General features: G+C 68.4%; 55 protein-coding genes and 1 pseudogene. 26 read left to right on the forward strand and 30 right to left on the reverse strand.

Translation table 11 applies throughout. From position 1 onward, the window contains the following. Positions 1 to 389: 389 nt before the first annotated feature. On the reverse strand, positions 390 to 1673 hold the full coding sequence (tyrS, locus tag A5780_RS00030) for a tyrosine--tRNA ligase (protein WP_063016127.1): 1284 nt from the start codon (positions 1671 to 1673) through the stop codon (positions 390 to 392). Positions 1674 to 1898: 225 nt separating this feature from the next. Here tyrS and A5780_RS00035 point away from each other — a divergent pair, with 225 nt between their 5' ends. After that, entirely contained in the window at positions 1899 to 2864 is a 966-nt protein-coding gene (locus tag A5780_RS00035) for an NAD(P)H-binding protein (protein ID WP_227462771.1), read from the forward strand. 102 nt (positions 2865 to 2966) lie between these two features. Next, on the forward strand, positions 2967 to 3935 hold the full coding sequence (locus A5780_RS00040) for an AraC family transcriptional regulator (RefSeq protein ID WP_064905857.1): 969 nt from the start codon (positions 2967 to 2969) through the stop codon (positions 3933 to 3935). Positions 3936 to 4009: 74 nt separating this feature from the next. Here the strand turns inward: A5780_RS00040 and A5780_RS00045 are convergent, their stop codons facing one another. Together A5780_RS00045 and A5780_RS00050 are read right to left on the reverse strand one after the other, a co-directional pair. Then, complete coding sequence (locus A5780_RS00045) at positions 4010 to 4408, reverse strand: DoxX family protein (protein ID WP_063016125.1); 399 nt, start codon at positions 4406 to 4408, stop codon at positions 4010 to 4012. Between the two features lie 82 nt (positions 4409 to 4490). Beyond that, positions 4491 to 5159, reverse strand: a complete 669-nt coding sequence (locus A5780_RS00050; RefSeq protein ID WP_064907395.1) for a FadR/GntR family transcriptional regulator — start codon at positions 5157 to 5159, stop codon at positions 4491 to 4493. Positions 5160 to 5373: 214 nt separating this feature from the next. Here A5780_RS00050 and A5780_RS00055 point away from each other — a divergent pair, with 214 nt between their 5' ends. After that, positions 5374 to 7068, forward strand: a complete 1695-nt coding sequence (locus A5780_RS00055; protein ID WP_063016123.1) for a 2-isopropylmalate synthase — start codon at positions 5374 to 5376, stop codon at positions 7066 to 7068. Positions 7069 to 7072: 4 nt separating this feature from the next. Here the strand turns inward: A5780_RS00055 and A5780_RS00060 are convergent, their stop codons facing one another. From A5780_RS00060 to A5780_RS00075, 4 genes are all read right to left on the reverse strand, one after another. Further along, a complete protein-coding gene (locus A5780_RS00060) occupies positions 7073 to 7696 on the reverse strand; it encodes a DNA-3-methyladenine glycosylase (RefSeq protein WP_063016122.1) in 624 nt (207 codons plus the stop codon). A 65-nt stretch (positions 7697 to 7761) separates the two neighbouring features. Beyond that, on the reverse strand, positions 7762 to 8049 hold the full coding sequence (locus A5780_RS00065) for a DUF3761 domain-containing protein (protein WP_227462772.1): 288 nt from the start codon (positions 8047 to 8049) through the stop codon (positions 7762 to 7764). Between the two features lie 110 nt (positions 8050 to 8159). Further along, a complete protein-coding gene (gene sigJ / locus A5780_RS00070) occupies positions 8160 to 9083 on the reverse strand; it encodes an RNA polymerase sigma factor SigJ (RefSeq protein WP_082976196.1) in 924 nt (307 codons plus the stop codon). 52 nt (positions 9084 to 9135) lie between these two features. After that, positions 9136 to 10392: an NAD(P)/FAD-dependent oxidoreductase gene (locus tag A5780_RS00075; RefSeq protein ID WP_064907396.1), complete on the reverse strand. Its 1257-nt coding sequence runs from the start codon at positions 10390 to 10392 to the stop codon at positions 9136 to 9138. 167 nt (positions 10393 to 10559) lie between these two features. On the opposite strand from A5780_RS00075, the gene A5780_RS00080 reads away from it, so the two are divergent. From A5780_RS00080 to A5780_RS00095, 4 genes are all read left to right on the forward strand, one after another. Then, positions 10560 to 11309 carry a DsbA family oxidoreductase gene (locus A5780_RS00080; protein WP_064907420.1) on the forward strand — a complete coding sequence of 250 codons (750 nt, stop codon included), beginning with the start codon at positions 10560 to 10562 and terminating at the stop codon, positions 11307 to 11309. Between the two features lie 102 nt (positions 11310 to 11411). After that, positions 11412 to 12143, forward strand: a complete 732-nt coding sequence (locus A5780_RS00085) for an ABC transporter ATP-binding protein (protein WP_064907397.1) — start codon at positions 11412 to 11414, stop codon at positions 12141 to 12143. Then, on the forward strand, positions 12140 to 12925 hold the full coding sequence (locus tag A5780_RS00090; protein ID WP_063016118.1) for an ABC transporter permease: 786 nt from the start codon (positions 12140 to 12142) through the stop codon (positions 12923 to 12925). The genes A5780_RS00085 and A5780_RS00090 overlap by 4 nt, the downstream gene beginning before the upstream one ends. After that, a complete protein-coding gene (locus tag A5780_RS00095; RefSeq protein WP_064907398.1) occupies positions 12922 to 13584 on the forward strand; it encodes a TetR/AcrR family transcriptional regulator in 663 nt (220 codons plus the stop codon). Before A5780_RS00090 ends, A5780_RS00095 begins: the two co-directional genes overlap by 4 nt. On the opposite strand, the gene A5780_RS00100 is transcribed toward A5780_RS00095, so the two are convergent. Genes A5780_RS00100 through A5780_RS00110 form a run of 3 tightly spaced genes read right to left on the reverse strand, consistent with a single transcriptional unit; the run spans position 13568 to position 16501 of the window. Next, complete coding sequence (locus A5780_RS00100) at positions 13568 to 13789, reverse strand: Trm112 family protein (RefSeq protein WP_063016117.1); 222 nt, start codon at positions 13787 to 13789, stop codon at positions 13568 to 13570. The genes A5780_RS00095 and A5780_RS00100 overlap by 17 nt on opposite strands. 10 nt (positions 13790 to 13799) lie before the next feature. Further along, positions 13800 to 14282, reverse strand: a complete 483-nt coding sequence (locus A5780_RS00105; RefSeq protein ID WP_064907399.1) for a GtrA family protein — start codon at positions 14280 to 14282, stop codon at positions 13800 to 13802. Further along, the gene (locus A5780_RS00110) at positions 14279 to 16501 is read right to left on the reverse strand and encodes a hypothetical protein (protein ID WP_064907421.1); all 2223 of its coding nucleotides are present in this window, start codon (positions 16499 to 16501) and stop codon (positions 14279 to 14281) included. The genes A5780_RS00105 and A5780_RS00110 overlap by 4 nt, the downstream gene beginning before the upstream one ends. Before the next feature lie 397 nt (positions 16502 to 16898). Between A5780_RS00110 and A5780_RS00115 the strand changes: the two genes are divergently transcribed. Together A5780_RS00115 and rffA are read left to right on the forward strand one after the other, a co-directional pair. Next, positions 16899 to 17921 (forward strand): glycosyltransferase, encoded by a 1023-nt coding sequence (locus A5780_RS00115; protein WP_082940487.1) that lies wholly within the window; start codon positions 16899 to 16901, stop codon positions 17919 to 17921. Beyond that, the gene (gene rffA, locus A5780_RS00120; protein WP_063016114.1) at positions 17911 to 19047 is read left to right on the forward strand and encodes a dTDP-4-amino-4,6-dideoxygalactose transaminase; all 1137 of its coding nucleotides are present in this window, start codon (positions 17911 to 17913) and stop codon (positions 19045 to 19047) included. The genes A5780_RS00115 and rffA overlap by 11 nt, the downstream gene beginning before the upstream one ends. 20 nt (positions 19048 to 19067) lie before the next feature. Here rffA and A5780_RS00125 read toward each other — a convergent pair whose 3' ends face one another. Further along, on the reverse strand, positions 19068 to 22019 hold the full coding sequence (locus A5780_RS00125; protein ID WP_082976197.1) for an AMP-binding protein: 2952 nt from the start codon (positions 22017 to 22019) through the stop codon (positions 19068 to 19070). 88 nt (positions 22020 to 22107) lie between these two features. On the opposite strand from A5780_RS00125, the gene A5780_RS00130 reads away from it, so the two are divergent. Continuing rightward, complete coding sequence (locus A5780_RS00130) at positions 22108 to 22431, forward strand: hypothetical protein (protein WP_064905872.1); 324 nt, start codon at positions 22108 to 22110, stop codon at positions 22429 to 22431. Between the two features lie 22 nt (positions 22432 to 22453). Further along, positions 22454 to 23017, forward strand: a complete 564-nt coding sequence (idi, locus tag A5780_RS00135; RefSeq protein ID WP_227462773.1) for an isopentenyl-diphosphate Delta-isomerase — start codon at positions 22454 to 22456, stop codon at positions 23015 to 23017. A gap of 4 nt (positions 23018 to 23021) precedes the next feature. Here idi and A5780_RS00140 read toward each other — a convergent pair whose 3' ends face one another. After that, a complete protein-coding gene (locus A5780_RS00140; protein WP_063016111.1) occupies positions 23022 to 24257 on the reverse strand; it encodes a globin domain-containing protein in 1236 nt (411 codons plus the stop codon). Between the two features lie 217 nt (positions 24258 to 24474). Next, complete coding sequence (locus tag A5780_RS00145; protein ID WP_030518247.1) at positions 24475 to 24957, reverse strand: Rrf2 family transcriptional regulator; 483 nt, start codon at positions 24955 to 24957, stop codon at positions 24475 to 24477. A gap of 151 nt (positions 24958 to 25108) precedes the next feature. Here A5780_RS00145 and ilvA point away from each other — a divergent pair, with 151 nt between their 5' ends. Next, positions 25109 to 26329, forward strand: a complete 1221-nt coding sequence (ilvA, locus tag A5780_RS00150) for a threonine ammonia-lyase (protein WP_064907401.1) — start codon at positions 25109 to 25111, stop codon at positions 26327 to 26329. Here the strand turns inward: ilvA and A5780_RS00155 are convergent. The 4 genes from A5780_RS00155 to A5780_RS00170 all read right to left on the reverse strand — a co-directional run bounded on the left by A5780_RS00155 (position 26320) and on the right by A5780_RS00170 (position 30766). After that, on the reverse strand, positions 26320 to 26658 hold the full coding sequence (locus A5780_RS00155; protein WP_064907402.1) for a multidrug efflux SMR transporter: 339 nt from the start codon (positions 26656 to 26658) through the stop codon (positions 26320 to 26322). The genes ilvA and A5780_RS00155 overlap by 10 nt on opposite strands. A gap of 52 nt (positions 26659 to 26710) precedes the next feature. Beyond that, positions 26711 to 28126, reverse strand: a complete 1416-nt coding sequence (argH, locus tag A5780_RS00160; RefSeq protein WP_064907403.1) for an argininosuccinate lyase — start codon at positions 28124 to 28126, stop codon at positions 26711 to 26713. Beyond that, positions 28123 to 29055, reverse strand: a complete 933-nt coding sequence (locus tag A5780_RS00165; protein WP_369817563.1) for a class I SAM-dependent methyltransferase — start codon at positions 29053 to 29055, stop codon at positions 28123 to 28125. The genes argH and A5780_RS00165 overlap by 4 nt, the downstream gene beginning before the upstream one ends. A gap of 508 nt (positions 29056 to 29563) precedes the next feature. Next, on the reverse strand, positions 29564 to 30766 hold the full coding sequence (locus tag A5780_RS00170) for an argininosuccinate synthase (RefSeq protein ID WP_064907404.1): 1203 nt from the start codon (positions 30764 to 30766) through the stop codon (positions 29564 to 29566). Between the two features lie 319 nt (positions 30767 to 31085). Here A5780_RS00170 and A5780_RS39680 point away from each other — a divergent pair, with 319 nt between their 5' ends. Beyond that, the gene (locus A5780_RS39680; protein WP_156055842.1) at positions 31086 to 31253 is read left to right on the forward strand and encodes a hypothetical protein; all 168 of its coding nucleotides are present in this window, start codon (positions 31086 to 31088) and stop codon (positions 31251 to 31253) included. A 48-nt stretch (positions 31254 to 31301) separates the two neighbouring features. On the opposite strand, the gene A5780_RS00175 is transcribed toward A5780_RS39680, so the two are convergent. After that, the gene (locus tag A5780_RS00175; RefSeq protein WP_064907405.1) at positions 31302 to 32099 is read right to left on the reverse strand and encodes a maleylpyruvate isomerase family mycothiol-dependent enzyme; all 798 of its coding nucleotides are present in this window, start codon (positions 32097 to 32099) and stop codon (positions 31302 to 31304) included. Between the two features lie 47 nt (positions 32100 to 32146). Further along, positions 32147 to 32761 (reverse strand): TetR/AcrR family transcriptional regulator, encoded by a 615-nt coding sequence (locus tag A5780_RS00180; protein ID WP_064907406.1) that lies wholly within the window; start codon positions 32759 to 32761, stop codon positions 32147 to 32149. A gap of 72 nt (positions 32762 to 32833) precedes the next feature. Between A5780_RS00180 and A5780_RS00185 the strand changes: the two genes are divergently transcribed. Both A5780_RS00185 and A5780_RS00190 read left to right on the forward strand, forming a co-directional pair. Beyond that, entirely contained in the window at positions 32834 to 33703 is an 870-nt protein-coding gene (locus A5780_RS00185; RefSeq protein WP_064907407.1) for an NmrA family NAD(P)-binding protein, read from the forward strand. A gap of 173 nt (positions 33704 to 33876) precedes the next feature. Further along, positions 33877 to 34683: an SAM-dependent methyltransferase gene (locus A5780_RS00190; protein WP_064907408.1), complete on the forward strand. Its 807-nt coding sequence runs from the start codon at positions 33877 to 33879 to the stop codon at positions 34681 to 34683. A 10-nt stretch (positions 34684 to 34693) separates the two neighbouring features. Here A5780_RS00190 and A5780_RS00195 read toward each other — a convergent pair whose 3' ends face one another. Further along, positions 34694 to 35248 carry a TIGR03086 family metal-binding protein gene (locus tag A5780_RS00195; protein WP_063016097.1) on the reverse strand — a complete coding sequence of 185 codons (555 nt, stop codon included), beginning with the start codon at positions 35246 to 35248 and terminating at the stop codon, positions 34694 to 34696. A 77-nt stretch (positions 35249 to 35325) separates the two neighbouring features. Here A5780_RS00195 and A5780_RS00200 point away from each other — a divergent pair, with 77 nt between their 5' ends. Next, entirely contained in the window at positions 35326 to 35928 is a 603-nt protein-coding gene (locus A5780_RS00200) for a TetR/AcrR family transcriptional regulator (protein WP_064907409.1), read from the forward strand. Positions 35929 to 35967: 39 nt separating this feature from the next. On the opposite strand, the gene A5780_RS00205 is transcribed toward A5780_RS00200, so the two are convergent. The 6 genes from A5780_RS00205 to argC are packed head-to-tail and all read right to left on the reverse strand — an operon-like array spanning position 35968 to position 41884. Next, on the reverse strand, positions 35968 to 36441 hold the full coding sequence (locus tag A5780_RS00205) for an arginine repressor (protein WP_030518235.1): 474 nt from the start codon (positions 36439 to 36441) through the stop codon (positions 35968 to 35970). Between the two features lie 59 nt (positions 36442 to 36500). Next, the gene (gene argF / locus A5780_RS00210) at positions 36501 to 37439 is read right to left on the reverse strand and encodes an ornithine carbamoyltransferase (RefSeq protein WP_064905887.1); all 939 of its coding nucleotides are present in this window, start codon (positions 37437 to 37439) and stop codon (positions 36501 to 36503) included. Between the two features lie 2 nt (positions 37440 to 37441). Beyond that, entirely contained in the window at positions 37442 to 38629 is a 1188-nt protein-coding gene (locus A5780_RS00215) for an acetylornithine transaminase (RefSeq protein ID WP_063016106.1), read from the reverse strand. An 11-nt stretch (positions 38630 to 38640) separates the two neighbouring features. Beyond that, positions 38641 to 39576, reverse strand: a complete 936-nt coding sequence (gene argB / locus A5780_RS00220) for an acetylglutamate kinase (RefSeq protein WP_082857217.1) — start codon at positions 39574 to 39576, stop codon at positions 38641 to 38643. Continuing rightward, complete coding sequence (gene argJ, locus A5780_RS00225) at positions 39573 to 40790, reverse strand: bifunctional glutamate N-acetyltransferase/amino-acid acetyltransferase ArgJ (RefSeq protein WP_064907410.1); 1218 nt, start codon at positions 40788 to 40790, stop codon at positions 39573 to 39575. The genes argB and argJ overlap by 4 nt, the downstream gene beginning before the upstream one ends. Continuing rightward, positions 40787 to 41884 carry an N-acetyl-gamma-glutamyl-phosphate reductase gene (gene argC, locus A5780_RS00230; protein ID WP_064907411.1) on the reverse strand — a complete coding sequence of 366 codons (1098 nt, stop codon included), beginning with the start codon at positions 41882 to 41884 and terminating at the stop codon, positions 40787 to 40789. The genes argJ and argC overlap by 4 nt, the downstream gene beginning before the upstream one ends. A 152-nt stretch (positions 41885 to 42036) precedes the next feature. Here argC and A5780_RS00235 point away from each other — a divergent pair, with 152 nt between their 5' ends. From A5780_RS00235 to A5780_RS00265, 7 genes are all read left to right on the forward strand, one after another. After that, on the forward strand, positions 42037 to 42804 hold the full coding sequence (locus A5780_RS00235) for an ABC transporter ATP-binding protein (RefSeq protein WP_082976198.1): 768 nt from the start codon (positions 42037 to 42039) through the stop codon (positions 42802 to 42804). Then, positions 42798 to 45146, forward strand: a complete 2349-nt coding sequence (locus tag A5780_RS00240) for an FtsX-like permease family protein (RefSeq protein WP_064907412.1) — start codon at positions 42798 to 42800, stop codon at positions 45144 to 45146. Before A5780_RS00235 ends, A5780_RS00240 begins: the two co-directional genes overlap by 7 nt. Before the next feature lie 170 nt (positions 45147 to 45316). Then, positions 45317 to 45919: a flavodoxin domain-containing protein gene (locus tag A5780_RS00245; RefSeq protein WP_064907413.1), complete on the forward strand. Its 603-nt coding sequence runs from the start codon at positions 45317 to 45319 to the stop codon at positions 45917 to 45919. Between the two features lie 417 nt (positions 45920 to 46336). Next, positions 46337 to 47089, forward strand: coding sequence for an N-acetyltransferase (locus A5780_RS00250; RefSeq protein ID WP_064907414.1), 753 nt, complete (start codon positions 46337 to 46339; stop codon positions 47087 to 47089). Next, complete coding sequence (gene infA, locus A5780_RS00255; protein WP_227462776.1) at positions 47080 to 47304, forward strand: translation initiation factor IF-1; 225 nt, start codon at positions 47080 to 47082, stop codon at positions 47302 to 47304. Before A5780_RS00250 ends, infA begins: the two co-directional genes overlap by 10 nt. Positions 47305 to 47480: 176 nt before the next feature. Further along, positions 47481 to 47906 (forward strand): SRPBCC family protein, encoded by a 426-nt coding sequence (locus A5780_RS00260; RefSeq protein ID WP_064907415.1) that lies wholly within the window; start codon positions 47481 to 47483, stop codon positions 47904 to 47906. Next, a complete protein-coding gene (locus A5780_RS00265) occupies positions 47899 to 48369 on the forward strand; it encodes a MarR family winged helix-turn-helix transcriptional regulator (protein ID WP_064907416.1) in 471 nt (156 codons plus the stop codon). The genes A5780_RS00260 and A5780_RS00265 overlap by 8 nt, the downstream gene beginning before the upstream one ends. 343 nt (positions 48370 to 48712) lie before the next feature. On the opposite strand, the gene A5780_RS00270 is transcribed toward A5780_RS00265, so the two are convergent. Next, positions 48713 to 49117 carry a hypothetical protein gene (locus tag A5780_RS00270; protein WP_064907417.1) on the reverse strand — a complete coding sequence of 135 codons (405 nt, stop codon included), beginning with the start codon at positions 49115 to 49117 and terminating at the stop codon, positions 48713 to 48715. 273 nt (positions 49118 to 49390) lie between these two features. Here A5780_RS00270 and A5780_RS00275 point away from each other — a divergent pair, with 273 nt between their 5' ends. Further along, positions 49391 to 50923: an acyl-CoA synthetase gene (locus A5780_RS00275; RefSeq protein WP_063016086.1), complete on the forward strand. Its 1533-nt coding sequence runs from the start codon at positions 49391 to 49393 to the stop codon at positions 50921 to 50923. A 51-nt stretch (positions 50924 to 50974) separates the two neighbouring features. On the opposite strand, the gene A5780_RS00280 is transcribed toward A5780_RS00275, so the two are convergent. Next, positions 50975 to 52711, reverse strand: a complete 1737-nt coding sequence (locus A5780_RS00280; RefSeq protein WP_064907418.1) for a pyruvate dehydrogenase — start codon at positions 52709 to 52711, stop codon at positions 50975 to 50977. A gap of 586 nt (positions 52712 to 53297) precedes the next feature. Here A5780_RS00280 and A5780_RS38775 point away from each other — a divergent pair. Continuing rightward, a pseudogene (locus A5780_RS38775) lies at positions 53298 to 53447 on the forward strand (DUF397 domain-containing protein); the annotation flags it as partial. Between the two features lie 53 nt (positions 53448 to 53500). Here the strand turns inward: A5780_RS38775 and A5780_RS00285 are convergent. Continuing rightward, positions 53501 to 53941, reverse strand: a complete 441-nt coding sequence (locus A5780_RS00285) for a helix-turn-helix domain-containing protein (protein ID WP_063016085.1) — start codon at positions 53939 to 53941, stop codon at positions 53501 to 53503. A gap of 75 nt (positions 53942 to 54016) precedes the next feature. Here A5780_RS00285 and A5780_RS00290 point away from each other — a divergent pair, with 75 nt between their 5' ends. Then, positions 54017 to 54931, forward strand: coding sequence for an aldo/keto reductase family oxidoreductase (locus A5780_RS00290; protein ID WP_082940757.1), 915 nt, complete (start codon positions 54017 to 54019; stop codon positions 54929 to 54931). 35 nt (positions 54932 to 54966) lie between these two features. Here the strand turns inward: A5780_RS00290 and A5780_RS00295 are convergent, their stop codons facing one another. Further along, positions 54967 to 56520: an amino acid permease gene (locus A5780_RS00295; RefSeq protein WP_064907419.1), complete on the reverse strand. Its 1554-nt coding sequence runs from the start codon at positions 56518 to 56520 to the stop codon at positions 54967 to 54969. Between the last annotated feature and the right edge of the window lie 38 nt (positions 56521 to 56558).

The raw sequence follows: 56558 nt of genomic DNA on the forward strand, positions 1-56558 counted from the left end.
GGGGGGAGGATGAACGGAACCAAAATAAATATTTGGCACTGACATTCATCGACACACTATTGAGTTCTCAAAGAACAGGCGCACAAACAGTCCGGCCGGTTAACCGACCTTCTTGAGAGGCAACTTTTCCAGCCTAACCACTGAAGCTCGCGAAGTCAACTCACGATCTCTGGGTCCTACTGGCCGTCAGGCGCTCCTCGTCCGACCTCGTTGTCCCGGGCCTCTCGGCTCCGGGTCGGTGTCCGTGTCGCTCTGACTTGGAATAAGTTACGTGGCGGAGAACAGAACGTCAAATCGCCACGTCGGCTCGCATTTTCGCAGGTCACCGGCCCGGCTCCGGGCCGGTGACCGACCCGAATCACACGGATGTGACTCAGGTCATGGCCAGATCAGCTCCCGGCTCGGCGGGCGCCGGCGAAGTTCTTCTTGCCGCGCCGCAAAACCAACCAGCGTCCGTGCAGGTAGTCGGTGTCGGCGGGCATCCACTCCGGGTCGGAGATGCGGACGTTGTTCACCGAGGCGCCGCCGTCGGCGACCGCCCGGCGAGCTGCGCCACGACTGTCCGAGAGTCCCGAGGCGACCAGCAGATCGACGATCGTCGATTCGGGGCCGGCCTCCGCCACAATGCCCTCACCCGCGGCTTCGGCCAGCGCGGAGCCGAGTGTCGCTTCGTCCAGATCGTGCAGATCGCCGCGGCCGAACAGCGCCTGGCTGGCCAGCTGCACCGCGCGGGTGTGCGCCTCGCCGTGCACGAGCGTGGTCATTTCGGCGGCCAGGCGACGCTGCGCTTCCCTGGCATGCGGACGTTCGGCGGTCGCGGTCTCGAGTTCGGCCAGTTCCTCCCGGTCGAGGAAGGTGAACCAGCGCAGGTAGCGGATCACGTCGGCGTCGCCGGTGTTCACGAAGTACTGGTACCAGGCGTACGGGCTGGTCATCTCGGGATCGAGCCACAGACTGCCGCCGCCGGTCGACTTGCCGAACTTCTTACCGTCGGCGGAGGTGACCAGCGGGGTGGTCAGGGCGTGGACCTGCTCGCTGTCGAGGCGGCGGTTGAGTTCGACGCCGGCGATGATGTTGCCCCACTGATCGGAGCCGCCGACCTGCAGACGGCAGCCGTGGGCGCGGCGCAGCTGTACGAAGTCGTTGGCCTGCAACAGCATGTAGCTGAATTCGGTGTAGGAGATGCCGTCGCCGTCGAGGCGGCGCTTGACGGTATCCCGCGCCAGCATCACGTTCACCGAGAAGTGCTTGCCGATATCGCGGAGGAAGTCGACGGCGCTGAGGTTGCCCGTCCAGTCCATATTGTTGGCGATGATCGCGCCGGTCGGCGAATCGTCGAAGTCGACGAAACGCTGCAGCTGGCCGCGGATCCGGTCGGCCCACTCGGCGACGGTATCGGTCGAGTTCATCACCCGCTCCCCCACGTCGCGGGGGTCACCGATCAGACCGGTGGCGCCGCCGGCCAGGACGATCGGGCGGTGTCCGGCCTGCTGGAAGCGTTTGAGCGTGAGCAGCGGAACGAGATGGCCCGCGTGCAGACTCGCCGCGGTGGGGTCGAAACCCGCATACAGGGTGATGGGGCCCTTCGCCGTTTCGGCCCGCAGGGCGTCCAGATCCGTGGACTGTGCGATCAGCCCACGCCAGGTCAGTTCGTCGATGATGTCGGCGCTCACGTCCTCCCATCTTTCCGCACCGAGCCCGCTCGGCTGCGCTGGGTCGGCGATGTCCGGGCCGGGCGGGCCGTTCGGTCAGGAATGAACCGCGCCGATGCGTCGGGGGCCCGGCCGATGCTCGACGATCGTCGGCTGGGCAGTCCGCGAGCGGAGCGTGGACGCGTGCGTATGTGTGCGAGCGTCCGGGCCATGGCCGATCGCCTCGGATCCGGATGTACTCGATACATGACAGAGAACACCATGATCGACAACGAAACCCTCGGCACCACAACGGTTTCCGCCGACGCCGGCACCGACCGCACGTCCACCCCGAAGACCGGCCCCGACCACACGGCCGTGGGCCCCGTCGTCGTCTTGGGCGGCGTCGGGAAGACCGGTCGGCGGGTCGTGGCGCGTCTGGCCGAGCGCGGCATCGAGGTGCGCCCGGCCTCCCGTTCGACCGCGATCCCGTTCGACTGGGAGGACCGGACGACCTGGGCGGCCGCCCTGGACGGCGCTCGATCCGTCTACCTGACCTACCAGCCGGATCTTGCCGCCCCGGGCGCCGACGAGGCGGTGAGAGAACTGACCGCGGTGGCACGCCGGGCCGGGGTGCGGCGACTGGTTCTGCTGTCCGGCCGGGGCGAGCCGGAAGCGCAGCGTTGTGAGGAGATCGCCCTCCGCAGCGGCCTGGCCACGACCGTGGTGCGGTGCAGCTGGTTCGCACAGAACTTCAGCGAGGATTTTCTCGCCGAGGAGATCGCGACCGGACAGGTGACACTGCCCGCCGATACGGTCGCCGAGCCGTTCGTCGACGCCGAGGACATCGCCGATGTCGCTGTCGCCGCACTCACCGAGGACGGGCATACCGGTGAGATCTACGAACTGACCGGGCCGCAGGCACTGACCTTCGCCGAGGCGGTGGCCACGATCGCCGCCGCTACCGGTCGCGCGATCGGGTATCGGCCGGTGAGCCTGGACGAATACGCCGCCGCGATGTCGGAGATGGGACTGCCTCGGGAAGTGGTCGACTCGCTGACCTATCTGTTCGGCACGGTTCTCGACGGCCGCAACACCGCCGTCACCGACGGTGTCGAGCGGGCATTGGGGCGGGCGCCGCGATCGTTCGCCGACTATGCCCGCCGGACCGCGGCCGAGGGCGGGTGGCCGGTGACCGACGGTGGCGAGCCGGCCGGTGTGCCGCGCGGGTGATCGGCGATGCCGGTGATCGTGCGTGATTTCCCGGGGTTCCGTCGTCCCGCCGGTGCTGGGAAGCCGGTTGCCGCACCGGCCGCCATGCGCGATCGTCGTGGCATGGATGCCCTCGCCGACCTGCTCGACGGCCCGCGCGCTCGCGGTGCGTTCGTGATGCGCTCGCTGCTGGACCCGCCGTGGTCGCTGCGGATCCAGGACCGGGCGCCGCTCACGGTGGTGGTGGTGACCCGTGGATACGCCTATCTCGTACCGGACGGCGACGATCCGATCCGGCTCGAGGAAGGTGCGGTCGCGATTCTGCGCGGTCCGGATCCGTACACGGTGGCCGACGAACCGTCGACCCCGCCGCAGGCGATCGTTCACCCTGGGCAGACCACGACCACTCCGGACGGTGAACTGCTCTGTGAGACATGGGATCTCGGGGTTCGCAGCTGGGGGACGAACGCGGCCGGAACCACCGCGCTGCTGACCGGAACCTACGAGGTGGCCGGCACGGTCAGCGACCGTCTGCTGCGCGCACTGCCGCCGCGGGCCGTCCTCGACGGTCACGAGGTCGACGAACGTCTGCTCGGCCTGCTGGTCGACGAAGCCGGCCGCGACATCCCCGGGCAGGCATCCGTGCTCGACCGGCTGCTGGATCTGCTGACCATCGCCGCAGTGCGCACCTGGTTCGCACGGGCGGAGGCGCCGCAGTGGTACAGCGCCTACGCCGATCCCGTTGTGGGCCAGGCGTTGCGGCTGCTCGAGCACAATCCCGCCCACGATTGGACGGTCGCCGAGCTGGCGGCGACCGTCGGCGCGTCCCGGGCGGCGCTCGCGCGCCGGTTCACCGAACTCGTCGGGGATCCGCCGATCGCCTACCTCACCGAATGGCGGCTGGCGCGAGCCGCGGACCTGCTGCGCGGGACCGACGCCACCATCGAGTCGATCGCGCGGCAGGTCGGTTACGGGACGGCGTTCAGTCTGAGTGCCGCGTTCAAACGGCGTTACGGGGTCAGCCCCGGCATACATCGGCGCACCGAAACCCTTGCGGCGGAACCGGAACGTGACGCCGGAGCAGGCGGCTGACGAGTCTTCAGCCGGCATGTCGATGGGCCCGCGCCGGGTGTTTTCCGGAGCGGGCCCATCTGGCGGGTGCGAGTTCAGTGTGCGGGGCGTCGTTCGTAGGCGATCCAGGCGAAGACCGCCATCAGGACCAGCGGGAAGATCGCGCCGGCCGGGGCGTCCATGACGAAGGCCTGGGTAGCGGCCGCGCAGACCATGGTGATCGACAGTCCGGCGGCGGCGAGCCAGGACAGGCGCGGCACCAGCAGGCCGATACCGCCCGAAATCTCCACCAGGCCGGTGAAATAGCGGAACCAGTCGCCCCAGCCGATGTCGTGGAAGATGCGGACGGCGTCGGATTGGCCGACCACCTTCGGCAGCCCCGAGGCGATGACGAAGAACAGGCCCAGCACGATCTGCAGGGTCCACAGCACGCGCGTGCGGATCTTGCCGGGACGAGTGGCGACGGACGGGGCGGAGGCGGTGATGGCGGTCATGATTCGGTGTCCTTCCGGATGCTCGGTGTGGGTTCGAGCGCGCTCACCACAGAAGACGGGCCACCCCGAAAGAATTCATCGGTCAGGAGAAAGCGGATCTCAGGGCGCTCAGGTGCACCCGGCTGGCCGTGGCCGCCGTCTCGGCCGACCGATCGCGAATCGCCTCGAACAGCACCTCGTGGGCGTGATGGTCCGCGGCGGGATCGGCCATCGGCCGCATGCGCAGCATCTGCGTCATCGCGCGGTGCACGCGCGGGACGAAGGCGTCGAACAACTGCAACAGCACCTCGTTGTGCGCCGCCGCGATCACCGTGCGGTGAAAGGCGGTATCGGCGTCGACGAGATGGTCGACCGAATCGTCGGATCCGGCACGCACCGCCAGCGCCTTCCGCATGATCCGCAGGTCGGCGGGGGTGCGCCGCTGCGCCGCCAGAGCCGCGGCTTCGGCCTCGATGGCGATGCGGGCCTCGATGACGGCGGCGATGTCGGCACGGCGCAGCACCTCGTCCCAGTCTTCGGCCACCTCCAGCGCGGTGACGAAAACGCCTGCCCCCTGGCGGCTTTCGAGCACGCCCTGACCGGACAGTTCCCGGATCGCCTCGCGCAGCGTGGAACGTCCCACGCCCAGCTGGGCCGCGAGGGTCGTCTCGCCCGGCAGTTTGTGTCCCAGCGGCCATTCACCCGAACGGATCCGGTCGAGCAGGAGTTGAGCGGCCTGGGCCGCCAGCGGTTGCCTCTGCACGGTCGCCATCGGCGCTCACCTCTCTACTTGTCTGAGGAGTTGTCACTCGCTATGGTAGCCGACATGGGACAGGGACTGCTTCTCCTCGGCCGCCGCGGCGGGGTCTGAACGACCGGCACCCTGCCCGCGGGTTGCTGGGCTGCGCCGGTCGACACCTCCGACGCAGAAAGCCGATCCCGTGCCCGACCACACTCCCCGCTGGAATCGCCAGCGCCCCTCCGCCATGCCCTCGGATCGTTATCACGATGTGTATCACCATGTTTCGGTGCCGCTGACCGAGCGCAACTGGCCCTCGAAACGCCTCGAATCCGCCCCGCTGTGGGTGCCGGTCGACCTGCGCGACGGCAATCAGGCCCTCGCCGAACCGATGGATCCGGTGCGCAAGCGCCGATTCTTCGAGATGCTGGTCGCGATCGGCTACAAGGAGATCGAGGTCGGCTACCCGAGTGCCTCGCAGGCCGATTTCGACTTCGTCCGCCTGATCCGCGACGCCGAGCTCGCGCCCGCCGACGTCACCCTGGTCGTCTTCACCCCGGCCCGTGCCGATCTCATCGCGCGGACGTTGGAGTCCGTGGAAGGGATCACCAACGACGTGGTGATCCACATGTACACCGCGACCGCGCCGCTGTGGCGCGATGTCGTGCTCGGGCGGTCCCGGGCCGAGGTGGCGGAGATGATCCTCGCGGGCGGCCGCGAGATCGCGCGGCTGGCCGGCGACCGGCCGAATCTGCGATTCCAGTTCTCCCCCGAGGTTTTCATGCTCACCGAACCGGATTTCGTGCTGGAGGTGTGCGATGCGATGACGCAGCTGTGGGACGCGAGCCCGCAGCGCCCGGTGGTGCTGAATCTGCCGGCGACGGTCGAGGTGGCCACGCCCAATGTCTACGCCGACCAGATCGAATACATGGATCGCAATCTGAGCCGCCGCGACGGTGTGATCCTGTCGGTGCATCCGCACAACGACCGCGGCACCGGCATCGCCTGCGCGGAATTGGCGATGCTGGCCGGAGCCCAGCGCGTGGAGGGCTGCGTCTTCGGCAACGGTGAGCGCACCGGAAACGTCGACATCGCGACGCTGGCCCTGAATCTGCACGCCCAGGGTGTGGACCCGATGATCGATTTCTCCGATATCGACGGCATTCGCCGCACCGTCGAGTACTGCACGCGGATGCCGATCCCGGAGCGACACCCCTACGTCGGCGATCTGGTCTATACCGCGTTCTCCGGGACGCACCAGGATGCGATCAAGAAGGGTTTCGCCGACCATCGCCGGCGGGCCGAGCTGGCCGGGGTGCCGGAATCCGAGATCGAGTGGCAGGTGCCGTATCTGCCCATCGACCCGGCGGATGTCGGACGCAGCTACGAGGCGGTGATCCGGGTGAATTCACAGTCCGGCAAGGGCGGTATCGCGTATCTGCTGCAGACCGGATACGGACTGGAGCTGCCGCGACGGTTGCAGATCGACTTCGCGCGGCATGTGCAACGCCATACCGACGACACCGGCGCCGAGGTGGGTGCGCGGTGGTTGTGGGAGCTGCTGCAGCAGGTGTACGGCCCGACCGGCGACGGTATCGCCTGCGCCGGAGGCCGGATCCACTGGCGATTCGGCGAGTCCGGCGACGTCGTGATCACCGCGCCGAATGCCGGGGCCGAGGTCGAGACGACCTGCACGGCCGCCGATGCCAGTCGGCTCACGGAAATATTTGCCGCACAGGGCATCTCGATCGAGCCTTTGCAGGCTACCCACCATCGGCTGCCCGCCGGCGCGGGTGCGGAATACGTGGTCTACGGCGAGTTCCGGGTCGGCGGTGACGTTCGATGGACGCTCGGCGTCGCCGATACGGTCGCGGCGGCCGAATCGGCGGCGACGATCGCGGCGGCGCAGCGCGGGCGGATCCGCGCCGAGTTGACGAGCTGACCGCTCAGGCCGACCGCCCGACCTCCGGGGCGCGCGGACTGCGGCGGTAGGCCGAGACCGCCGGGGAGTCGCGCAACCACAGCCGCCACGGGCGGTCGGCGGCCAGGCTCACGCCGACGCGGGGGCCCACCCCGATCGCGGCGGAGTCGGTGATCTCGGGGCCCAATTCCAATCTGATCGGCGCCGCGGGGTCGAACAGGGCGGTGCCGTAGTCGGAGAGCGTAATTCCCAGGGCACTGCCGAAGTTGCCGGGCCCGCGCGCCAGATCGGTATCGGCGCGGGCCGCGGGGCGCCGGGAGCGCGCGACCTCGTGGCCCTCGATCACCTCGCCGGCCCGCAGCAGCACGGCACTGGCGACGCCGTCGGGGCCGCTGGTGACGTTCACGCAGGTGTGCATGCCGTAACTGAAGTAGACGTAGAGCACGCCGGGCGGACCGAACATCACGGCGTTGCGCGGGGTTCGCCCGCGGCCGGAGTGGGCCGCCGGGTCGTGCCACGGTCCGGCCGGGTCACCGCCGTACGCCTCGACCTCGACGATGCGCACGGCGACCGGGCCGGACCGCATCGTCGCGCCCAGTACGCGGCGAGCGGCGGCCAGCGGTTCCACGGCGAGTTCCTCGGCAGACACGGGTTCTCATTCTTACTCGAGCACCCGTGGTGACCGACGCCACGCCCGCCGTGGACCATGCTCGGTCAGAGCCAGCGCTCGACACCGCCGTGATGGGAGCAGGTTCCGCTGCGGTGGCGGCTGTAGCTGTAGGTGCCGTCGCCGCACTGCGCGGTCGCGCCGTCGGGATCCGAGCCGGGACGCGGGACGCAGGCGTGGTCGACGTTCTCGTAATCGCCTGCGGGGCAGGAGATGAAGGCCGGGGCGGCGGTCGCGGTCGCCGTGGGGGCGAAGACGGCGGCAAAGCCGACACCGGCGGCAAGCAGCCAGCCGGTCAGGGTGGTGCGACGGGTGCGGCTCGCTACGCTGTGCACTTGTGAAACTCCTACCATTCTAATTTCGGCCGGAACTGTCCCGGCGGATGACAAAAATAGCGCATCCCATAGCCGCACAGGACATTTCGGGCGAATCAGTGGTAGCGGCTCTACTGCGGCGGGCGCAGCCCGGCGAGTTTGTCGGGGTTCACCTGAAAGCGCAGGTTCTGCACCCGACCGTCGAGGATGTCGAAGGTGAGCGCGCCGACCGGGAATCCGCCGATCTCGCCGACCACGCTCAGTTCGCCGTTCAGCACCGCGGCCCGCATCCGGATTCCGGTCAGGATGGGTTTGGCCAGCACACCGAGCAGCCAGCGGGCGACGTGGTCGGGGCCGTGCAACGGCCGGCGGGCCGCGGTGACCTTGCCGCCGCCGTCGTTCCAGAGGGTGACGTCGGGGGCCAGCAGCTGCATCAGCGCGTTGACGTCGCCGCCGTTGGCGGCCGCCAGGAACCGCTCGGTGATCTCCTGCCGCGCAACGGGATCGGTGTCGTAGCGGGGACGGCGGGCCTGCACATGATTGCGGGCGCGATGCGAGATCTGCCGGACGGTCGGCTCGGGGCGATCGAGAAAACCGGCGATCTCGGCGGGTGAGAATCCGAAGACGTCGCGCAGCACGAACACCGCCCGTTCGACCGGGCCCAGTGTCTCCAGCACGACCAGCATGGCCGTGGACACCGTGTCGACGATTTCGACGCGCTCGGTGGCATCGGGTTCGCTGAGCAGCGGTTCGGGCAGCCACGGGCCGACATAGGTTTCGCGTACCGCGCGGGCGCTGGTGAGCCGGTTCAGCGACAGGTTGGTGACCGTCCGCACCAGGTAGGCCTTGGGGTGGCGGACGCGCTCCCGGTCGACCTCGTGCCATTTCAGCCAGGCGTCCTGCAGCACGTCCTCGGCGTCGGCCACACTGCCGAGCAGTTGATACGCGGTGGCGAACAGCAGCCGGCGATGCGTGTCGAACGCATCGCCGGGGTCCGCCGGTGGGTCCGCGGGCCGCGCGGTCACCGCACCGGCGTCCTCGGCGTCACCGTCCATGCGCTCATCCTCTCCCGATCGCTCGAGGGCCCGCAATATCGGGGCAGGTCCCTCACGCCGCGATCCGGCCGGCCGCGCGCGTCGCGCGTCCCCCACGCGACAGCGTGACCGACACATTGGCGCGGCGGCTCAGCCGGAATGTCGGGACCGGGCTGCTGCTCACGAACTCCTTGTAGTGCACCGCGGCGCGGCCCTTCAGGTAGGCGCGGCGGGGGCGGTCGTCGGCGTGCGTGAATCCGATGACCGCATCGCGGCGGCCGAGGCTGACCGGCTGATGGAAGTATCCGAACCGGAACGGCCGCACCGACTTTCCGCGCAGCCGCCGCGCGATGGCGTCCGCGGCGTAGGCCGCGGTCGGCATACCGCTCTGGCAGGTGCCGTGCATCCGCCCCCACGGCTGGGTGATGGCGGCGGCATCGCCGATGGCGTAGATGTCCGGATGCGAGACCGACCGCAAAGTCGGGTCGGTGACGACGGCCCCCGCCGCATCCGTGGTGATGCCGGCCGCGGCGGCCAGGGCGGCTACGCGCACTCCCGCGGTCCACAGCGTCAGCCCGGCGGGCACCATCACGCCGCTGTCCAGGCGCACGGCGTCGGGCAGCACCTTCGTGACGCGAGTTCCGCTGCGGCGCAAGATGTTCAGGCGGTCCAGGGCACGCTCGACGTAGGCGCGCGGGCGCTCGCCCAGCATGGCGGCGGGTTCACCGGTGCTGATCAGGGTGACGGTGAGGCCGGGGTGGGATTCGGCGATCTCGGTGGCGGCCTCGACGCCGGTGAGACCACCGCCGCAGACCGCGACCGCTCCCCCGCCGGCCTCGAGTTCGGCGAGACGCTGCGACATCCGATGCGCCGTGCGCGGATCGTCGAGGGTCCACGCATGCTCGGCCACACCCGGCACGGTGGTGGTGTCGGCGCGGCTGCCGAGGGCGTAGACCAAGGTGTCGTAGCCGAGTTCGACGCCGTCGTCGCAGATCACGCGATGGGCGACCGGATCGATCGCGGTGGCGGAGGCGCGGCGGAAGGCCACACCGGTTCCGGCCAGCAGGTCCGGGATCCGGTGATCGGCGAGTTCGGCGCCGGCCGCGACCTGATGCATACGCAGCCGTTCGGTGAACCGGTCCGACGGGTTGACCAGCGTGATGTGCACCGCCTGCTTGCGGGTGCGGCGCGCGAGCCGGATCGCCGCCAGCATTCCGGTGTAACCGGCGCCGAGGACGACGATCTCGTGCGGACGCCCGGCGTCCGGCTCGAACCGAGTCTCATGGTTGCTGCGCTGGGTCTTCCGATCACTGCGCTGGGTGTCGCTCATGGTCCTGTCCTTTCGCGGCGGGTCGACTGTGCGATTCGGTGATGGGACAAGTCGGCCGCGACTTTCGTGACACGCCCCGATGTGATGCCGGTCACACCCCCGGGAACAGGCCGGATACCCGCCCGGTTGACATGTCAGGACTTTCGGAAGACGCGAATGAGGTGACCATGGCCGTACAGGTCGAGATCTGGACCGATATCAACTGCCCGTTCTGCTACCTGGGCAAGCGGCGCTTCGAGCAGGCACTGGCCGGCTTCGACCACCGCGACCAGGTGCGGGTCGTGCATCGATCCTTCGAGCTGGATCCGACACTGCCGGCCGGGCACAGCGGCCCCGTGGTCGCCCATATCGCCGAGAAGTACGGCATCAGCGAGGCTCAGGCAGCCGCCAACGAACGCGGCATCGCGGCCCAGGCGCAGGCCGTCGGCCTGCCCTATCGCACCGAGGGACGCGACTTCGGCAACAGCTTCGACATGCATCGGCTGCTGCACTTCGCACTGGAGCGCGGGCGGCAGGAAGAACTGCTCGACGCGTTGTACGAGGGCAATTTCGCCGACGAGCGGCCGGTATTCGGGGACCGGGAACGGTTGATCGAGCTGGCCTCGCGAGCCGGGCTGGACGCGGCCGAGGTGCGCGCGACCCTCGACGACCCGCGGGCCTACGCCGAGGCGGTGCGCGCCGATGAACAGACCGCCGCCGAACTCGGTGCGACCGGCGTGCCGTTCTTCGTCTTCGACCGCACCTACGGCGTATCGGGGGCTCAGCCGCCGGAGGTGTTCACGCAGGCACTGGAGCGGGCATGGGCAGATCAGGCCCCCGCGCTGCAGGTGCTCGGCGACGGCGAGACCTGCGGTCCGGACGGCTGCGTGGTCGAGCCGGGCGGGACCGCCGCAGCGCCACCGCGCGATCACCACTGATCCCCTCTTGCGTCGCGACCGGACCCCGGGCAGAATTCAACACACAATGAATTCAACGCTCGGTGAATAACCTCGCCGGCCGTGTGACGTGAGAGGTGGACCGTGGCGAACCCCGATTCGTCCCCGGCGATCACCGTCGAGCACCTGCGGGTGCGTCGCGGGGGACATGAAGTGCTGCACGATATTTCGCTGACCGTTCCGGCGGGCAGCATCACCGGCCTGCTCGGGCCGTCCGGCTGCGGTAAGACCACCTTGATGCGCAGCATCGTCGGCACCCAGCTGATCGAGGCCGGCAGTGTGCGGGTGCTCGGCGAGGAGGCCGGCGCCCGCGGACTGCGTGCGCGCGTCGGCTACGTCACCCAGGCGCCGAGTATCTACGACGATCTCAGCGTGCTGGACAACGTCTCCTACTTCGCCGCGCTGTACGGCCGCGACTCCGAAGCGGTGCACGCGGCGATCGAACAGGTCGGCCTGAGCCCGCATATCCGGCATCGGGGCAATCAACTCTCCGGCGGGCAGCGCACCCGGGCATCGTTGGCGTGTGCGCTGGTCGCCGATCCGGAACTGCTGGTCCTCGACGAGCCGACGGTCGGACTGGATCCGGTGCTGCGGGTCGAGTTGTGGAAGCAGTTCCGCGAGCTCGCCGCTCAGGGCCGCACACTCGTGGTGTCGAGTCATGTCATGGACGAGGCCGAGCATTGCGACCAGCTACTGCTCATGCGCGACGGCCATCTCCTGGCCCAGCTCACTCCCGACCAACTGCGCGCCGACACCGGCGAAACCAGTTTGGAGAACGCATTTCTCGCCCTCATCACGATGGGACAGCCGCGATGACAACGACATTCGCCCCGCCGTCACGCCCGCCGCTGCGCTGCTACACCGCGACCTCGGCGCGCATCCTGCGTCAGTTGCGCGCGGACCGGCGCACCGTCGCCATGCTGCTGCTGGTGCCGACTCTGCTCATGGCACTGCTGTATTTCGTCTATCACGAGACGCCGACCATGCCGGGAGCGCCGTCGCTGTTCGACCGCGTCGGCATCAGCATGCTGGGCATCCTGCCATTCATCGTGATGTTCCTGATCACCGCGATCGCCATGCAGCGCGAGCGGACCTCGGGCACGCTGGAGCGGCTGATGACCACACCGCTGTCGAAGCTGGATCTGCTGGGCGGATACGGCACGGCGTTCTCCGTCGCCGCGGCGGCGCAGGCGGGCCTGGCGTGTCTGGTCTCCTTCTGGTTGCTCGGATTGCATGCCGCGGGCAGCGCATGGCTCGTGCTGCTGATCGCCGTGGTCGACGCGGTGCTGGGCGTGGCGCTGGGACTGCTGGCGAGCGCCTTCGCGCGCACCGAATTTCAGGCCGTGCAGTTCATGCCGCTGGTGGTGGGCCCGCAGTTCTTCCTCTGCGGGCTGCTGGTGCCGCGCGATCAGCTGCCGCGCTGGCTGGAGATCATCAGCGATGTGCTGCCGCTGAGCTATGCGGTCGACGCGCTGCAGGAGGTCTCCCGCCATCCGGGCGCGACCGCCGCGATGTGGCGCGATCTCGGCATCGTCGCCGCATTCGCCGCTGTCGCACTGACTTTGGGCGCCGCCACTCTACGCAGGCGAACAGCATGAGCGATGTGAGCGAGGGTGTGAGCGCCCGCAGTGGGCGGCGGGCCGGTGAATCGGGGACCCGGGAGGCGATTCTGAATGCGGCACGCACCCGTTTCGCCGAGGTCGGATTCGACAAGGCGTCGATCCGCTCGATCGCGGGCGCGGCGGGGGTCGATCCCGCGCTGGTGCATCACTACTTCGGCACCAAACAGCAATTGTTCTCCGCCGCACTGAATCTGCCGATCGACCCGGAGCTGATCCGCGCGCCGATCCGGGCCGCCGAACCCGACCGGCTCGGCGAGACCGTGGTCCGGACCGTGGTCGGCGCATGGGATTCCTCGGTCGGCGTGCACGCGGTCGCGGCCTTTCGCGGCATCCTTGCCGGCGGCGATGCCGCGCTCGCCCGCAGCTTCCTGCTGGAGGTCGCGCTGAAAGATGTTCGGGAGAAGGTGGATTCGCCACCGGGCAGCGGGACCACGCGAGTGGTGCTGGCCGTGTCGCAGATGATCGGCCTGCTGGTCGCGCGCAAGATTCTGCAGGTCGAACCCGTGGCGTCGATGCCGCTGGACGAACTGGCCGCGGCGGTCGGGCCGACCATCCAGCGCTATCTGACGGGCGATCTGCCCGTCGCCCGCGGCTGGGCGGACTTACCGCCGTCCGGAATCAGCCCTGGGCGGTGAAGGACTCGTGCTCGGCGTCGCCGACCGCACGCGCCTCGTCCACGAGCAGCACCGGGATGCCGTTGTCGACCGGGTAGGCGCGACGCAGGCGCGGGTTGTAGAGCACGCTGTTGCCCTCCGCGTCGCGCACCAGCGACAACGGCCCCTTGTCCTCCGGACAGGCCAGCAGGCTCAACAACGTCGGGTCCAGGGTTTGCTCCGCCATATCCGACAACCTACCCGCCCGCCGAATCCGCGGGCCGGGCCGCCCGGCGGAACGAGATGTGCCGATGCCCGAAGAAGCTGAGCACCGCCACCGCGCCCATCACGACCACCGTGGCGGGGGTCTCCGGCAGGTCGAACACCCCGACCGCGAGCTGCACGCCCGCCATGTTCAAGATCAGCCCGCCCGAGTTGACCGCGACGAATCGCAGGAAGTCGGCGATCAGGTGACCGCGCACTCGAAAGACCAGGGTGCGATGGGCGAAGAAGGCGAACACGATGCTGATCGCGTAGGCCAGTGCCACCGCCACCGCGGGCGGCCAGCCGCCGGGCAGCACCTTCAGCCACATCACCGTCAGCACCATGCCCAGCAGCGTGTTGGCCGCCCCGACCGCGGCGAACGCGATCTCCTGGCGGCGAATCAGTCGCAGCAGCAGACCCGGTGGCGGGATGTCCGGCTCCCGCGCCGCGGCCGTTCCGTCCGCGCCGACGCTCACGAAACCACTTCCGCTGCTTCCTGTTTCACCGAATCGCCGGATTCGCTCGCGCGCCGGCGGGAACGCAGGTACAGCCACTGCATCACCGCCAGCAGCACCAGGCCGCCGACCGCGCCGGCGACACCGATACGCCAGCCCGGCGGCTCCCAGGAGACCTCCAGCGTGGCGTCCCGGGTGCCGGCCGGGATATCCACGGCGATGATCGATTTCGCGATCTCGCGGATCGGGAGTTCGTGGCCGTCGAGGGTGGCGCGATAGCCGGGCCAGTTCAGCCGCGCGAGTACCACGCGACCGCCGTCGGCCGAGCTCACGCGCACCCGGCTGGTGCGGTCCGATTCCGACAGTGAGCTCGCCTGTACGTCGTGCGCGTCGGAGATGCGGCCGTTCGTGGTCGACACCGGACCCTGCTCCCGCTCGAGCACCCAGATGTAGCGTTCGTGGCCCGGGTAGCCGACCCACTTCCAGCCGGGCGGCGCGGGCTGCTTCCCGAGGTCGGGGAACATCGCCCGCTGCAGGACGACACGGTCGAGTTTCATCAGGTCCACCGGGGCGCGACCGGTGATCGGCTCGGCGGTGAACAGCCGCCGGAACGAGTCCGGACAGACGCTGGAATCCCATCGCATGCACAGCATTTCGCCGAACCAGTAGTGCCCGTTGGGTGTGTAGCCGTTGACGTAGTTGCGATGCACGTCCTTGGCGAAGTTGCCGAACACCAGCGATCCGTAGGCGCCCTGCAGACTCTTGTCCGCCGGCTGCAGCAGTCCGCGGTCGCCGAGCTGAATGGTGACACCGTCGAATGCCGGGAACGCTGCCTCCGCCTCGGAGCGGTGCACGGGCAGATTCCAGCCCATCGGCGTCGGCTGGACCAGACTCACCTGCAGGTAGGCGATCGGGAGCATGGCGACGACAGTCGCCAGCGCGGCCGCCCCACTTCCGCGGCGCGCCCACAGCCACACCACGCCGGCGCCCAGTGCCGCGACCGCGAGCGCGGAGAGCACATGCCACCAGATGTGGTGCGGGTCGGCGGAGAACGTTCGCACCCAGAGCAATCCGATCAGCACCGCCGCCGCCACCGCGCGCGGGCGCCAGTCCCGCACCGTGCCGAATCGGCCCAGCAGCACGCAGACCAGGATCAGCAGGCCGACCGCCACCATCGGCAGCACCCGCGCCGGCCAGCGCAGCGGGCCGACCGTGCCCGGTCCGGCCGTCCACATCAGGAACATGATCGCGAACAGCGCCACCGAGATCAGTTCCCGCCACACCCGGCGCGCGCGATTCCAGTCGACGAATGCCAGCGCCGGAATCAGGAACCACGCGATATAGGTGACCGGCAGTGGCTGCACATACCCCCACCAGGAGGTGAACGCAGGCATCGCCGAGGGCAGGCTGGCATTCAGCGATTCCGACCACGGCACTGTGAGGAACCGGTCGTTGTTGATCTGCGAGTTGCCCCGCCAGCTCACCGTCGCGGACAACATGCTCGGTAGATACGTCATCAAACCGGCCATACCGGCCGCGCCCGCGACCACCGCCACCCGCAGCACCGGGCGCCAGGCGCGTTGGACGACGAGCTCTCCCACCGCCACGGCGACCAGCATCAGCGCCGCCTCGACGGCCGGAAAGACGTATTCGACCGAAATCGCCAGATACAGGTAGACGAACAACGGAATCGGCCCGTAACCGCGGGTGCCGCCGTAGCGCGACCGATCCCCTGCCGGGCCGCGGGCGTAGCGGACGGCACTGGCCCAGGCGTGCAGCATCCAGGCGGTGCCGGTCAGCGAGGTGACCCAGCTGGCCTCGTCGAAGAACAGGAACCAGCCCGAGAGCGGAAAGGCGATGCCCGCCACGGCGGCCCAGGACGCGCGACTGCCGTAGACCAGGCAGACCCGGTACACGCCGAGTGCGGCGATGATCGAGAAGATCAGTTTGACGACCGTCGCCAGCAGCGCGAGATTGTCCACCGACGGTGCGATCAGATCGATCAGCAGTTGCGGCGGGTTGAACAGGCCCGCCTCTTCCATGGTGTAGTTCCCGGTCATCCATTGCTCGGGCACCATCAGCGGCAGATGGCCCTCGCGCAGGTGCCGGCCGAGCATCACCCACAGCGGGGTGTATTGGGATTCGGTGTCGTCGGTGTAGAAATGCCGCGCGTTGGCGAGCAGCACCGCGACATATCCGGCAATGACCCCGATCGCGGTGACCGCTCCCCATCGGAACACGGTCTGCCGCGGATGCCCCGCGGCGCTCGACTCGGGCCGGGGAGCGGCGGGCCGCCCATTCTCGACGGCGACATCGCGCCGATCCTTCCCGGGCTCCGCGAGCGCCGTCGTCGACACTGCACTTTCCACCACGATTGACAGACCCTACCCGCCCGCGCGCTCGCGGGCATCGCCCCCGGAACCGCCGCCCCTCTCGCGGAGCCGAAGCCGGTGACCAGCAGCGTGTTAGAGTTCACCCCGATTCGGGCTCTGGATACAGGCGAGGAGTTCCGGTGCGCACCGTCATCGAAAGTCGAACCAGCTGATGCCGATTCCGTCCGCAACCGCATATCCCCCTGCCGCCGGGCAGGCTTCGACACCGAATGTTCACCCGCCGGTCACCGGCGGCGGCGAGCGAGTGCATGCGGTCTCGGTGGTGATCCCGGTGTATCGCGGCGAGCAGACCATCGCCGGACTGGTCGCCGAACTGCACGGATTGGCGGAGTCCGCGCGCACGCCGGACGGCAACAGCTTCGCGGTCGAGGAGATCGTGCTGGTCCACGATCACGGCCCCGACCGCTCCGACGTCGTGCTGCAGCGGCTCGCCGCCGAATACCCGCAGGTGCGCGTGATCTGGCTGAGCCGCAACTTCGGCCAGGACGCGGCCACCATCGCCGGCATGGCCGCCGCGCGCGGCGAATGGATCGTCACGATGGACGAAGACGGCCAACACGATCCGGCATTCATCGGCGCCTTCCTCGACACCGCGCTCGCGCAGCGCGCGGACCTGGTCTATTCGAAGCCGACCAACACCCGCCCGCACGGCGTGCTGCGCAACCTCACCTCGCGCGGCGCCAAGGTGGTGCTGGCGACGGTCTTCGCCTTCCCCGATTCCACCCGCTTCGAAAGCTACCGGCTGATCCGCGGCGATATCGGCCGTCAGCTCGCCGAGGTCGCCTCCAACGGGGTGTATCTGGATGTGGCGCTGACCTGGGTGGTGGACAACACCGCGCAGGCGCCGGTGGTCCTGCGCGCGGAGGGCCGCGAAGAGTCCGGCTACAACTACCGCCGGCTGTTCTCGCTGTTCTGGAAGATGGTGCTGTGCAGCGGAACCCGCGGCCTGCGCCTGGTGAGCCTGCTGGGCGTGACCCTGGCCGCCGGTGGTGCGGTGATGGCCGCGGTGGTGATCTGGAATGCCCTGTTCGGCAACGGTCACGACCCCGAGGGCTGGGCCTCGATCATTGTGGTGCTGCTGCTGGTCTCGGGCGCGATCCTGTTCTCGCTCGGCCTGATCGCGGAGTATCTGGGTGTGGCGTTGCACGTGCTGGTGGGCAAACCGCTGTATCTGACGGTAGATTCCCCGACACCGCGTCCGCATGCCGAGGCGCGGGTTCCGACCACGGCCGCAGCAATCGGGGGACACAATCCGGGTGAGCACTGACCGCATCCTCTTCAGCCGTCCCTACCGCGCCCAGGCCGAGCTGACGAATCTGGCCGCCGTCCTGGCCTCCGACCATAGTCACGGCGACGGGCCGTTCACCGCGGCGGCGACGGCGAAATTACGCGCCATCACCGGCGCCCCGCACACCCTGCTGACCACCTCGTGCACCCATGCGCTGGAGATGGCCGGGCTGCTGCTCGAACTGGGGCCCGACGACGAGGTGATCGTGCCCAGTTTCGCCTTCACCTCCACCGCCACGGCGGTCGCGATGCGCGGGGCCACCTGCGTCTTCGCCGATATCGACGAGCGCGGCAACCTCGATCCGGAGTCGGTGGCCGCGGCGGTCACCGAACACACCAAGGCGATCGTGGTCATCCACTACGGCGGAGTGGGCGCCGATATGGACCGGCTGCTCGAGATTTCCGAGGCGCACGGCCTGGCCATCGTCGAGGACACCGCGCACGGCCTCGGCGGCCGGTGGCGCGGACGGCCGCTGGGCACGATCGGCACCGTGGGCGCGCTCAGCTTCCACGACACCAAGAACGTGCACTGCGGTGAGGGCGGGGCCATCCTGCTCACCGACGAGATCCTGATGGGGCGCGCCGAGATCATCCGCGAGAAGGGCACCGACCGGGCCCGGTTCCTGCGCGGGGCGGTCGACAAGTACTCCTGGCAGGACATCGGATCGAGTTATCTTCCCAGTGAGTTGAATGCCGCGGTGCTCGATGCGCAGCTGGCCGAATTCGACCGGATCCAGGCCGGGCGGATGCGGGTGTGGAACGCCTACGCCGCCGCACTGCCGCAGTGGGCAGCGCGCAACGACGTGCGGTTGATGCAGGTACCGGACGATCGCGAGCACACCGCGCATCTGTACTACCTGCGCACCCCCACCGAGGACACCCGCGACGCGTTGATCGGATACCTTCGCGAACAAGGCATTTCGGCCCCGTTCCACTACGTGCCGCTGCATTCGAGCCCGGCCGGGCAGAAACTCGGCCGCACCACGGTTCCCTGCCCGCGCACCGACGAATTCTCGGCGACTCTGCTGCGCCTGCCGCTGTGGCCGGATCTGAGCGATCAGCAGGTCGCGCGCGTCATCGAGACGGTCACCGCGTTCACGGTGTGAGCGGGAGACCTCGTGGTCACCTATCCCAGCAGTGCGGCCGCGACCTCCGGGGTGAGCACTTCGTAGCTCTCCGATTCCCGGTTGTAGTACCAGGTGTTCTCGTCCGGTTCCAGGCGAAGGGCCGATCGCACCGCATGGGTGGCGGGACGGAAGCTCGAGCTGCGCGGGATTTCGTCGACCACCTGCACGATGTCGGGACGCTGGGCGGGGTCGAGGGAGCGCAGGCCCTCGGTGACGTCGGCGGGTTCGAGGCGGTGGCCCGCGCGCACGCTCACCACGGCGACCGCGAGCGTGGTGCTCGGGGTGCGGCGGCCGAAGGCGACCTCCATATCGACGGCCGTGATGTCGTTGAGCGCGTCCACGATCGGCTGGGAGTAGACCGGCCCGCGGGCGGTCGCGATGACGGTGTCGCGGCGGTCCATCAGCCAGTAGTCGCCGTCGCTGTCGCGGCGGAACAGATTTTCCGTCGGCATCCAGGCATCACCGGCGGTGAAGACCCCGCGCAGGCCGCCGCGGGAGATGTCGACGGTGTCGGCGGCCCGCCCGATCAGCAGGCCCACCTCGTTGTCGGCGGCACGGCGCGCGAAGCCCCGGGGGTCGGTGACGATCTGTTCGGCGATCGGATCGTAGGAGATCAGTTCCACCTTCGCCGTGCCCGGCACCGGCCGGCCCTTGCAGCCGATCTTCACGCCCGCCACATTGGCGAGCACGACGTCACCCTCGATGGAGGCGTAGAACTCCAGCACCCGCGCGGGCGCGAACCGCTCCGTGGTGCGCCGCCACAGGCCGGCCGGCATGCCGGAGCCGATGAACAGCCGGATCGGATGCGAATGGCCGGCGGGGAAGGTCTCCACATCGAGGATGTCGCGCAGCATGGTCCAGGTGTAGGTGACCACGGTGACGCCGTAGCGGTGCACCTCGGCGGCGAAGCTGGGCGGATCCAGCGAGCGGGCCAGCGCGATCCGGCTGCCCCCGGCCACCGCACCGCCCAGACTCACCAGCAGGCCCGACGAATGATGCAGCGGCGCAAGGCAATACACCGTATCCCGGCGGTCCAGGTCGGCCGCCGTCGCGGTGCCGAAGGCCGACAGCGCCCACCGGTGGTTGGTGATGTACTTCAGGTCGAGTTTGTCGCCGGTACCGGTGACCAGGATGAACGCCAGCTCGCGCGCCAATCCGGGATCGGGCCGGAACCAGCCCGGCAGGTCCACCGCCGCCGGGTCGACCTGCTCCAGGTCGACGACGTCCGCGCCGTCCGGGATGTCGAGTGTGCGGGCATTGCCGCCGCCGAGCACCAGGACCCGGGTTCCGGCGGCGGCCGCGGCCCGCAGGTTCTCCGGATCGGCCACGATCACCGTGGTCCCGGTCGATTCGACCGCCCGCGCGGTCTCGCCACCGGGCGCCAGTAGCACCGCGACCGCCCCGATCCGCGAGAGTGCCGCGACCGAGGCCAGCGCGCTCGGGCGGGTTTCCATCAGCACTCCGACGCGGGTGCCGGGGCGTACGCCCGCCGAGATCAGCCCGCGCACCACGTTGTCGATGCGGGCGCCGACCGCGGCGTGGGTGTGCACCCGGTCGTCGAAGAGGAACAGCTCGCGCATCGGCGCGTTGCGCTGTTGTTCGGCGAGCAGGCGGCCCAGCGAGATCCGGGTGTGCGGCTGGATCATGCCGAGCCGGGTCAGCCGGGGCAGCGCACGGGCGGCCTCCCCCGTGAGCTCCTTGGATCCGCGCAGCGCGTTTCCGGCCAGGCTGCCGAACGCCGCGCCGATTCCGGCGCCGGCCTCGGCCAGCGTGGCCGCGGTGTGCACGACCCGGGTGGCCGCGGTGGTCTGGCGGTCGGCGGCGACGTGCTCGTGCATGGGCGCGATCTGTTCGGGCAGGTCTGCGTTCCCGCCCAGCCAGTTCACCCAGTCGCGCACCAGCGGCCAGGTCTGGTTGGTGGCGGTACTGCCCGCCACGAGGCCGAAATGCCCGGCCACCAGCGTGGCCTCGTAGACCTCGGCATTGGGCGCCGCGCGCACGATGCCGCGCACCGCGGCCGGCTGGCCGATATCGTCGACCTCGCCGACGAAGGCGAGGATGGGGCATTTGACTTCGGCCAGCGAGATCGGCTGATCGCGAATGACGAAGCCACCGGACATCATTCGGTTGTGCGCGACGAACTGCTTGAGCAGATCGGCCGCCGCCGGTCCGGAATAGCCCACCCAGCCGTCGTGTTCGAGAAAGCGGCGCTGACGTTCCTTGGGCAGCAACGCTTCTCGGTCGTGCAGCTGGCGCAGGAAGTCGATACGGGCCTTCGCCGTCTTCACCGGGTCGAGCAACTGGAAACCGACACGCACCATCGCATCGGTGATCGGCAACCGGGTGAGGACGTGGTCGGCGACGAAATCGGCCACCTCCGACACCAGCCCGTAGGGCAGTCCGAACGGCAGTCCCGCGACGATGTCGACCGGGCTGCCGAAGGTGACGATGCTCTGCACGCCCTTGCCGTAGCGGAAGGCGGTGGCCTGGTAGGCGAACATGCCGCCCTGCGAGTACCCCATCAGATGCACGCCGCGGCCGGTCAGTTCGTTGACCGTGTCGATCGCGCTCGACAGGGCGAGGACGTGGTCGGCGAGATCGCGCTGCCAGCCACCTTCCTCCGTGGCGGGCGAGCCGAAATCCAGTACCCAGCAATCGATTCCGGCGCGATGCAGGATACCGACAGCGCCGCCCTCGGCGTTGACGTCGTAGATGTCGGCATTGACCATCAGCGGCGGCACCAGCAGCGCGACGGGCCGGTCGGCGGCCGGGTCGTCCGGGAAGTAGTGGCGCAGCCGGTACATCCGCTTGCGCTCGGTGACCTCGAAGGGCGAGGACTCCACATCGTGGGCGAGGCCGCCGAAACGGATGACCTCGAGACCGTTCTGCGCGGTCGCCATCAACCGTCGCGCCGGTCCCGTCAGGGTTCTCGTATCGAATTTCACAACCACTCCCAGCCCTTGCGCCCTGCGCTCACACCTTCACGCCCCCTGCGTGCGGGTCGAGCCTGCCACATCGACAGCCTACTGCGGGCCTGGTGTGATCGGTCCCATCCGCGATCACAGGTTGCGCACGGACGGGGTGCGGATGCGGCAGGCGGCGCCACGTTTTCGCGAATTCGGTCCCGCATCGCCGACCGTGCCCCGGCCGGTAGGCGACCTGGCCGCGATGGCGCCCGAAGGCCTCTCCTGCGGAGGGGAATTCACCGCGCCGGCGATTTCGGCCATCGCCCGGGCCGATCGCCGCGCGGGCTTCCCCAGCGATATCGGCCCCGGCGACCGGCCGGCGGAGGCCCGGGCCGGCTGCGGCGGCACCGGCGTCGCCGATCGGCATATCGCGAGGGCAGGTCCCTTCACCCGGTGACAGCCGCCGATAAGGTGGGACCGTGACCGGCACCCACATCACCTCCACCGACAGCACGGTCGACCGCGAGTCCCTGCCCGTCGAACTGGTCGACGAGCAGGGCCGCGCGACCGGAATCTGCCCGGTGTCCGATGCCCACACCGCGCCCGGACGGCTGCACCGCGCGTTCTCGGTGCTGCTGTTCGGGCCGGACGGCCGGGTGCTGCTCCAGCAGCGGGCCGCGGTCAAGACCCGGTTCCCACTGCGCTGGTCCAACACCTGCTGCGGACATCCGGCGCCGGGGCAGTCCCTCGCCGAGGCCGCCGCGGTCCGGCTGGGTGAGGAACTGCGGGTGAGCGCGGAACTGCGCGAGGTCGGCGTCTATCGCTATCGGGCCGACGATCCGGCGACCGGGCGGGTCGAGGACGAGTGGGATCATGTGCTGATCGGCGAGTTCGCCGGCGTGCCCGACCATCCCGACCCGGCCGAGGTGGCCGCGGTGCGCTGGGCGGAGCCCGATCGGCTGGAGGCCGATATCGCCTCCGCCCCAGCGGATTTCACGCCCTGGTTGCACGGAGTGCTCGCCGCGGCGCGCACCGGCCGCTGACCGCTCAAAGATCCAGCAGCCAGTCGTTGGGCGCGAACAGTTCGAAGTGGACCCGTTCGTCGGACACACCGGCCGCCTTCAGCTGGGCCCGTGCCGCCTGCAGGAAACCGGTGCCGCCGCACAGATAGATGTCGGCCTCCTCGGGCAGGTCGATGCCGGCCAGCGACAGCAGGCCCGCGTGCGCACCGGCGGTGGGCTCCTCGTACCAGACGTGCAGCTCGGCATCCGGTAGACCGGCGACCAGATCGGCCTGAGTGCCGCGCAGCGGGTGCGTGGAGGCGGCGCGGTCGGCGTGCAGCGCCAGCACGCGGCGCGGCGACCCGGCGGCCGCGAGATATTCCAGGATTCCGACCATCGGCGTGACGCCGATACCGGCCGAGATGAGCACCAGCGGCGTCCGCGCGGCGGTGTCGATGGTCAGATCGCCGAACGGCAGCGTGATCTGCAGCCGGTCGCCCACCTCGACGTCGGTGTGCAGCCACGACGACACCTCACCCTCGGGGCGGTCGCCGACGGCGGTGACACGGCGCACCGCGAAGGCCAGCCGGCCCGCGCCGGGAGCGTTGACGAGGCTGTACTGGCGCAACTGCCGGGCGCCGTCGGGCAGATCGGCGCCGACCGAAACATATTGTCCCGGAACGAAGCCGGGAAGGGGCGCGGTCGCGTCGGCGGATTCCACGACGAAGGTGACGGTCTCGGCGGGGTCCTCGACGCGCTCCACCACCCGGACCTCACGGAAGACCGCGCCCGGTTCGACACCGGCGCCCGAGTACAACTCGTTCTCGAATCCCATCAGGGTGTCGGCCATCAGCCAGTAGACCCGGTCCCAGGCGGCCGCGACCTCCGGGGTGACCGCCTCGCCCAGCACGTGCACGATCGCCGCGAACAGATGCTCGTGCACGATCGGATACTGGTCGGGCACCACCCCGAGCGAGGCGTGTTTGTGCCCGATGCGGGCCAGCAACTGGCGCGGATGCGGCAGGTTCGGATCGACGAGGTGGGTGGCGAACGTGGCGATCGAGGCGGCCAGCGCGCGCTGCTGCTCCCCCTGGGCCTGGTTGCCGCGATTGAAGACGTTGCGCAGCAGATCGGGGTGTGCCGCGAAGAGACGCCGATAGAACTCGGCGGTGATGTCGTCGATCCGCGCCCCGATCACCGGCAGGGTCGCCCGCACGATCTCGGCGTGATGCGGTTCCAGTTCGGCGCTGGTGTCCAGGGCCGATGTCGACGCGGTCGTCATGGTGAAACTCCTCTTCGAGCAACAATTCCGGTGCATTACCGGGCGAATTCCACGGTAACCATTTCGGGTGCCTCGAATCCATTTCCGAGCCCGTGTGTTCAATTACGGTTCCGGGTGCGGATTATGTTGTCCGCGCCACATTTTCGTTCGAATACAGCGAAATGCGCTGTGCCACCGAAAATGTTGGTGCACAGCGCATTACGAGGAGGAGATGGGGTCAGGACACAGCGGGAATATCGGCCGCGAAACCGCCGAACGGCAATTTCGGCGAGGCCGACAGATGCAGTAATTGCTGCGTCCGTTGATCGACCAGATCACTGAGTGTGTAGCGGTCGAGTTCTCGATAGAACGACTCCTGCGCCTCCGCCAGGATCCGCCGCAGGCGACACGCCCCGGCCATCGGGCAGGGGTGCTCGCCCACACAGTCGACCACCTCGGCCGCCCCCTCGAGGCCGCGCACGATCTGCCCGACGGTGGCGGTGCGACCGGCGTCGGTGAGGAAGATGCCACCGGCGCGGCCGCGCTGCGAGGCCACCAGGCCCAGTTCGGAGAGTTTGGTGACGGCCTTGGCGACGTAGTGCTCGGAGGCGTTGACCTGCCGGGCGATCAGCTTCGCGGTAACCCGCTCCTCGACGCCGCTGCTCACCGCGAGCCGCATCATCGCCCGCAGCCCCAGATCGGTGAATCGCGACAACTGCATTCCCCCAGGCTACTTAATTCCGCCTTTCAAAAGCGCATTCAGCGGTGTGGGTTCAATTACCCCGCATCGTGCGGATTTTGCGGGCCGGCTCACATCACCATCGCGCGTCCGGCTGCGAGGATTCACCGCAGGCGTCTGGCAGCATGGCCGCATGGAGCTGATCGGATTCGATCGCATCAGCGCGGCCCGGGAGATGCTGGCGCCCGTCATCCGCCGCACCCCGGTGATCGCCTCGCGGGTGCTGTCCGAGCGGACCGGCGCCGATGTGCGGCTCAAATGCGAGAATTTGCAGCGGACGGGGTCGTTCAAGCCGCGCGGCGCGTACTTCCGGATCGCGAATCTCGCCCCTACAGAACGCGCCCACGGGGTGGTGGCCGCGAGCGCCGGCAATCATGCGCAGGGAGTTGCTTGGGCCGCAACGACTTTGGGCATCGCCTCGACGGTGTTCATGCCGGTGGGAGCGCCTCTGCCCAAACTCGTCGCCACTCGCGCCTACGGCGCCACCGTTCATCAGGTGGGCGAGACGGTCGACGAGGCGCTGCTCGCGGCCCAGGAATTCGCCGATCGCAGTGGGGCGACGCTGATCCATCCCTTCGACCATCCGGATATCGTCGCGGGCCAGGCGAGCGTCGGATCGGAACTGCTGGAACAGTTTCCGGACGTCGGGACCGTACTGGTGCCGACCGGGGGTGGCGGACTGCTCGCGGGTGTCGCCGCGGCCCTGCACCCGGCCGCACCGCAGGTGCGGGTGATCGGCGTGCAGGCGGCGCTGGCGGCAGCCTGGCCAGATTCGCTGCGTACCGGGGAACCCGTTGCCCTGCAACGTATGTCGACCATCGCCGACGGCATCGCCGTCGGGCGACCCGGTGAGGTGCCGTTCGCCCATGTCATCGCCCATCAGCCGACGATCGTCACCGTGGGCGAGGACGCGCTCTCGGCAGCCGTGCTGCTGTGCCTGGAACGGGCGAAACTCGTCGTGGAACCGGCGGGCGCGGCGGCGGTCGCGGCGCTGCTGAGCCTGCCCGCCGAGGAACTGCGCCTGCGCGGACCGGTCTGCGCGATCATCTCCGGCGGCAACGTGGATCCGATCCTGCTCACTCGCATCATCGGCCACGGGCTCAGCACCGGCGGGCGCTACCTCGCCGTGCGGATCACCATTTCGGATCGGCCGGGCAGTCTGAGCCGGTTACTCGATGCCGTCGCCGGCACCGGCGCGAATGTGCTCGACGTGGTGCATTCGCGTACTCCCGCGGCTCTGGCGATCGACGAGGTGGAGGTGCAGCTGACCCTCGAGACCCGCGGCCCCGCCCATCGCGACGATGTTCTCGACGCGCTCGAGCGGGCGGAATACGCTGTGCGCGTTCAGGACTGAGCGCGCGTCAGTGCGCCGCCCAGTTCCAGCGCCAGCACCCCGGCGATCAGCAGCGCGATGCCGCCGATCTGCACCGCGGACAGCGGCTCGTCGAGAAACAGCACGCCGATCGTGGCGACCAGCGCCACCCCGATCGCCGACCACACCCCGTAGGCGACACCGACCGACATCCCCCGCTTCAGCGCCTGCGACAGGAAGATGAACGCCGCCACGTAGCCGACCACCACGACGAGGGAGGGCACCAGCTTGGTGAACCCCTCGGACAGCTTCAGCGACACCGTCGCCGACACCTCGGTCACGATGGCCAATCCGAGAAAGAGGAACATCATGCGCGCACGATATCGGGCGCGGTGACCGAAGCGCGGGCAACTACCCGCTGGGTCAGTGCAGCCAGGTACGGGCTTCGGCGGCGGTGGCGCGGACCTCGCTCAGCTGTTCGGCGACCCGCACCCCGGCGGTGCCACCGCGGGAGTTGCGGGAGGCGATGGACCCCTGCACCGTGAGCACCTCGCGTACCTGCGGCGTCAACGCCGGATCCACGGCGGCGAACTCGGCATCGGTGAGCTCGTCCAGGCCGACGCCCCGGGTTTCGGCGGTGCGCACGCACGCACCGGCCGCCTCGTGCGCCACGCGGAACGGAACGCCCTGGCGCACCAGCCATTCCGCGATATCGGTGGCCAGGGTGTACCCGGCGGGCGCCAGTTCGGCCATCCGCTCGGTGTGGAAGGTCAGGGTGGAGACGAGACCGGCGATGGCGGGCAGCAGAAGTTCCAGCTGCGCCACCGAATCGAACAGCGGCTCCTTGTCCTCCTGCAGGTCCCGGTTGTAGGCCAGCGGTTGCGCCTTGAGGGTGGCGAGCAGGCCGGTGAGGTTGCCGATCAGGCGACCGGCCTTACCGCGGGTCAGCTCCGACACGTCGGGATTCTTCTTCTGCGGCATGATCGACGATCCGGTGGACCAGGCATCGGCGAGGGTGATGTAGCCGAATTCCGGTGTGCTCCAGATGATGATCTCCTCCGCCATGCGCGACAGATCGACAGCGATCATCGCGAGGACGAAGGCGGCCTCGGCGGCGAAGTCGCGCGCGGAGGTCGCATCGATCGAATTGGCCGCGGCCGCATCGAAATCCAGGTCGGCGGCGATGGCCTCGGGATCGAGCCCCAGCGACGATCCGGCCAGCGCGCCCGAACCGTACGGGGAGATCGCCGCGCGCTTGTCGAAATCGCGCAGCCGGTCGACGTCGCGCAACAGCGGGTGCGCGTGGGCGAGCAGCTGGTGAGCCAGCAACACCGGCTGGGCCGCCTGCAGGTGGGTCTTGCCGGGCATCACCGCATCCGGATGCGCGGCGGCCTGCTCGACCAGGGCGTCGATGACCTCGAGCACGCCGAAGGCGATGCGGCGCACCGCATCACGCAGCCACATGCGGAACAGGGTGGCCACCTGATCGTTGCGGGAGCGTCCCGCGCGCAACCGGCCGCCGAGTTCGGCGCCGACCCGATCGATCAGACCGCGCTCGAGCGCGCCGTGCACATCCTCATCGGATTCGGCCGGAGTGAAGGCGCCGGAGGCGACATCGGCCGCGAGCCGGTCGAGTCCGTCCAGCATGTCCGCCAGATCGGCCTCCGACAGCAGTCCGGCCTTGTGCAGCACACGAGCGTGGGCCTTGGACGCGCGAATGTCGTAGGGCGCCAGCGCCCAGTCGAAATGGGTCGATTTGCTCAGCGCCGCCATGGCCGCGGCGGGGCCGGAGGCGAAACGCCCACCCCACAGCGCGCCCTCGTTGGTGGCTTGGCTCATCGGTTCTCGTCTCCTCGTGTGGCGGTCATCAAAATGTGGCGGTTCAGTTCGGCGCGAGCGGCCTCGGGCTGCTCGCGGCCGTGGTCGGACAGGACGGCGACCGGATCGCCGACCGTCACGGCCCAGCCGTGCGCGGTGAACCAGTCGCGCGGGTCGGTACGGCCCTCCCAGGGGTACCAGAGTTCTTCGAGGTTCAGCGTGATCCCGGCCTCGGCGAGCAGTCGCTTGCGGCGCTCCCGCATCGCTTGCAGTGCGGGCGAATCCTCGCTCCGTCCGCGTCCGATGTTCAGGGCGATCCGGCTGCCGGGCGCGCTGAGCGCCGCGATATCGCCGAACAGCCGGTCCTGCGCCTCGCCGGGCAGGTAGCGCAGCAGTCCCTCCGCCAGCCAGGCGGTCGGTGCGGTGGGATCGAAACCGTTGTCCCACAGCTCCTTCGGCCAATCCTGGCGCAGATCCACGCCGATCGCGCGCCGGTCGACGGCGGGCTGCTCATCGGCGAGCACGGAGTTCTTGAACTCCAGCACCTTCGGCTGGTCGATCTCGAAAACCACAGTGCCGGAAGGCCATTCGATCCGATAAGCACGGGCGTCGAGTCCGCTCGCGAGGATCACGACCTGCCGGATGCCGGCGGCGGAGGCGGCAGCGAAGTACTCGTCGAAGTAGACCGTGCGAGCGATGAGCATCGCGGCCAGCGAGCTGTAGGCATGCCCGCCCTCGCCGGCGGGATCCGCACCGGCCGATGTCGCCGCGACCTGAGCGCGCATGATGTGGCTCCAGCCCGAACCGGCGGCCTCGACCAGACGCGCGGCGTAGGGATCACGGAACAGCGCATCGGGGCGCCGGGTCTCGGCCGCCCGCATCGCGGCCACACCGATGGCGGTCGCGCCGACACTCTCGGTGATATCCCAGCTGTCGTCGTCACTGCGCACGGACATCTCCTCCCGTTCGGGCTGCGTCGCCTTCTACACGATGCGCACCCTGCGGTCGTGCGGTTTCACCCGGTGGCAGGCTACTCCGCGCCTGGTGGGGCGCCGGACTCCGCACCACGGATGTACACGCTCGGCGAGGTGTGGGTGCGGCCGGATCACGCCGACTTCCCGCCGGAGGCGATCCGGCATTGCGGGGACGATTGCCAAACGCAACGGCATTCGGTAGGTCACCGCGAGTCTTCGCGATCCGTCGGCCGGTGCTGTGCGTCGGCGCCTCCGACCGGATACTCGTGAACCTCTCCGCCCGAGCGTCGCGCTCGCGAGAGCGGCGGCCCTACGGGGCATCGCAGCGCACCTCCGGCTCGACACACGCGCCGACATGGACACCCTGCTCGGCGGCTCGGCCATCGACCGAACGATGACCGAGCGCTCGCGGCGACGACCGGCTGCCGCTGCTCCCGACCGGCCGCACGACTCGGCCGATCGTGCGGCCGAGCCCGCCGGCTTCCTACTTCTTGGACAGGTCCCGGCGCGCGGCGACCTTGGAGGACAGGCCGTGGATCTGGACGAAGCCCTTGGCCAGCGACTGGTCGAAGCTGTCGCCCTCGTCGTAGGTGGCCAGGTTGAAGTCGTAGAGCGACTCCTCGCTGCGGCGGCCGTTGACGACGACGTTGCCGCCGTGCAGCACCATGCGCACCTCACCGGAGACGTGCTGCTGGGTGTCGCGCACGAAGGCGTCCAGAGCCCGCTTGAGCGGGGAGAACCACAGGCCGTCGTAGACCAGCTCGCCCCAGCGCTGCTCGACCTGACGCTTGTAGCGGCCGAGTTCGCGCTCGACGGTGACGGCCTCGAGCTCCTGGTGCGCGGTGATCAGCGCGATGGCGCCCGGCGCCTCGTAGATCTCGCGGCTCTTGATGCCGACCAGGCGGTCCTCGACCATGTCCAACCGGCCCACGCCCTGGCGACCCGCGCGCTTGTTGAGCTCGGTGATGGCCTCGAGCACGCTGACCGGGCGGCCGTCGATCGCGATCGGCACGCCCTTGTCGAAGGTGACGATCAGTTCGTCGGGCGCCTCGAAGTTGACGGTCGGGTCGACGGTGTAGTCGTAGACGTCCTTGGTCGGCGCGTTCCACAGATCCTCGAGGAAGCCGGTCTCCACCGCGCGGCCCCAGAGGTTCTGGTCGATCGAGAACGGCGACTTCTTGCTGACGGTGATCGGCAGCGCGTTCTCCTCGGCGAAGGCGATGGCCTTCTCCCGGGTCCACGCGTAGTCGCGCACGGGGGCGATGACGTTCAGATCGGGCGCGAGCGCGCCGATGCCGACCTCGAAGCGAACCTGGTCGTTGCCCTTACCGGTGCAGCCGTGCGCGACGGTGGTCGCGCCGTGGTACTCGGCCGCCTCGACCAGGTGCTTGACGATCAACGGGCGGCTGATCGCGGACACCAGCGGGTAGCGGCCCATGTAGAGGGCGTTGGCCTGCACGGTCGGCAGGCAGTACTCGTCGGCGAATTCGTCGCGGGCGTCGACCACGATGGCCTCGACCGCGCCGCAGTCCAGTGCACGCCGGCGCACCACGTTCATGTCCTCGCCGCCCTGACCAAGATCGATCGCGACGGCGACCACCTCGGCCCCGGTCTCCTTGCCGATCCAGCTGATGGCAACGGAGGTGTCCAACCCGCCGGAATAGGCGAGTACGACGCGATCGGCCATATCTGATGCTCCTCAGGTTCGTGCGTATGCGTAGGGGGTGCGCGATGTCACCGGTGCGATGTGCCGCCGCTACCCGCCCTCGGACGGCTCACATCAACTGCAAATGATTATGCATGATGATGCAATCCCATTCATAACCGGGGGTGGGCGTACCACCGCCCGAGCACCACGGCGCCCCCACCGGCCCACCCGACGGATCGGACAACCGCGGACATTCACCCCGAAACCCGTGAGTGTCAATGAGATTGCCGCAACCGGGTATCACCGATATGTCACCCTGATAGCGAACGACCCCAGATGCCCCGGGAAAGGCGGACCCATGCTCTCCACGTTTGCGGGTTATTTCGGCACGATCGGCTCCGATGTGCTGGCGATCGGCCAATCGGTGATCACCCTCATCTCCGACCTCATCGGCGCGGGCGGCGCGGGCACGCCGGGCGGCGGCTTCGGCGGGAACTACCCGCCCGGACAGTATCCGCTGGCCTGAGCCGCGGGACCCGAGCGCCGGGCCGGCGGTTCGTTGCGGGCCCGCTACTCACCCGAAGCTGACCCGATCGAGCCAGAAGTCGAACAGTTCCCGCTCGCCCAGGATCTCGATATCGGCGTCCTCGACCGGCCGGCGCCGATAGATCACCAGCAGGAGTTCGGTGAGCGGCCCGCGAATCGCGACCGCGGCGCGCTCGTGGGCGCGCCGCCAGCCGATGGCATCGCCGGTGAGATCGACGATCCATTCGGCTTGCAGCTCCTCGGACGTGTCGGTGGCATGGAAGTGCAGCGTGCGACCGGGCCCCAGCAGTTCCCGCGCCTCCGGCTTGTAGTCGAACATCACCGGCAGCGAGCCCAGTTCCAGCCATTCGTCGATGGCGTCCGCGGCCACATCCGGCGCGGCGCGATATTCGGCACCCAGCGCGAGCGTGGCATCCGCGCGATGGATCAGCGTTTCGTGGGTGAAGCGGCGGGCGTAGAAGTCCGTGGTCGGCACGACCGGCACCGGCGTCCAGAGCGCGAGGCCGGGCCCCGCCTCGAGCAGTTCGGCGGACAGCTCCGCGGCACCCTCGGCGAGCCAATCACGTAATTGTTCGGGGTCCTCGTCCAGATATCCGGACAGATCCCGGAACGCGAAGTCGTCCTCCGGCAACGGTTCTCGAACCCGGCCGGCCACGGCCGCCCGTGCCCACCGCTGCGCACCGCCGAGGTGGCGTCCCAGCTGGCCCACGGTCCAGCCCGGACAGGTCGGGACGGGAAGCGCGGTATCGGCATGCGCGAGTGTGGCTCGCAGCAAGTCGGTCTGGGCAACGATCTCATCGCAGTACCGCTCGAAGGTCAGCGCCATGCGCACACCCTACGGACGGGCACCGACAGATTCACGGACTCGACGCGTCAGGCGTCTCCAAGTACTCCGGTGACGATCCGGCGAATTCGGTCGTGGTCCGGATCGGTCGTGGCCGGTTGCCGTTCGGGCCACTCGTGCGGCGCTTCCTCGATGCCGAACAGGACCGCCGTGAAGCGCGGATGGATTGCGAGAGAGAAGATTTCGTCGACGGCGGCGAGCGCCTCGGATTCGGGCAGCTGCCACTTCGCCGCCACGAATGCGGCGAGATTGCGCCGGGTGGTCGCGAAGATGGCGTCGTAGAAATCGGCGGCGGCCGCCGGTACCCGCTCCGCTTCGGCGATCACCAGCCGGCAGGTGCGCACGGACTGGACCCAGACCACCGACCGGAGGAATCCGACGCAGTATCCGGTCACCGCGTCCAGTCGGTCGTCACCGTAGTCCTCGGGAGTCCCCAGCCGGTTCAGATGCAGGCCGCGCACGAAGTCGACGACGGCGAGGAACAGCGCGTCCTTGTTCTCGAAATGCGCGTACAGGGTTCGCTTCGAGGTTTCGGCGCGCGCGGCCAGCACATCCATCGACGTCCGCTCGAACCCCACCTCGAGGAAGACGTCCTTCGCCGTCCACAGGATGTGTTCGCGCAGCCGATCACCACGCCTCGCCATGCGGTCTTCCCTTCCGTCAAAGTAAACGGTACGGTGTAGTTTACTTACGTCGCACTCGTTCAGGAGTAGTTCATGATCGTCGTAACCACACCTACAGGCAGTATCGGACAGCAGGTCCTCGATCTCGTGGCCGGCAGCGACCAGCCGATCCGGGTGATCGCCCGCGATCCGGCGCGCCTGGCCCCGCACATCCGCGAGCGGGTCGAGGTGGTCCAGGGATCGACCTCCGATCGCGAGGTCGTCGCCGCCGCGTTGAAGGGCGCCGACACCGTGTTCTGGCTGGTTCCGCCGAATCCGTCGGCGCCCAGCGTGCCCGGTCACCTGCTGGAATTCGTGACGCCGCTGTGCGAGGCGCTCGACAGCATCGGCCGGATCGTCGCCGTCTCGAGCCTCGGTCGCGCCAACGGCCGCAAGGCGGGACAGATCTCGGCGATTTTCGCGATGGACGCGCTGATCGAGAGCAGCGGGGTGCATTACCGGTCGCTGTGCCCGCCCGGATTCATGGACAATATGCTGCGGCAGGTCGATCCGATCCGGAACCTCGGCACCTTCTTCGGCACCGTATCCGGCGATCACCGGTTGCCCGCCTGTGCCACACGGGATATCGCGGCCGTCGCGGCCCGGCTGCTGCTCGACGATTCCTGGACCGGACAGGACAGCGTGGAGATCCGCGGTCCGGAAGATCTGTCGCACAACGATATGGCGCGCATCATGTCCGAGGTACTCGGCCGCCCGATCGGCTACCAGCAGGTCTCGGCGGCCGACTACACGGCATCGCTGACGGCGCACGGGATGAGCGCGGCCTGGGCGCAGGGGCTGGCGGATATGTCGGCCGCCGTCGACGACGGCCTCTACGACACGCCTCGCACACCGGAGTCCTACTCCCCCACCGGTTTCCGGCAGTGGTGCGAGGAGGTGCTAGCTCCGGCGGTCGCCGGCTGATTCGCCCGATTCGGTCGTCGGGTCCGGAATGTCACCCGCGCCATCGGCGGCCGCCGTTCCGGACCCCCAAACCCTTTGATCGGCAACGCCTTCCGGTCGACGCGGAATCCGTGCACGAGCGCTTGATTTCGAATACCATCCGATCGAGACGATCCCGTGCCGACAGGAATGTGATGAACGCGTCCGACAGCAGTGCGACCTCCGATGCCGAGGCGCCCAGCAGTGCCCGCATCTACGACTACGCACTGGGCGGCAAGGACAACTACGAAGTCGACCGCCGCGCGCTCGAGAAGGTCATGGAAGGCTTTCCGACGGTACGGATCGCGGCCCGGCACAACCGGCAATTCATGCACCGCGCGGTCGACGCCCTCGCCGATGCCGGGGTGAAACAGTTCCTCGACATCGGCACGGGCATCCCGACCGAACCCAATCTGCATCAAGTGGCGCAGGAGCGGGCCCCGGAGGCCCGCGTGGTGTACGTCGACAACGACCCGGTGGTGCTGGCACACGCGCGTGCCCTGCTCGCGGGATCGCCCGAGGGCCGCACCGCCTACATTCAGGCCGACCTCACCGATCCCGAGGCGATCCTGGCCGCATCGGAATTGCGCGAGACCCTCGACCTGGCCAGTCCGGTGGCGTTGAGCCTGGTCGCGGTGCTGCATTTCCTGTCCGCCGAACAGAATCCGGCCGGCGTCCTGAAGACCCTGCTCGACAACCTCGCGCCCGGCTCGTTCGTCGTCGCGTCACACATCACCGCCGATCTGGACCCGGACGGGATGGACCGGGCGCTAGAGATGTATCGCCGCAGCGCCGTATACGCGCAGGCCCGCACCCGCGACGAATTCGCCGCCTTCTTCGACGGCCTCGAACTGCTGGATCCGGGCGTCGTCGCGGTCAACCGCTGGCGCCCCGGCATCGAACCTCCGTCCTGGCTCGATGCCCAGGTCAACTGCTGGGGCGCGGTCGCCCGCAAGCCGTAGCGTTCGATGCTCAGCCGCGCCAGTCCGGGTCGCGGCCGAGGAGGGCGACTATACGGTCCAGTGGCGGGCGTGATTCGTCCTCGGCCAGCCGGGGCCGGTAGGCGCCGCCGGGGCCGGTGAGCGGGCTGCCGGGCGCGGTGATCGACCGGGCGATCGGCAATGCCACCGCCGTCAATCGCGGCGGGACGGGACAGGGACGGTGCAGCGCCCGCGCGAGGTCCCAGCGGTGAGTGAGCATGTCCACCAGATGGATGCCCAGCACTCGTTCGGTGGCGAGCGGGCCGGACCGCGGCAGTTCCACGACCTCACCGGAGCGCTCGATCGCCGCGATCCACCGGGCCGTGACGTGCGCGAACGCGGCGCGCGGATCGTCGATGAATTCGGCCGAGGTCCCGAGCACGGAGGAGTTGACCGCCTCGTGCCGCTCGTTCATATGCGTGATCAGATCGGCGACATTCCATCCCGCGCACGGCGTCGGCGCGGTGAGATCCGCGTCCTCGAGTGTGACCACATCGTGGCCGATCAGGGCCAGAGCCATCGCGTCCAGCCGCAGAAGTTCGCTCATCACAACACCTTTCATCGTTTAGCGTACGAGCGTTCGCCAAATGACTATAGCGAACGATCGGACGCTATGCTGAACGGATGTCACCTCGCCGTTCCGCCGTCGACGCATCTCGCACGCGAGAGCGCATCGTCTCCGTCGCCGTCGAGCAGGCCTCGCTGAGGGGCCTGGAGGGTGTGACGATCGGATCTCTCGCCGAGAGCCTGGAGATGAGCAAGGCCGGCGTCGTCGGCCCCTTCGGCTCGCGGGAACAGCTGCAACTCGCTGCCCTGGAACAAGCCGGGAAGATCTTCCGCGAGGCGGTGATCGCACCGCTGGAGGGATTGCCGCCGGGCATCGAACGGTTGGGGCGGATGATCGACAACTGGATCGCCTATCTGGCCGAATGCCCTTTTCCCGGAGGCTGTTTCGTCACCGCGGCCTCGACCGAACTCGACGGCCGGCCGGGAGCGCTCCGCGATCGCCTCCGCGCGTACGTGGACGGCGCTCGCGCAGCGCTGGCAGCCGAAATCGTTGCCTGCCGAGCAGAATCGGACGGCCCCCATCGCCCGGTGGACGAACTGGTCACCACTGTCATCGGAATCACGATGGCGGTCAACCAGGAGGTTCAACTGCTGGACGATCCCCGCGCGGCCGATCGCGGGCGGGCGGCGCTTCGAGCCGCCTTGGGGCTGGCGCCGTGAAGCAGACGTCCGAGCCGGGTCGATCTCCGATTCGGCCGTCTACGCCAAATGTTCGATCTTCGCGGCCAGTTCGGCACCCGTCATGGGTTCGCGGGCGATGACCGCGATGGTGTCGTCACCGGCGATGGTGCCGACCACTTCGGGCAGTGCCGCGCGGTCGAGTGCGCTGGCCAGAAAGTGCGCCGCACCCGGCGGCGTCCGCAGGACAGCGAGGTTGCCGCTGTGGTCGGTGGAGACCAGCAGGTCGCCGAGCAGTTTGGAGAGCCGGGACGTGCCGCCGGTGACGCCGCGCACGGGGCTGCCGTCCTCGGGGACGACGTAGATACCGGCGCCACCGTCGGCGGCGCGCAGTTTCACCGCGCCGAGTTCGTCCAGATCACGCGACAGGGTGGCCTGGGTGGTTTCGATGCCCTCGTCGGCGAGCAGGGCAGCCAACTCGGTCTGGCTGCGAACCGCGTTGGCGGACAACAGTTCCACGATGCGCTGCTGGCGCCCGGCGCGGGTGCGTGCGATGGCCGGGCCGGTGCGCGGACCCTCCGATCCGGCGCCCGACCCGTTCGTTCTCGCAGTGCTCACGCCGCACCGCCCGATCGTCGCTCCAGCAACCACACCAGCAGCGCCTTCTGCGCGTGCAGCCGGTTCTCGGCCTCGTCCCACACGACACTGTGCGGGCCGTCGAGCACCTCGTCGGTGATCTCCTCGCCTCGATGCGCCGGAAGGCAATGCAGCACAACCACATCCGAGGCGGCATGGGCGAGCAGTTCGGCGTTCAGCTGGAACGGGCGGAACGGGCCGACCCGGTCGAGGCCGTCGTTCTCCTGCCCCATCGAGGTCCAGGTGTCGGTGACCAGGGCGTCGGCGCCGGTGGCCGCCGCGACCGGATCCTCGGTCAGGGTGATCGTGGCGCCGGTTTCGGCGGCCCGCTTGCGGGCGGCCTCGAGCACCCAGTCGTACGGCTGGAACCCCTCGGGCGCGGCGATGGTGATATCCAGTCCGGCGGTGACGCCGCCCAGCAGCAGCGAATGCGCCATATTGTTCGCGCCGTCGCCGAAGTAGGTGAGTTTGCGCCCGGCGAGTTCGCCCTTGCATTCGCGCAACGTCAGCAGATCGGCCAGCACCTGGCACGGATGGAACTCGTTGGACAGCGCGTTCACCACCGGAACCGTTGCCGCCGAAGCCATCTCGTCGAGCCGGTGCTGTTCGAAGGTGCGCCAGACGACGGCGTCGACGTAGCGCGACAGCACCCGTCCGGTATCGGCGAGGGTTTCCTCGCGGCCCAGCTGGGTGTCGCGGCCGTCGACCACCACCGCGTGCCCGCCGAGTTGCGCGATGCCCATCTCGAAGGAGAACCGGGTACGGGTGGAGTTCTTCTCGAAGATCACACCCACCCCGCGCGGCCCCTCCAGCGGCCGACGGGAAATCGGCGCGGCCTTCAATTCCGCTGCCAGCGCTAAGATTTCGGCCTGTTCGGCGGGCGTGACGTCGTCGTCACGCAGGAAATGCCGCACCATGGTCACTCACTCTCCTGGGAAGCCGCGTCGAGGATGCCGGGCAGGTCGGCGAGGAAGCCCTGCGCCTGTGCCTCGGTCAGGATCAGCGGCGGGGCCAACCGGATCACATTCGGCTTCGGCGGGTTGATCAGATAGCCGGCGGCACGCGCGGCCGCCTCGACCTTCGCCGAAACGTCCTCGGTCAGTTGGATTCCGATCAGCAGCCCCGCGCCGCGCACGTGGTCGACCAGCGGATGGCCGAGTTCCTCGATGCCGTCGATCAGCGTTTTGCCGACCGATTCGACGTGCGCGGCCAGCCCCTGCTCGTCGATGGTCCGCAGCACCGCCAGCGCCGCCGCGGCGCTGACCGGATTACCGCCGAAGGTGGTGCCGTGCAGTCCGGGGGTGAGCAGTTCCGCCGCCCGGCCCTGCGCCAGCACCGCGCCGATGGGCAGACCGCCACCCAGCCCCTTGGCCAGCGTGATCACATCGGGCACGATGCCCACGGCCTGATGCGCGAAAAACGGTCCGGTGCGGCAGATTCCGGTCTGCACCTCGTCGAGGATCAACAGCGCGCCGTGCTCGGAGGTGATCCGGCGGGCCTCGGCCAGATAGTCCAGCGGCGGCACCACCACACCGCTCTCCCCCATGATCGGCTCGAGGAAGACCGCGGCGGTATCGGAATCCACCGCGGCGGCCAGCGCGGCGGCGTCACCGTAAGGCACGTGCACGACACCGGGTGGCATCGGTTCGAACGGCGCCCGCTTCGACGGCTGCCCGGTGAGCGCGAGCGCGCCCATAGTGCGGCCGTGGAAGGCCTCGTCACAGGCGACGATCTTGTGCCGTCCGGTGAGGCGCGCGATCTTGAACGCCGCCTCGTTGGCCTCGGTGCCCGAATTACAGAAGAACGCCCGGCCGTGTCCGTCACCGAAATGCGCGAGCAGCTTCTCGGCCAGTTCCAGAACCGGCTCGCTGACATACAGATTCGAGACGTGGCCGAGGGTGCCGAGTTGCTGGGTGACAGCCTCCACGATCGCCGGATGGGCGTGGCCCAGGCTGTTGACCGCGATACCGCCCAGGAAGTCGACGTAGCGGTTGCCCTCGGCGTCGTAGACGACCGCGCCCGAGCCGCGCACCAGCGCCACCTTCGGGGTGCCGTAGTTGTTCATCAGCGCGGACGACCACCGCTGCTGCAATTGCTCTGTGCTCATGACGTTGTCGCTCATGACGTTGTCGTTCCTGCCGTCTCGGGTGGGGTCACCATCGTTCCGATACCTTCCCCGGTGAACAGTTCCAGCAGTACCGCATGCGGTACCCGGCCGTCGATCACATGTGCGGTCGGGACACCGGCCTGCACCGCGCGCAGGCAGGCCTCCATCTTCGGCACCATGCCCGCGTCCAGGCTCGGCAGCAGTGCGGCCAAGGCGGCGGTGTCGATATGGGTGGTCAGTGACGAGCGGTCGGGCCAATTCGTGTACAGGCCTTCGACATCGGTGAGTACCACCAGCTTCTCCGCGCCGATGCCCTGGGCCAGCGCGGCGGCGGCGGTGTCGGCGTTGATGTTGTGCACCACGCCGTCGGCATCGGGCGCGATGGTCGAGACCACCGGAATGCGCCCGGCGCGAACGAGATCCAGCACCGCGTCCGGATTGACGGCGGTGACGTCGCCGACCAGGCCGATATCGGTCTGCTCGCCGTCGACGGTGACGGTGCGGCGGGTGGCGGTGAACAGCCGCGCGTCCTCACCGGAGATGCCGACCGCGTACGGGCCGTGCGCGTTGATCAGCCCGACCAGTTCCCGGCCGACCTGACCGAACAGCACCATCCGCACCACATCCATCACCTCGGGGGTGGTGACGCGGAAGCCGCCGCGGAATTCGCCCTGCAGCCCCAGCTTCTTCAGCATGGCGCTGATCTGCGGGCCACCGCCGTGCACCACCACCGGGTGCACGCCGACGGTGCGCAGGAACGCCATATCGGCGGCGAAAGCGTGTTTGAGGGTGTCGTCGATCATGGCGTTGCCGCCGTATTTGACGACCACGATCTTGTCGCGGAACTTCTGCAGCCACGGCAGCGCGCCGGCCAGCACGTGCGCCTTGTCCAGCGCCGACAGGTCCTGGGTGGTCACCGGAACCTCCGGTGTCGCTTCGGTGGTCATGAGCTGTAGGCCGAATTCTCTTCGACGTAGCCGTGCGAGAGGTCGGTGGTGCGCACGGTGGCGGTGCCCTCGCCGAGCCCCAGTTCCACCAGCACCGCGATATCGGGCCCGGACAGGTCCACCTCACGTGCGCCCGGAGCGCCGGTTCCGTTAACGCACACCGGATTTCCGTTGAACGACACGGTCACCCGATCGGGATCGAGTTCGATGGGAGCGATGCCCACCGCGGCCAGCACCCGGCCCCAGTTCGGATCGGAACCGAAGAACGCGGTCTTGACCAGCGAGTCGCGGGCGACCGCGCGAGCGGCGATCAGCGCCTCGTCCTCGCTCACCGCGCCGGTGACGGTGATCTCGACGCGCTTGGTGACGCCTTCGGCGTCGGCCATCAGCTGCGCGGCGAGGTCGTCGCAGACCGCCAGCACCGCGGCGTCGAGCTCCTCCTGGCTCGGGGTGACGCCGCTGGCGCCGTTGGCCAGCAGCAATACGGTGTCGTTGGTCGAGCAGGAGCCGTCGACGTCGAGCCGGTCGAAGGTCAGCCGGGTGGCATTGCGCAGCGCCGTATCCAGCTGCTGCGGGGTGGCGGCGGCGTCGGTGGTGACCACGACCAGCATGGTGGCCAGCGACGGGGCGAGCATGCCCGCGCCCTTGGCCATCGCGCCGACATTCCATTTGTCGGCGTGATGGAACGCGGCCTGCTTGGGCACGGTGTCGGTGGTCATGATGGCGTGCGCGGCGTCGGTGCCGCCGGACAGGCCGCCCGCCATCTCGTGCACGATCTCGGTCACGCCGGGCAGCAGTTTGTCCATCGGCAGCCGGTCACCGATCAAACCCGTTGAGCAGACCGCGATTTCGCCCGCGCCGGTTTCGGTTCCCCAGTTGCTCAACGCTTTCGCCAGTTCCTCGGCGGTGGCGTGGGTGTCCTGGAATCCGCCCGGGCCGGTGCAGGCGTTGGCGCCGCCGGAATTGAGGATCACCGCGCGCAGGCGCCCGCTGGTGAGCACCTGCTGCGACCACAGCACCGGCGCGGCCTTCACCTTGTTGCGGGTGAACACACCCGCCGCGGCATAGTCGGGCCCTTCGTTGAAAACCAGTGCCAGATCGAGCTTTCCGTTCGCCTTGATGCCGGCTGCGATGCCGGCGGCCCGGTATCCGAGCGGTGCGGTCACACCCTGGGTGCGGACCAGTTTGCCGCCGGCGATATCGGTGTCGGTCACGGTGCCACTCCTACGGTGGAAAGTCCGGCGGTCTCGTCGAGACCGAGAGCGAGATTCATCGATTGCACCGCGGCGCCCGCGGTGCCCTTGGTCAGATTGTCGATGGCGCCGATCACCACCAGCGTGCGGGCGGCGGTGTCGACGGCGACCTGCAGGGTGATGGCGTTGGAGCCGACCACCGAACCGGTCTGCGGCAGTACGCCTTCGGGCAGCAGGTGGATGAACGGTTCGTCGCCGTATGCCTTGTCGTAGACCGCGCGGGCGGCGGCCAGGTCGGCCACCGCGCCCGCGGCGTCGGGGCGCAGGCGCGCGGTGCAGGTGGCCAGGATGCCGCGCGGCATCGGGGCCAGCACCGGCGTGAAAGAGACTGTGACATCGCCGATGTCGGCGCCCGTCGCCGCGGCCGCGGCCTTCAGGTTCTGCGCGATCTCGGGGGTGTGCCGGTGCGCGCCGGCGATGTTGTAGGCGCGGACCGAGCCCATCACCTCCGAACCCAGCAGCCCCACGTCGAGTTTGCGGCCCGCGCCCGAGGTGCCGCTCACCGCGACCACGGTCACATCCGGTTCGACGATGCCCGCCCCGACCGCCGGCGCCAGCGCCAGACTCGACACCGTCGGATAGCAGCCCGGTACCGCGATCCGGGTGGCCCCGCGCAGCTGTTCCCGGGCGCCGGGCAGCTCCGGCAGACCGTAGGGCCAGCTTCCGGCATGCGGGGATCCGTAATAGGTCTCCCAGTCCTGGGGGTCGGTGAGCCGGAAATCGGCCCCGCAGTCGATGATCACCGTGGACTCCGGCAGCTGCTGCGCGATGGCGGCGGACTGCCCGTGCGGCAGCCCGAGGAACACCACGTCGTGCCCGGCCAGCACCTCCGCCGTGGTCGCCTCGAGGACGCGATCGGCCAGCGGCAGCAGATGCGGCTGCAGCTGTGCCAGCGTGGTCCCGGCATTGGATCCCGCGGTCAGCGCCCCGATCTCGAGGCGCCCGGCTCGGTACTCCGGATGCCCCAGCAGCACACGCAGGACCTCACCGCCCGCGTATCCGCTCGCACCAGCTACCGCGACCCGCACCACGGGCCCACTCGAGGTATCCGCCATGTGATGATTATGCACGATCATGCAAGCTCATTCACGGGCGGGTTGTGGATCCGTGGGCACAGGATCGCTCCGGTCGGTGAAGACCCAGTTCGGCAACGATATGTGACAACCGGCCCTTCCCGCCGTAACAGCCGGTTCGCGACGCTGAGATCATGAATCGCCGCACCCACGCGGATCCGTTGCTCGCGGCCGAGGCCGCCGCGGCATCGGGTGCGCCCGCGCTACGAATGACAGGAGTCGGCAAGACCTACGGCTCCGGTGCGGGCCAGGTGGTCGCGCTGCGCGATGTGGATCTGAAGGTCCGGCCGGGCGAGTTCGTGGTGCTGCTGGGTCCGTCGGGATCGGGTAAAACCACATTGCTGAACCTGGTGGGCGGGATCGAGGAGCCCTCGGGCGGTGTCGTCGAAGTGGCGGGCATGGATATCGGCGCGCTGAACGACAAGCAGCGCACCGCGTTCCGGCGGGACCGCGTCGGATTCGTCTTTCAATTCTTCAATCTGGTCCCGACCTTGACCGCGCTGGAGAACGTGGAAATACTGGCGGAGTTGACGGGGCCGGATGCCGCCGCCCGCAGTCGCGCCGCGCTGAACCTCGTCGGTGTCGCAGATGTCGCCGAGCGATTTCCGGGACAGCTGTCGGGGGGACAGCAGCAGCGAGTGGCCATCGCCCGGGCAATCGTGAAGGAACCGCCGCTGCTGCTGTGCGATGAGCCCACCGGCAGCCTCGACCTCACCACCGGCCGACAGGTGCTGGCCGTATTGCGCGGTCTCGCGCGGGAGGGCCATCACACCGTCCTGATCGTGACGCACAACTCCGAAATCGCCCGGATGGCCGACCGCGTGGTGTGGCTCCAGTCGGGTGAGATCAGCCGTTCCGAGTGGGTGGACCATCCGGTCGAGGCGTCGGAGTTGCAGTGGTAGGCCGGACGCTGCTACGCAAGCTGCGCCGGGATCTATGGCGGCAGCGCTGGCAGTTCCTGGCCGTCGCCACGGTCCTGGCCATCGGCGTCGCGGCGTTCGTCGCGGCCGCGAGCGCCTACCGCAATCTCGATCAATCCTTTTCCCGGGCCTACAGTGCGCAACGACTGCCCGACGCGGTCGTCTCCGGCCCGGGCGCCGGACAATCCGTTGCGGCATTGGAGGCGCTACCGGGCGCGCCGGTGGCCGAGGTCAGGCATCAGAGCGAGGTCGGCATTCGCATCGGAGGACGGACCTTCCTCGGCCGCGCGATCGGTATCCCGGACGGGGCACCGCCCGAGGTCTCCCGGCTCTCGATACGGTCGGGAACATTGCCGTCGGCGGGCCGGCTCGTGGTCGAACAGCACCTCGCCGATCACTACGACCTGCATCCCGGCGACAGCGTCGAACTTCTGAATCCCGGCGGCTGGCAAGCGATTCCGGTGGCGGGTTCGGCGTTGTCGACGGAGTACTTCTGGCCCGCCCGCTCCACGCAGGAGATCATGACCACCCCCGAGCACTTCGGCGTCGTGTTCCTTCCCGACCGCGATCTGGTCCGGAATCTGCCCGATCCGGTGGAACAGGTCGCGTTGTACGCAACGGATCGTGCTGCGGCGGGTGATCTGGTCAATGCAGCCGAACGCTACACGCGAGCACACGGACTGCAGCTTGTCCCGCGTGATCAGCAGCCGTCGTATCGAGCGTTGCAGGACGACGTCGAGGCATTCGGGACCTTCGCGAATCTGTTGCCGTGGTTGTTCCTGGCCGCAGCGGTGCTCGGTACCTACGTGCTGCTGTCCCGCGTGGTGGCAGCGCAGCGGGCAGTCATCGGAACCCTCGCTGCCAACGGCTTCTCCCCCGGGCTACTGCGCTGGCACTACCTCGGATACGGCGTGGCGTGCGCGGTGCTCGGCATCGTTCCCGGCCTGGCCGGGGGCTATCTACTCGGCGGCTGGATCACCACCCGCTATACCCAGGCTCTCGGACTGCCCTTGCATGTGACCGCATGGCATCCGGGCATCCTGCTCGTCGCTTCCGCCGCGACCCTGGCCGCCGCGACCGTTGCCGCGTGGGCGCCCGCGCGGGCCGCAGCGCGAATGTCGCCCGCCGAGGCCATGCGAGTCGCGCCGCCGTCCCGGCGCGGAGGACGCAGCGTCCTCGAACGCCTCGTTCCACCGCTCGAACGCGCACCGGCACGCTGGCGGATGATGCTGCGGGCCGTGCTGCGGAATCGTCGCCGCGCGGTGTTGACCATCGTCGGTGTGGCCGTCTCGGTGAGCCTGGTGATGGTGTTCGCCGGGTTGCGCGACACCGTCGCGACACTCATCGACCGGCAGTACGGCCGGATCATGCTGCAGGACGGCGAGATCGCGACCGCCCCCGGCGCTACCGATTCGGTGCTGACCCGCGTCCGGCAGGACCCCGACGTCGCCGCGGCCGAGCCGATGGGCCGCTACGACGTGGCACTCTCGGCCGGGGATCGTCACTACGACACCCTCGTGATCAGCTTGCCGCCCGCGACGCAGATGCACCGGTTCATCGCAGAGTCCGGTTCGAACCAGTTGTCCAGCAAGGGTTTACTGCTCGGCTCGGGGCTGCACGACACCCTGGGCGTCTCGGTCGGGGACACCGTCGATGTCGCCGATACCGCTACCGGACAACACCTATCGGCACCGATCGCCGGATTCGTCGACGAGCCGCTGTCCCCGGTTGTGTACGTTTCGGCCGACTACCTGAGGCAGGCTATCGGTCCCGTACCGGATACGGGCGTGCTGGTGAAACTGCGGCCCGGCGTGACCGATGAGCGCGCCGTCTCCGATCGGCTCACCGCGATCCCCGGTGCGGTCGCGTACCTTTCCACGGCCACCGTGGCCTCGGCCATGCGGCAGGCATTCGCGATGTACAACACGCTGGTGGGAATCATGCTGATTTTCGCCGCAGCCATGGCCGCGGCGCTGCTTTTCAACGCGATGTCGGCCAACATCGGCGAGCGGCTGGGAGAACTCGGCGCCCTGCGGGCAGCGGGGATGGGTACCGGAATGCTGTCGCGCCTGATCGCCGCCGAGAATCTCGTCCTCGTCGTGGTCGGCATTCCGATCGGCATCGGGTGTGGCATCCTGCTCGCCCGCAGGCTGCTGGCCACCTACGAAAATCAGGGCGCCCGTCTCGAATTGGCGATGAGTTCGCCGACACCGGCACTTGTCGCGTCAGCCGTTCTGGCCGCCGCGATCACCGTCCAACTTCCCGCACTGCGCCGCGTCCGCAACCTCGACATCGCCCGCATCGTTCGCGAGCGCTCACTCTGACGAGGAGCGCTCCGGCCGGCGTGGCGGACCGCCCGAGCAGCACCGGAGCCATCCGGCTGTCCCGCTGCCGCCGGATCGCATCCGTTGCGCGGAAGCCGACGACGAAGGTCGCCGAAGCGATGGGACCGAGGACCCTGCCCGAACGATCACCCTGGACGGACAGTTGGTCTATGGCATCCGATCAGAGCGAGCACACGGTACTCATCGTCTACGCCTCCGCAGCGGGTTCGACCGCCCAGATCGGCGAGTTCATGGCGCGCCGGATGCGGGAGGCGGGATTGCACGTCCGGGTGGAGCCGGTGGATCGGGCACCGGACCCCGGCTGCTTCGAGGCGGTCGTACTGGGCAGCGCGATCCACAACGGAGGCTTCCTCCCCGGTTTCGCCGACTACATCGAGCGCTATGCGAAGACGTTGAAACAACGCCCGAACTGGTTGTTCAGCGTCGGCATGGGGCCGGCCCTGCGTGGCCCGGTGGGAGCGTTCTTCAAACGGCTCACGCCGCCCGTCGTCACCGAATGCCGGACTTCGACCGGCAGCAAGGGATATCGCGGTTTCGCCGGTGTCGTCGTCCGGCCCCCTGAGCTGCGCAACCGGCTGCTGATCCGCCTGTTCGGTTGCCCGTACGGCGATCTACGCGATTGGGCCGCGATCACGGCTTGGGCCGACGAGATCGTCTCGTGGATCGATGATGCCCTGCCCGCCACTCGATTACCGGCGACCCGCGATCCGGCGGACACCACGATCGGCGAAGGCAATCCGGGCCCGGCCTGAGCCGCACCGGATCCCGTCGGCACACAGTTTCTGTCGGCCGCTGAATGTGTTGTGCTACAGAATCATTCGATATTCCCGAGCTGGCTACGCCGCCGATCGGACGACGGCGACGATGATCGCGCTGCCGATGACGCCTCAGCAAGGCCGGGTAGGCAGCCGGTGATCATCGCGGCGATCGGCTGAATGTGGCGATCTTCGCGGGCGATCACGGCGTTCCGGACTTCGGGCGGGATGTTCGGAAAATGGGTTGGCGCGGGATATCGGAGTTGTTAACCTTCTGCGGTCCGACCTGATCACGCGAGGGGGTGAGTCCCATTTTCACGACATTCCTTGGGCGCTCCCCGTTCTCACGATCGGACGATTGACGCACGTCGTCATCGGGATTGCTCGTCCGAGCGATCCCGAGAGGGGACGACAATGCACTCTTCCGAACTCATGGTGACGCGCATCGCGGACCGGCAGTGGCATGCGCTGGCCGGCGACCGGATGGTCGGTTGTGGCGAGGCATCGCCGCGGCCCGATGGGCGACTGTTTCTCAGCATCGACTCCTGGCAGGCCGACGCCTTCGACCGGCTCGCCGCCGCCATGCTGGCCGACCTGCCCACACCGCTCTACACGGTGGTCGACGAGGCCGACCTCGAACTGACCGCGCACTGGCGCCGGGCGGGTCTCGCGATCCGGCGGCGCGAATGGGAATACCGGGTTCCCACCGATCCGGCGATCACGGGACTCGATTCGGCATCGCCGCCGGGTATCGAGATCCTGAATTTCGGTGCGGCCGAGGCGTATTCACTGCGCGAACTGGACCGCGCCGTACGCGCCGAAGTCGAGGCCGCCGCCGGTTGGCAGACCATGCCGGCCGAGGTGATCTCCCCACCGATCGATCCCGCGAACTATGTGGTGGCGGCCCAGGCCGGCCGCTATGCGGGGCTGTGCCGGGTGACGCAGCCGACTCGGCTACCGCGCATCGGCCTGATCGCGGTTCGCGCCGACGCGCACCGGCGCGGCATCGCTCGCGCCCTGTTGGGGCGGGCGCTGGGCTCGCTGCATCGCGCCGGAAAGGCTTGGGCCTCTGCCGAAATCGACGAATCCAACGCGGCGGCGACCGCCCTGTTCGAAGGCATCGGCGCCGAGCGGTCGAACAGCGTCCTGGAGTTGGTGTGGCGATGAAGAAAGGAGCGATCGAAGTTCAGGGGCACGTCGTGGAATGCCTGCGCAACGCGACTTTCACGGTGGAACTCCCCAACGGACACAAAGTCCTCGCCCACCTGTCCGGCAAGGTCCGGATGAACTACATCAAGATCCTCCCGGACGACCGGGTCCTGGTGGAGCTGAGTCCCTACGACCTGACCAGGGGTCGAATCCTGTTCCGTTATCGGAGTTGAGGCCCCCTAGGGCGAGGTAAGTCGACGATCTGCGCACCCGTTTCAGTGTGCGCAGGTTCGGGGCCCGCGCGCCTGGACTGCTCAGCCACGACCGACCTAGCGGGTATCGGCCATCTCCTAGGATTGTTGCTGCAACAACAGTTATTGTTGTTGCAGCAACACTCAGGGAGGCAGCCATGATGTACTCGTTCACCGAAGAAGCCGTGGTAACGGGCGAGATCGACCGCATCTGGGCGGTGGCCACGGACGTGGCCCGCTGGGCCGAATGGGATCCGCACGAGGAGAAGGCGCGTATCGACGGGCCGTTCGAAGCGGGAACCAAGGGGTGGGTGAAGCCCAAAGGAGCACCGGCGGGACCGTTCACGATCGTCGCGGTGGAACCCGGACGGTCGTGGACCAGCGAGGCGGGCCTGCCGTTCGGTAAGTTGCGGGGCCGGCGCACCTACGAGCCACTCGGCGACGGCACCGTGCGGGTATCGGAGAACGTCGAAGTCCACGGGCCGATGGGACCGCTGTTCAAGCTCATCTGGGAAAAGGGTATGCGCGCCGATATGCCGCGCACCTTCGCGGCCCTCGCGGCGGAGGCGGCACGGCGTGGCTGAGCGATCGGCACAGGCCGTACCCCGGGGCCCACTCGTCTCTCCGGGGTTCTGGTTGCATCACGCCGCCCTGGAATGGCGGGCGACGCTGGAGCGAAACCTCCGTCCGCTCGGACTGACGCCCACTCAGTTCAATCTGCTGGCCTCCACCGGATGGCTGGCCCACCGCGGCAGCCTCCCCACTCAGCAGCAGGCGGCGGATATGGCGGGCGTCGATCGAATGATGGCGTCCCGGGTGATCCGCGCCCTGGAGGAGCGCGGCTTGCTCCGGCGTCACCCCGACCCCGCCGACGCCCGCGCATTCCGACTCGAAATCACCTCCGCCGGAAGGAAATTGGCGAGCACGGCGATCCAGGTCGCCGTAGACACCGACGAACAGATCTTCGGCACCGACGCTGACCTCCTGCGCGAACACCTCCGCCCGATCGCCGCCCACCGAGTACCGGCGGACCGACCGACGAAGTGAAACCGACACCGAGCGACCCGGTCCGGCAGCGCCCGCGAACTACGTTGTCCGCCGGGCGAAGGGGGCTGCGATCCGACGACCGGATGGCAGCCGGATCCGATGCCGGGCAGCATCACCGGCTCGCGGGTGCTGATGGGGCACCGACCGGCGAGGGCGGGCCGAGCCTCGTTCGCCGCGTTCTCGGCACCCGGAACCCTTTCCGCGGCCGAACTATTCGTGCAAACCTCCGCGCGATCGGGCGAAAAGCGGCAACTTCGCCGAAGTTTGCACGATTAGTTCAGCGTCGCTGCAGCGGTATTCGGTCTGCCCGGTCGACACCGCCGTCGACGCGGCATGGGCAGGGCTACATGGAGCCGGCGCACAACATCGGCTGGACCACGAAATTGTTGCCGGGGTTCGTATCCGGCGTCGTGCTCGTCACCGTGGCGGTGATCAGTTCCAGCGTGCGCGCGGTACCGACCGTGTAGTTGGCGATTTCTCCCGGTGCCAGAGTGGGTTTGATGATGGATCCGGACGGGCCGAACGGCGTCCAGTAGTTCACCGCCACATTCTCCGCGGTCGCGGTGCCGATATTGCGGACGATCACCTGCAACGGCGGCGGGAAGCCCGGCAGCGCCCCGCCACAGTAGGTGTAGACCTCCACATCGGCACCGGCCGGTTCGGCCTGCGCCGCAACGCCGAAACCCACCGCGGTCGTGGCCGCCATCGCCACCCCGGCGGCCAGCACGCCGATACGCCTGATCTTCATAGGAACCTCCCGCTCGACGAACTCTCGTACGGAATATCGAGACCTCGGCAAACCTGTTATGCCCCGAAAAGGGTGGGCGCCGGGCACGCGAGCCTTCGTGTGCTCTCGAGCGGTTCACAAGTTTGGCGATAACTCACGAATCGTCGTTCACTTTCCGCTATCGTCGCGCTCGTCGGGACGGTGTCTCGGCGGGGCCGGTGTCGCGGCGGCGAGGCAGGTCCCTCTCGACCGGCGGTCGCGTCAGAGCCGTCGGCGGTGTTGTGGAGGAGCAGGATGTACCCCGGTGCGCATGTCGATCGATTCCCTGATAAACCGGCGGTCGTGCTGGCCGGGAGCGGTAGCACGCTGACCTACCGCGAGCTCGAGGACAACTCGGTTCGCCTCGCGCGGCATCTGTACGAGGCGGGCCTGCGCAAGGGCGATCACATCGCGCTGCTGTCCGGCAATACGCTCGAGGTGTACGAGGTCTACTGGGCGGCGTTGCGATCCGGTCTTTACATCACGGCCGTCAACCGGCATCTGTCCGCGGACGAGATCAGCTATATCGTCAACGACTGCGGCGCGCGGGCGCTCATCGTGTCGGCGGAACTGGCGGAGGTGGCCCGGCGGGTGGTCGAGCAGACTCCCGCGGTCGGGATCCGGCTCGCCTTCGGCGGGGATGTCCCCGGCTACGAATCGTATGAAAAGGCTGTGGCCGCAGCGTCTCCCGAACCGCTGCCGGATCAGCCACGCGGCGCCGACATGCTGTATTCGTCGGGCACCACCGGCCGCCCGAAGGGCATCAAGCATCCGCTGCCGGATCGGCAGGTCGGCGATGCGCCGGGTGACACCTATACCGCTGTCTTCGGCCCGCTCTACGGATTCGACACCGACACCGTGTATCTGTCGCCGGCTCCGCTGTATCACGCCGCGCCGTTGCGATTCGGCGGCGTGGTTCATGCCCTCGGCGGAACCGTGGTGGTGATGGAACGCTTCGACGCCGAACAGGCGCTCGCCGCGATCGAACGCTATCGCGTCACCCACAGCCAGTGGGTGCCGACGATGTTCGTGCGCATGCTGAAACTGGACGAGAGCGTGCGTACCCGCTACGACGTCTCGAGTATGCGAGTCGCCGTGCACGCCGCCGCGCCGTGCCCGGTAGAGGTGAAGCAGGCGATGATCGACTGGTGGGGGCCGGTGCTGTACGAGTACTACGCCTCCACCGAGGGCAACGGCGCCACCTTCATCGACAGCGAGCAGTGGTTGCGCAAACCCGGCTCGGTCGGGCCGGCGGGGATGGGCGCCGTTCGCATCTGCGACGACGACGGCCACGAGTTGCCCGCCGGCGAGATCGGCACCATCTATTTCGAGCGCGAGGAAGTCCCGTTCGACTACCACAACGATCCCGAGAAGACCGCCAAGGCAATCCATCCCGAGCATCCGACCTGGACGACCACCGGCGATATCGGCTATATCGACGCCGACGGATTCCTGTTCCTGACCGACCGCAAGGCGTTCATGATCATCTCCGGCGGGGTGAACATCTACCCGCAGGAAATCGAGGACGCCCTGGCCCTGCATCCGGATGTCCTCGATGTGGCGGTGATCGGGGTTCCCGACGAGGAGATGGGCGAATCGGTGAAGGCGGTCGTCCAGCCCGCACCCGGCGTCGAGCCGGGACCCGAACTGGCACAACGACTTCGCGATTTCCTGCGCGAGCGCATCGCCCACTACAAGGTGCCGCGCAGCGTCGATTTCGCCGACGAATTGCCCCGTACGCCCACCGGAAAGCTGGTCAAGGGCAAGCTGCGCGAGCAGTACGTGTGAGATTCGCCGGCGGCCCAGGCAACCATGAATCCGGCTGGCACACGGCGCGTTTCAGCGCGGCACGTTGCGTAGGTTCGATCGGGCCATGTCGATCATCCGGCCCACGCCGCCGGTCAGCACGATCTTGCTGGCCGCGAGCGCGAAGCCGCGTACCTGCGCGGCGGTGATGTGCGGCGGGAGGGACAGGGCGTTGGGGTCGGTGACGAGGTCGACCAGGGCGGGGCCCGGATGTTCCAGCGCTTCGGCGATGGCATTCCGGATCGCGAACGGATCCGTCACCCGCGCCGCGTGGATGCCGGCGGCGCGGGCGACGGCGGCGAAATCGACCGGGGCGTGGTCGGTTTCGAAATTCGGCAGGCCGTCCACCAGCATTTCCAGCCGGACCATACCCAGCGACGAATTGTTGAAGACGATGATCTTCACCGGCAGCCGATGCAACGCCACGGTGAGCAGCTCACCCATCAGCATGCCCAGACCGCCGTCGCCGGACATCGAGATCACCTGCCGGTCCGGATAGGCGAACTGCGCGCCGATGGCATGCGGCAGGGCGTTGGCCATGGTGCCGTGCAGGAACGACCCGATCACCCGGCGGCGGCCGTTCGGAGTCAGATAGCGGGCCGCCCACACATTGCACATGCCGGTGTCGACGGTGAAGATCGCGTCGTCGGAGGCGAGTTCGTCGAGAATGTCTGCGGCGTATTCGGGGTGAATCGGCTTGTGGTCGGCGACATTTCGGGTATAGGCGTCGACGACCTGCTCGAGCAGCCGGTAGTGCTCGCCGAGCATGCGGTCCAGGAATTCCCGGTCGGATTTCTGCGCGAGGAGGGGAAGGACCGCGCGCAGGGTTTCGCGAACGTCGCCGTGCACGGCCAGCTTCAGTGGCGTGCGCCGGCCGAGGCGGGCGGCATCGTGGTCGATCTGCACGGTATTGATTCCCGGCAGGAATTCGTCGTAGGGGAAATCGGTGCCCAGCAGCAAGACCAGATCGGCTTCGTGCATGGCCTTGTAGCAGGCGCCGTAGCCGAGCAGACCGCTCATCCCCACGTCGTAGGGATTGTCGAACTGGATCCATTCCTTGCCGCGCAGGCTGTGCCCGATGGGTGCGTGCAGCGTCTCGGCGAGCCGCATCACCTCTTCGTGCGCGTCGCGAACGCCGGCACCGCAGAACAGGGTGACGGTTCGTGCCGCGTTCAGCGCGTCGGCGAGCGCCCGCACCTGTTCGGCGGCGGGCATGACGCGACCGAGTTCGGAAACGAGGCTCGTTTCGCCGGTGGGATGCGCGATGTCCAACTGGGCGACATCGCCCGGGAGCACCACCACCGACACCTCGTGGCGCGCCAGCGCATGCTGGATCGCGATCCGCAGCATGCGCGGCATCTGCTCGGGCCGGCTGATCATTTCGCAGTATCCGCTGCATTCGACGAAGAGGCGTTCCGGATGCGTTTCCTGGAAGAACTGCGTGCCGATCTGATCGGAGGGGATGTGGGAGGCCAGCGCCAATACCGGCGCCCCGGTGCGGTGCGCGTCGTAGAGGCCCTGGACGAGATGGGTGTTGCCCGGGCCGCAGCTTCCCGCGCACACGGCCAGGCGGCCGGTCAACTGCGCCTCCGCCGCCGCGGCGAAGGCGGCGGCCTCCTCGTTGCGCACATGCACCCATTCGATCTGCGGGGTACGGCGCACGGCGTCGACGATCGGATTGAGGCTGTCGCCCACCACGCCGTAGATCCGCCGCACTCCGGCCTGTACGAGAACGTGCACGAATTGGTCGGCCACATTCGTTTTCGCCATGCGCACTCCTCCACCGCTGTCATCGGCGCCGGCGGATTCGCCTTCGCCCGGAGCCGAAGCTCCCTTCCGGATGAACAGATCGCGATCGCCACGAATACTACCGGGCGGGGTGGAGCGGAAATGGCGTCGCACAGCACGCGGACCGCTTGCCGCAGCTGAGCAGATTTCGCACAGAGCGCCGAAGCGCGCCCTGCTATTCGATGTCGTAGGCGATTCACGGCCAAGGTGCGCCGGCCGTCGGCGAAATTGCCCCCTGAATATTCACAGCGAAGTCCAGTCAACCGGCCGAGCCATCGTCCGGCACGATCTGGCGGCCGCAAAAACGTTGGTGGACAATAGGTATCGGCCACACCGCATACGGCGCTACCCACTTCGATACGACCGACGACGCATACACGACATCGAGCAACCACCACCGTGATCTCGATGTGATCGGCGATCGGAGGTCGGTACATCCATGCGCTCCTGAGGCTTTCGGTAATGGCATGCCCGATAGCCGAGCCCGGAGACCGCCGTATCGCGGAAACGATCGGAATTCGGCGGTTGGTTCTTCCCGGCTACCGGGGCTGATGCCAGTTCGTCAGGCAAGGAATGCGTCGAGGTAGCCCACCTTTCCGAAGGTATGGTCGGCGTCCGCGACTCCAAGAACCCCACCGGCCCCGCCCTCGTCTTCGCCCCCGCCGAATGGGATGCGTTCACCGCCCGCCTCGAGCGCGGCGGCTTCGACCTCACCTAACCTTCTGTGCCACAAGGGCGTTCGAGCACCATCGCTCGAACGCCCTTGTCATATCAGGGGGTGCGAGCGTCGTGGTTCTCACGGTGGGCCGACACCTCGTCCATATGGTCCTGCGCCCAGGATCTGAGGCCGCGCGTCAGGTGGTGGAGTGAGAGGCCGAGTTCGGTGAGCTCGTAGGTGACCGTGACCGGAACGGTCGGCGTCACTGTGCGGGTGAGCAAGCCATCACGTTCGAGAGCCCGCAGGGTTTGGGTCAGCATCTTCTGGCTGACACCGACCAGCAGGCGCGATAGTTCGGAGTAGCGCATCGCCTTCGCGGCAGCCGCGACACCGGGCCGATCGGATGGGTCGCCCGCATCCCCGCTCAACGCGCACAAGATCAGCACGACCCATTTGTCGGAGATCCGATCGAGGAGTTGACGACTGGGGCATGCCGCCAGGAATGCGTTGTACTCCGCGCTGCTTCGAGCCCCCTCGAATACCTTCGCTGTCACCGGTCTCGCCTTTCGCTTTCGGAGAGTTACGCACTTTCAAGTGCCTACTTCCCGAAAGGAAGTAGCTCTCCAACAATGGTGCCAGCAGGTCGGAGACTCCCGATCGGAGATGAAAGGCACCACGTGAGCACACCCCTACTTCCCGGCGGCACCCGAATGCTCGGCGACGCGACTGTCACCCGGTTCGGCTACGGCGCCATGCAGCTCGCCGGCCCCGGGGTCATGGGGCCGCCCGCCGACCGCGACGGCGCGCTGGCCGTGCTACGCGAGGCAGTCGATGCCGGTATCACCCACATCGACACCAGCGCCGCATACGGGCCCGACGTGACGAACGAGTTGATCCGTGAGGCACTGCACCCCTACCCGGACACGGTGTACATCGCCACGAAGGTCGGGGCGCGGCGCGACGCGCAGGGCGGCTGGCCTACGGCCCGGCGTCCCGAAGACCTGCGCGAACAGGTGCATCAGAACCTTCGGTCGCTCGGGGTCGAGACCCTCGATCTGGTCAACCTGCGCATGGGCGATGCCGCAGGCCCCCGGCCCGGCTCGCTCGCAGAGGCATTGGAGACGCTCGCCGACCTTCAGCAGGATGGCCTGATACGCCATCTCGGAGTCAGCAACGTCACCGCGGATCAAGTCGCCGAGGCGCGGAGCATCGCGTCGATCGTATGCGTGCAGAACATGTACAACCTCGCCCATCGCCACGACGACGACCTCATCGACCGGCTCGCCGCCGACGGCATCGCCTACGTGCCGTACTTCCCGCTCGGCGGCTTCACGCCGCTACAGTCGGAGACACTCGCCCAGGTCGCGAGCCGAGTGGGTGCCGCGCCGCTGCCGGTGGCGCTGGCCTGGCTGTTGCGGAGGGCACCGAACATTCTGCTCATCCCCGGTACGTCATCCGCGACTCATCTGCGCGAAAACATCGCGGGGGCCGGGCTTTCACTGTCGGATGAGGACGTCGCCGCGCTGGACGGAATCGGTCGCTGACCATGCCGCCGAGGAGCCGCTCACTCTGTGGCCGCTCATACCTCGTGGCTGGGTCGGCGCCGGCCCGGATCCTCCACGATCACCTCCGGCTCCGCCGGCCTTCCCGGCCACGGTCGCTCGGCGACCACCGGGAACTGGCCGGTGTGGTCGTGACGAATCGCCGCTATTCGCAATACTTTCCGGCGCGTCAGGAACCAGCCCCCGACGAGGACGGGGCCCATCACACAGACCGTCGCCACGACCGCCCAGCGTTGGATCGGGTCGCTGCTGCAGGCCATCAGTGCCACCACGGCCACCAGGAAGACGAGGGTGGCGATACCGGTGTAAGGCGCGCCGATCATGCGGTACGCGGGGCGATGGGAGATGCCGTCCCACCAGCGTCGCCACAGGCGCAACTGGCAGAGCAGCACCACCATCCACGAGACGATCGTGCCGAGAGCCGAGACGTTCAGCACGATCTCGAAGGCCTTGTCCGGCACCACCGCGTCGAGCCCCACGCCGATCAGCGCGATCACGCCGGTGGCCAGAATGCCGATGTAGGGCACGCCGGTACGGGACATGCGGCCGGCCACCGCGGGGGCGCTGCCGTTCGCCGACATCGAGCGCAGGATGCGGCCGGTGGAATACAGGCCGGCGTTGAGACTGGAGAACGCGGCGGTGAGCACGATCAGATTCATCATCGACCCGGCAGCGGGGACGCCGATGCGGGCGAAGAAGGTGACGAACGGGCTCTCGCCGTCACGAAAGGCGGTGTAGGGCAGCAACAGTCCGAGCAGGACGAGTGAGCCGATATAGAACACCCCGATGCGGGCGATGACCGAATTGATGGCGCGCGGCATCACCTCGTGCGGATTCTCGGTCTCCCCCGCCGCGATACCGACCAACTCCACTGCCGCATAGGCGAATACGACGCCTGTGGTGACCGTGACGACCGGCAGCACACCGGTCGGGAACAGTCCGCCGTGATGAGCGATCACGCCGACCCCCGTGGCTTCGCCCCGGATGGCGAACCGGCCGGCGAGAAAGACCGAGCCCACGATCAGAAATCCGATGAGGGCGACTACTTTCACCAGCGCCACCCAGAATTCGAGCTCTCCGAACCATCGCACCGAGATCAAATTCGTGCCGACGACCGCGACCAGCGCCACCAGTGCGATCACCCACTGCGGCACCACCGAGAACGCACCCCAATAGCGGACATATGTCGCGATCGCGGTGATGTCGACGATGCCGGTCATACACCAGTGAAAGAAATACATCCAGCCGACGGCAAATGCGAGTTTCTCGCCATAAAATTCGCGCGCGTAGGATACGAACGATCCCGACGACGGCCGATACAGCACCAACTCCCCCAGCGCCCGCAGCACGAAGAAGACGAAGACACCGCAGACCGCGTAGACCAGAAAGAGCCCCGGACCTGCATCGGCGAGACGTCCGCCCGCACCGAGGAACAGCCCGGTGCCGATCACTCCACCGATCGCGATCATCTGCAACTGACGGTTACGTAACGACTTTCGGTAACCGTCCTGCTCCGTATGCAACGCCGCGGCCAGAGCCGATAATTCGACGGGTCGGTGGTCTGTGCTCATGACCGGACCTTCCGGTGGACAACATTGAATCTTCAAAC

The organism is Nocardia sp. 852002-20019_SCH5090214 (assembly GCF_001665865.1).
Lineage (GTDB): Bacteria > Actinomycetota > Actinomycetes > Mycobacteriales > Mycobacteriaceae > Nocardia > Nocardia nova.

What these genes read in the sequence shown, in the direction of transcription:
- A5780_RS00050 (WP_064907395.1), bottom strand. Translation starts at nt 5,159, where the DNA reads ATGGCGACCGTGCAGAGGCAACCGCTGGCGGCCCAGGCCGCTCAACTC.
- A5780_RS39680 (WP_156055842.1), top strand. Translation starts at nt 31,086, where the DNA reads ATGCTCTCCACGTTTGCGGGTTATTTCGGCACGATCGGCTCCGATGTG.
- ilvA (WP_064907401.1), top strand. Translation starts at nt 25,109, where the DNA reads ATGGAGCTGATCGGATTCGATCGCATCAGCGCGGCCCGGGAGATGCTG.
- sigJ (WP_082976196.1), bottom strand. Translation starts at nt 9,083, where the DNA reads ATGGACGGTGACGCCGAGGACGCCGGTGCGGTGACCGCGCGGCCCGCG.
- argC (WP_064907411.1), bottom strand. Translation starts at nt 41,884, where the DNA reads ATGGCGGATACCTCGAGTGGGCCCGTGGTGCGGGTCGCGGTAGCTGGT.
- A5780_RS00055 (WP_063016123.1), top strand. Translation starts at nt 5,374, where the DNA reads ATGCCCTCGGATCGTTATCACGATGTGTATCACCATGTTTCGGTGCCG.
- argH (WP_064907403.1), bottom strand. Translation starts at nt 28,126, where the DNA reads ATGAGCCAAGCCACCAACGAGGGCGCGCTGTGGGGTGGGCGTTTCGCC.
- A5780_RS00155 (WP_064907402.1), bottom strand. Translation starts at nt 26,658, where the DNA reads ATGATGTTCCTCTTTCTCGGATTGGCCATCGTGACCGAGGTGTCGGCG.
- A5780_RS00190 (WP_064907408.1), top strand. Translation starts at nt 33,877, where the DNA reads ATGAACGCGTCCGACAGCAGTGCGACCTCCGATGCCGAGGCGCCCAGC.
- A5780_RS00170 (WP_064907404.1), bottom strand. Translation starts at nt 30,766, where the DNA reads ATGGCCGATCGCGTCGTACTCGCCTATTCCGGCGGGTTGGACACCTCC.
- A5780_RS00140 (WP_063016111.1), bottom strand. Translation starts at nt 24,257, where the DNA reads ATGACGACCGCGTCGACATCGGCCCTGGACACCAGCGCCGAACTGGAA.
- A5780_RS00260 (WP_064907415.1), top strand. Translation starts at nt 47,481, where the DNA reads ATGATGTACTCGTTCACCGAAGAAGCCGTGGTAACGGGCGAGATCGAC.
- A5780_RS00075 (WP_064907396.1), bottom strand. Translation starts at nt 10,392, where the DNA reads ATGAGCGACACCCAGCGCAGTGATCGGAAGACCCAGCGCAGCAACCAT.
- A5780_RS00245 (WP_064907413.1), top strand. Translation starts at nt 45,317, where the DNA reads ATGGCATCCGATCAGAGCGAGCACACGGTACTCATCGTCTACGCCTCC.
- argB (WP_082857217.1), bottom strand. Translation starts at nt 39,576, where the DNA reads ATGACCACCGAAGCGACACCGGAGGTTCCGGTGACCACCCAGGACCTG.
- A5780_RS00045 (WP_063016125.1), bottom strand. Translation starts at nt 4,408, where the DNA reads ATGACCGCCATCACCGCCTCCGCCCCGTCCGTCGCCACTCGTCCCGGC.
- A5780_RS00235 (WP_082976198.1), top strand. Translation starts at nt 42,037, where the DNA reads ATGAATCGCCGCACCCACGCGGATCCGTTGCTCGCGGCCGAGGCCGCC.
- A5780_RS00080 (WP_064907420.1), top strand. Translation starts at nt 10,560, where the DNA reads ATGGCCGTACAGGTCGAGATCTGGACCGATATCAACTGCCCGTTCTGC.
- A5780_RS00185 (WP_064907407.1), top strand. Translation starts at nt 32,834, where the DNA reads ATGATCGTCGTAACCACACCTACAGGCAGTATCGGACAGCAGGTCCTC.
- A5780_RS00200 (WP_064907409.1), top strand. Translation starts at nt 35,326, where the DNA reads ATGTCACCTCGCCGTTCCGCCGTCGACGCATCTCGCACGCGAGAGCGC.
- A5780_RS00040 (WP_064905857.1), top strand. Translation starts at nt 2,967, where the DNA reads ATGGATGCCCTCGCCGACCTGCTCGACGGCCCGCGCGCTCGCGGTGCG.
- A5780_RS00250 (WP_064907414.1), top strand. Translation starts at nt 46,337, where the DNA reads ATGCACTCTTCCGAACTCATGGTGACGCGCATCGCGGACCGGCAGTGG.
- A5780_RS00280 (WP_064907418.1), bottom strand. Translation starts at nt 52,711, where the DNA reads ATGGCGAAAACGAATGTGGCCGACCAATTCGTGCACGTTCTCGTACAG.
- A5780_RS00145 (WP_030518247.1), bottom strand. Translation starts at nt 24,957, where the DNA reads ATGCAGTTGTCGCGATTCACCGATCTGGGGCTGCGGGCGATGATGCGG.
- A5780_RS00215 (WP_063016106.1), bottom strand. Translation starts at nt 38,629, where the DNA reads ATGAGCACAGAGCAATTGCAGCAGCGGTGGTCGTCCGCGCTGATGAAC.
- argF (WP_064905887.1), bottom strand. Translation starts at nt 37,439, where the DNA reads ATGGTGCGGCATTTCCTGCGTGACGACGACGTCACGCCCGCCGAACAG.
- A5780_RS00270 (WP_064907417.1), bottom strand. Translation starts at nt 49,117, where the DNA reads ATGAAGATCAGGCGTATCGGCGTGCTGGCCGCCGGGGTGGCGATGGCG.
- A5780_RS00290 (WP_082940757.1), top strand. Translation starts at nt 54,017, where the DNA reads ATGGTGCCAGCAGGTCGGAGACTCCCGATCGGAGATGAAAGGCACCAC.
- A5780_RS00090 (WP_063016118.1), top strand. Translation starts at nt 12,140, where the DNA reads ATGACAACGACATTCGCCCCGCCGTCACGCCCGCCGCTGCGCTGCTAC.
- A5780_RS00295 (WP_064907419.1), bottom strand. Translation starts at nt 56,520, where the DNA reads ATGAGCACAGACCACCGACCCGTCGAATTATCGGCTCTGGCCGCGGCG.
- A5780_RS00035 (WP_227462771.1), top strand. Translation starts at nt 1,899, where the DNA reads ATGACAGAGAACACCATGATCGACAACGAAACCCTCGGCACCACAACG.
- A5780_RS00195 (WP_063016097.1), bottom strand. Translation starts at nt 35,248, where the DNA reads ATGAGCGAACTTCTGCGGCTGGACGCGATGGCTCTGGCCCTGATCGGC.
- A5780_RS00095 (WP_064907398.1), top strand. Translation starts at nt 12,922, where the DNA reads ATGAGCGATGTGAGCGAGGGTGTGAGCGCCCGCAGTGGGCGGCGGGCC.
- A5780_RS00100 (WP_063016117.1), bottom strand. Translation starts at nt 13,789, where the DNA reads ATGGCGGAGCAAACCCTGGACCCGACGTTGTTGAGCCTGCTGGCCTGT.
- A5780_RS00275 (WP_063016086.1), top strand. Translation starts at nt 49,391, where the DNA reads ATGTACCCCGGTGCGCATGTCGATCGATTCCCTGATAAACCGGCGGTC.
- A5780_RS00175 (WP_064907405.1), bottom strand. Translation starts at nt 32,099, where the DNA reads ATGGCGCTGACCTTCGAGCGGTACTGCGATGAGATCGTTGCCCAGACC.
- A5780_RS00180 (WP_064907406.1), bottom strand. Translation starts at nt 32,761, where the DNA reads ATGGCGAGGCGTGGTGATCGGCTGCGCGAACACATCCTGTGGACGGCG.